General features: G+C 42.5%; 53 protein-coding genes, 14 tRNA genes, 1 riboswitch and 1 other annotated feature (1 of these 69 running past the window's edge). Of the genes, 50 read left to right on the forward strand and 17 right to left on the reverse strand.

From position 1 onward, the window contains the following. Positions 1-4: 4 nt before the first annotated feature. From ORH16_RS14480 to ORH16_RS14585, 22 genes are all read left to right on the forward strand, one after another. Positions 5-94, forward strand: a tRNA-Ser gene (locus ORH16_RS14480). A 13-nt stretch (positions 95-107) separates the two neighbouring features. After that, positions 108-181 (forward strand) — tRNA-Met (locus tag ORH16_RS14485). A gap of 43 nt (positions 182-224) precedes the next feature. Beyond that, a tRNA-Asp gene (locus tag ORH16_RS14490) sits at positions 225-301 on the forward strand. A gap of 1 nt (position 302) precedes the next feature. After that, positions 303-373 (forward strand) — tRNA-Gly (locus ORH16_RS14495). A 16-nt stretch (positions 374-389) separates the two neighbouring features. Next, positions 390-463 (forward strand) — tRNA-Ile (locus tag ORH16_RS14500). An 11-nt stretch (positions 464-474) separates the two neighbouring features. Then, positions 475-562 (forward strand) — tRNA-Ser (locus ORH16_RS14505). Positions 563-575: 13 nt separating this feature from the next. Beyond that, positions 576-647: transfer RNA gene (locus ORH16_RS14510), tRNA-Glu, on the forward strand. Positions 648-652: 5 nt separating this feature from the next. After that, positions 653-742 (forward strand) — tRNA-Ser (locus ORH16_RS14515). A 13-nt stretch (positions 743-755) separates the two neighbouring features. Then, positions 756-829, forward strand: a tRNA-Met gene (locus tag ORH16_RS14520). 37 nt (positions 830-866) lie between these two features. Then, a tRNA-Asp gene (locus tag ORH16_RS14525) sits at positions 867-940 on the forward strand. 10 nt (positions 941-950) lie between these two features. Further along, positions 951-1,023 (forward strand) — tRNA-Phe (locus ORH16_RS14530). 7 nt (positions 1,024-1,030) lie between these two features. Beyond that, positions 1,031-1,101: transfer RNA gene (locus ORH16_RS14535), tRNA-Gly, on the forward strand. A 16-nt stretch (positions 1,102-1,117) separates the two neighbouring features. Beyond that, positions 1,118-1,191, forward strand: a tRNA-Ile gene (locus ORH16_RS14540). Positions 1,192-1,203: 12 nt separating this feature from the next. Further along, a tRNA-Glu gene (locus ORH16_RS14545) sits at positions 1,204-1,275 on the forward strand. A 119-nt stretch (positions 1,276-1,394) separates the two neighbouring features. Continuing rightward, on the forward strand, positions 1,395-1,751 hold the full coding sequence (locus ORH16_RS14550; protein ID WP_265459575.1) for a VOC family protein: 357 nt from the start codon (positions 1,395-1,397) through the stop codon (positions 1,749-1,751). Positions 1,752-1,967: 216 nt separating this feature from the next. Next, a riboswitch (SMK box riboswitch) is annotated at positions 1,968-2,045 on the forward strand. Beyond that, a complete protein-coding gene (gene metK / locus ORH16_RS14555) occupies positions 2,043-3,233 on the forward strand; it encodes a methionine adenosyltransferase (protein WP_265459576.1) in 1,191 nt (396 codons plus the stop codon). It overlaps the preceding riboswitch by 3 nt. A gap of 240 nt (positions 3,234-3,473) precedes the next feature. Further along, complete coding sequence (locus tag ORH16_RS14560; RefSeq protein WP_265459577.1) at positions 3,474-4,949, forward strand: MDR family MFS transporter; 1,476 nt, start codon at positions 3,474-3,476, stop codon at positions 4,947-4,949. A gap of 53 nt (positions 4,950-5,002) precedes the next feature. Then, on the forward strand, positions 5,003-5,794 hold the full coding sequence (locus ORH16_RS14565; RefSeq protein WP_265459578.1) for an alpha/beta hydrolase: 792 nt from the start codon (positions 5,003-5,005) through the stop codon (positions 5,792-5,794). Then, entirely contained in the window at positions 5,781-6,245 is a 465-nt protein-coding gene (locus ORH16_RS14570; RefSeq protein WP_265459579.1) for an NUDIX hydrolase, read from the forward strand. The genes ORH16_RS14565 and ORH16_RS14570 overlap by 14 nt, the downstream gene beginning before the upstream one ends. A 127-nt stretch (positions 6,246-6,372) precedes the next feature. Then, positions 6,373-6,957: a helix-turn-helix domain-containing protein gene (locus ORH16_RS14575; protein WP_265459580.1), complete on the forward strand. Its 585-nt coding sequence runs from the start codon at positions 6,373-6,375 to the stop codon at positions 6,955-6,957. Between the two features lie 32 nt (positions 6,958-6,989). Next, positions 6,990-7,307, forward strand: coding sequence for a hypothetical protein (locus ORH16_RS14580; protein WP_265459581.1), 318 nt, complete (start codon positions 6,990-6,992; stop codon positions 7,305-7,307). Between the two features lie 154 nt (positions 7,308-7,461). Next, positions 7,462-7,947: a GNAT family N-acetyltransferase gene (locus tag ORH16_RS14585; protein ID WP_265459582.1), complete on the forward strand. Its 486-nt coding sequence runs from the start codon at positions 7,462-7,464 to the stop codon at positions 7,945-7,947. Positions 7,948-7,998: 51 nt separating this feature from the next. On the opposite strand, the gene araA is transcribed toward ORH16_RS14585, so the two are convergent. The 4 genes from araA to ORH16_RS14605 all read right to left on the reverse strand — a co-directional run bounded on the left by araA (position 7,999) and on the right by ORH16_RS14605 (position 12,975). After that, on the reverse strand, positions 7,999-9,423 hold the full coding sequence (gene araA / locus ORH16_RS14590) for an L-arabinose isomerase (RefSeq protein ID WP_265459583.1): 1,425 nt from the start codon (positions 9,421-9,423) through the stop codon (positions 7,999-8,001). A gap of 24 nt (positions 9,424-9,447) precedes the next feature. Further along, a complete protein-coding gene (locus ORH16_RS14595) occupies positions 9,448-10,143 on the reverse strand; it encodes an L-ribulose-5-phosphate 4-epimerase (RefSeq protein ID WP_265459584.1) in 696 nt (231 codons plus the stop codon). A 25-nt stretch (positions 10,144-10,168) separates the two neighbouring features. Next, a complete protein-coding gene (locus ORH16_RS14600) occupies positions 10,169-11,755 on the reverse strand; it encodes a xylulokinase (protein WP_416207872.1) in 1,587 nt (528 codons plus the stop codon). Between the two features lie 140 nt (positions 11,756-11,895). Then, positions 11,896-12,975, reverse strand: coding sequence for a GntR family transcriptional regulator (locus ORH16_RS14605; RefSeq protein WP_265459855.1), 1,080 nt, complete (start codon positions 12,973-12,975; stop codon positions 11,896-11,898). Between the two features lie 439 nt (positions 12,976-13,414). Here ORH16_RS14605 and ORH16_RS14610 point away from each other — a divergent pair, with 439 nt between their 5' ends. Continuing rightward, on the forward strand, positions 13,415-13,663 hold the full coding sequence (locus ORH16_RS14610; protein ID WP_265459585.1) for a hypothetical protein: 249 nt from the start codon (positions 13,415-13,417) through the stop codon (positions 13,661-13,663). A 122-nt stretch (positions 13,664-13,785) separates the two neighbouring features. Here ORH16_RS14610 and ORH16_RS14615 read toward each other — a convergent pair whose 3' ends face one another. From ORH16_RS14615 to serC, 8 genes are all read right to left on the reverse strand, one after another. Next, the gene (locus ORH16_RS14615; RefSeq protein ID WP_265459586.1) at positions 13,786-14,928 is read right to left on the reverse strand and encodes a M56 family metallopeptidase; all 1,143 of its coding nucleotides are present in this window, start codon (positions 14,926-14,928) and stop codon (positions 13,786-13,788) included. A 1-nt stretch (position 14,929) separates the two neighbouring features. Further along, on the reverse strand, positions 14,930-15,301 hold the full coding sequence (locus ORH16_RS14620; protein WP_265459587.1) for a BlaI/MecI/CopY family transcriptional regulator: 372 nt from the start codon (positions 15,299-15,301) through the stop codon (positions 14,930-14,932). 202 nt (positions 15,302-15,503) lie between these two features. Further along, positions 15,504-16,349 (reverse strand): histidinol-phosphatase HisJ, encoded by an 846-nt coding sequence (gene hisJ / locus ORH16_RS14625; RefSeq protein WP_265459588.1) that lies wholly within the window; start codon positions 16,347-16,349, stop codon positions 15,504-15,506. 5 nt (positions 16,350-16,354) lie between these two features. Further along, complete coding sequence (locus ORH16_RS14630) at positions 16,355-17,614, reverse strand: glutamate-5-semialdehyde dehydrogenase (RefSeq protein WP_265459589.1); 1,260 nt, start codon at positions 17,612-17,614, stop codon at positions 16,355-16,357. A 66-nt stretch (positions 17,615-17,680) separates the two neighbouring features. After that, positions 17,681-18,484 carry a glutamate 5-kinase gene (gene proB / locus ORH16_RS14635; protein ID WP_265459590.1) on the reverse strand — a complete coding sequence of 268 codons (804 nt, stop codon included), beginning with the start codon at positions 18,482-18,484 and terminating at the stop codon, positions 17,681-17,683. Between the two features lie 92 nt (positions 18,485-18,576). Next, positions 18,577-19,821, reverse strand: a complete 1,245-nt coding sequence (locus tag ORH16_RS14640) for a DUF1015 domain-containing protein (RefSeq protein ID WP_265459591.1) — start codon at positions 19,819-19,821, stop codon at positions 18,577-18,579. Further along, a complete protein-coding gene (locus ORH16_RS14645; RefSeq protein WP_265459592.1) occupies positions 19,821-21,008 on the reverse strand; it encodes a phosphoglycerate dehydrogenase in 1,188 nt (395 codons plus the stop codon). The genes ORH16_RS14640 and ORH16_RS14645 overlap by 1 nt, the downstream gene beginning before the upstream one ends. A 2-nt stretch (positions 21,009-21,010) precedes the next feature. Next, a complete protein-coding gene (gene serC, locus ORH16_RS14650; protein ID WP_265459593.1) occupies positions 21,011-22,096 on the reverse strand; it encodes a 3-phosphoserine/phosphohydroxythreonine transaminase in 1,086 nt (361 codons plus the stop codon). A gap of 326 nt (positions 22,097-22,422) precedes the next feature. Between serC and ORH16_RS14655 the strand changes: the two genes are divergently transcribed. From ORH16_RS14655 to ORH16_RS14700, 10 genes are all read left to right on the forward strand, one after another. Beyond that, a complete protein-coding gene (locus tag ORH16_RS14655) occupies positions 22,423-22,959 on the forward strand; it encodes a dUTP diphosphatase (protein ID WP_265459594.1) in 537 nt (178 codons plus the stop codon). Between the two features lie 472 nt (positions 22,960-23,431). After that, complete coding sequence (radA, locus tag ORH16_RS14660; protein ID WP_416207868.1) at positions 23,432-24,799, forward strand: DNA repair protein RadA; 1,368 nt, start codon at positions 23,432-23,434, stop codon at positions 24,797-24,799. Positions 24,800-24,910: 111 nt separating this feature from the next. Then, the gene (locus tag ORH16_RS14665; RefSeq protein WP_265459595.1) at positions 24,911-26,035 is read left to right on the forward strand and encodes a PIN/TRAM domain-containing protein; all 1,125 of its coding nucleotides are present in this window, start codon (positions 24,911-24,913) and stop codon (positions 26,033-26,035) included. A 285-nt stretch (positions 26,036-26,320) separates the two neighbouring features. Further along, positions 26,321-27,778 (forward strand): glutamate--tRNA ligase, encoded by a 1,458-nt coding sequence (gene gltX, locus ORH16_RS14670; RefSeq protein ID WP_265459596.1) that lies wholly within the window; start codon positions 26,321-26,323, stop codon positions 27,776-27,778. After that, positions 27,775-28,058: a binding site (T-box leader), on the forward strand. Its footprint overlaps the gene before it by 4 nt. Before the next feature lie 102 nt (positions 28,059-28,160). Continuing rightward, positions 28,161-28,688, forward strand: a complete 528-nt coding sequence (epsC, locus tag ORH16_RS14675; RefSeq protein ID WP_265459597.1) for a serine O-acetyltransferase EpsC — start codon at positions 28,161-28,163, stop codon at positions 28,686-28,688. Beyond that, on the forward strand, positions 28,685-30,097 hold the full coding sequence (gene cysS, locus ORH16_RS14680; protein ID WP_265459598.1) for a cysteine--tRNA ligase: 1,413 nt from the start codon (positions 28,685-28,687) through the stop codon (positions 30,095-30,097). The genes epsC and cysS overlap by 4 nt, the downstream gene beginning before the upstream one ends. After that, positions 30,094-30,489, forward strand: a complete 396-nt coding sequence (locus tag ORH16_RS14685) for a Mini-ribonuclease 3 (RefSeq protein ID WP_265459600.1) — start codon at positions 30,094-30,096, stop codon at positions 30,487-30,489. Before cysS ends, ORH16_RS14685 begins: the two co-directional genes overlap by 4 nt. Then, entirely contained in the window at positions 30,482-31,372 is an 891-nt protein-coding gene (gene rlmB / locus ORH16_RS14690; RefSeq protein ID WP_265459601.1) for a 23S rRNA (guanosine(2251)-2'-O)-methyltransferase RlmB, read from the forward strand. Before ORH16_RS14685 ends, rlmB begins: the two co-directional genes overlap by 8 nt. Further along, entirely contained in the window at positions 31,369-31,920 is a 552-nt protein-coding gene (locus ORH16_RS14695; protein WP_265459602.1) for an NYN domain-containing protein, read from the forward strand. Before rlmB ends, ORH16_RS14695 begins: the two co-directional genes overlap by 4 nt. A gap of 121 nt (positions 31,921-32,041) precedes the next feature. Next, complete coding sequence (locus tag ORH16_RS14700; protein ID WP_265459603.1) at positions 32,042-33,127, forward strand: DUF3810 domain-containing protein; 1,086 nt, start codon at positions 32,042-32,044, stop codon at positions 33,125-33,127. A gap of 66 nt (positions 33,128-33,193) precedes the next feature. Here the strand turns inward: ORH16_RS14700 and ORH16_RS14705 are convergent, their stop codons facing one another. Beyond that, positions 33,194-33,562: a winged helix-turn-helix transcriptional regulator gene (locus ORH16_RS14705; protein ID WP_265459604.1), complete on the reverse strand. Its 369-nt coding sequence runs from the start codon at positions 33,560-33,562 to the stop codon at positions 33,194-33,196. Between the two features lie 108 nt (positions 33,563-33,670). Here ORH16_RS14705 and ORH16_RS14710 point away from each other — a divergent pair, with 108 nt between their 5' ends. From ORH16_RS14710 to ORH16_RS14725, 4 genes are all read left to right on the forward strand, one after another. Further along, positions 33,671-34,879, forward strand: a complete 1,209-nt coding sequence (locus tag ORH16_RS14710; protein WP_265459605.1) for a serine aminopeptidase domain-containing protein — start codon at positions 33,671-33,673, stop codon at positions 34,877-34,879. Between the two features lie 53 nt (positions 34,880-34,932). Then, positions 34,933-35,763, forward strand: a complete 831-nt coding sequence (locus ORH16_RS14715) for a helix-turn-helix domain-containing protein (protein ID WP_265459606.1) — start codon at positions 34,933-34,935, stop codon at positions 35,761-35,763. 69 nt (positions 35,764-35,832) lie between these two features. Next, complete coding sequence (locus ORH16_RS14720) at positions 35,833-36,240, forward strand: hypothetical protein (protein ID WP_265459607.1); 408 nt, start codon at positions 35,833-35,835, stop codon at positions 36,238-36,240. A gap of 23 nt (positions 36,241-36,263) precedes the next feature. Then, entirely contained in the window at positions 36,264-36,929 is a 666-nt protein-coding gene (locus ORH16_RS14725) for a hypothetical protein (RefSeq protein ID WP_265459608.1), read from the forward strand. A 450-nt stretch (positions 36,930-37,379) separates the two neighbouring features. Here the strand turns inward: ORH16_RS14725 and ORH16_RS14730 are convergent, their stop codons facing one another. Beyond that, complete coding sequence (locus tag ORH16_RS14730; protein ID WP_265459609.1) at positions 37,380-38,618, reverse strand: DUF5068 domain-containing protein; 1,239 nt, start codon at positions 38,616-38,618, stop codon at positions 37,380-37,382. A gap of 1,129 nt (positions 38,619-39,747) precedes the next feature. Here ORH16_RS14730 and ORH16_RS14735 point away from each other — a divergent pair. The 9 genes from ORH16_RS14735 (at position 39,748) to ilvA (ending at position 51,155) form a co-directional block, all read left to right on the forward strand. After that, positions 39,748-41,286, forward strand: a complete 1,539-nt coding sequence (locus ORH16_RS14735; protein WP_265459610.1) for a 2-isopropylmalate synthase — start codon at positions 39,748-39,750, stop codon at positions 41,284-41,286. Next, positions 41,283-42,338, forward strand: coding sequence for a 3-isopropylmalate dehydrogenase (leuB, locus tag ORH16_RS14740; RefSeq protein ID WP_265459611.1), 1,056 nt, complete (start codon positions 41,283-41,285; stop codon positions 42,336-42,338). The genes ORH16_RS14735 and leuB overlap by 4 nt, the downstream gene beginning before the upstream one ends. Then, positions 42,338-43,708 carry a 3-isopropylmalate dehydratase large subunit gene (gene leuC / locus ORH16_RS14745; protein ID WP_265459612.1) on the forward strand — a complete coding sequence of 457 codons (1,371 nt, stop codon included), beginning with the start codon at positions 42,338-42,340 and terminating at the stop codon, positions 43,706-43,708. Before leuB ends, leuC begins: the two co-directional genes overlap by 1 nt. Before the next feature lie 10 nt (positions 43,709-43,718). Then, positions 43,719-44,306, forward strand: coding sequence for a 3-isopropylmalate dehydratase small subunit (gene leuD / locus ORH16_RS14750; protein ID WP_265459613.1), 588 nt, complete (start codon positions 43,719-43,721; stop codon positions 44,304-44,306). A gap of 647 nt (positions 44,307-44,953) precedes the next feature. Beyond that, entirely contained in the window at positions 44,954-46,645 is a 1,692-nt protein-coding gene (gene ilvD / locus ORH16_RS14755; RefSeq protein WP_265459614.1) for a dihydroxy-acid dehydratase, read from the forward strand. A gap of 6 nt (positions 46,646-46,651) precedes the next feature. Then, positions 46,652-48,352: a biosynthetic-type acetolactate synthase large subunit gene (ilvB, locus tag ORH16_RS14760; RefSeq protein ID WP_416207869.1), complete on the forward strand. Its 1,701-nt coding sequence runs from the start codon at positions 46,652-46,654 to the stop codon at positions 48,350-48,352. Then, the gene (gene ilvN / locus ORH16_RS14765) at positions 48,349-48,834 is read left to right on the forward strand and encodes an acetolactate synthase small subunit (RefSeq protein ID WP_265459616.1); all 486 of its coding nucleotides are present in this window, start codon (positions 48,349-48,351) and stop codon (positions 48,832-48,834) included. The genes ilvB and ilvN overlap by 4 nt, the downstream gene beginning before the upstream one ends. A gap of 54 nt (positions 48,835-48,888) precedes the next feature. Further along, complete coding sequence (ilvC, locus tag ORH16_RS14770; RefSeq protein WP_265459617.1) at positions 48,889-49,884, forward strand: ketol-acid reductoisomerase; 996 nt, start codon at positions 48,889-48,891, stop codon at positions 49,882-49,884. A gap of 14 nt (positions 49,885-49,898) precedes the next feature. Then, positions 49,899-51,155: a threonine ammonia-lyase IlvA gene (ilvA, locus tag ORH16_RS14775; protein WP_265459618.1), complete on the forward strand. Its 1,257-nt coding sequence runs from the start codon at positions 49,899-49,901 to the stop codon at positions 51,153-51,155. A gap of 271 nt (positions 51,156-51,426) precedes the next feature. Here the strand turns inward: ilvA and ORH16_RS14780 are convergent, their stop codons facing one another. Further along, the gene (locus ORH16_RS14780; protein ID WP_265459619.1) at positions 51,427-52,611 is read right to left on the reverse strand and encodes a trans-sulfuration enzyme family protein; all 1,185 of its coding nucleotides are present in this window, start codon (positions 52,609-52,611) and stop codon (positions 51,427-51,429) included. Between the two features lie 12 nt (positions 52,612-52,623). Further along, positions 52,624-53,931: a PTS sugar transporter subunit IIC gene (locus tag ORH16_RS14785; protein ID WP_265459620.1), complete on the reverse strand. Its 1,308-nt coding sequence runs from the start codon at positions 53,929-53,931 to the stop codon at positions 52,624-52,626. Between the two features lie 143 nt (positions 53,932-54,074). Between ORH16_RS14785 and ORH16_RS14790 the strand changes: the two genes are divergently transcribed. The 3 genes from ORH16_RS14790 to ORH16_RS14800 all read left to right on the forward strand — a co-directional run bounded on the left by ORH16_RS14790 (position 54,075) and on the right by ORH16_RS14800 (position 56,481). Then, positions 54,075-54,923, forward strand: a complete 849-nt coding sequence (locus ORH16_RS14790) for a MurR/RpiR family transcriptional regulator (protein WP_265459621.1) — start codon at positions 54,075-54,077, stop codon at positions 54,921-54,923. Positions 54,924-55,302: 379 nt separating this feature from the next. After that, positions 55,303-55,647, forward strand: coding sequence for a PadR family transcriptional regulator (locus tag ORH16_RS14795; RefSeq protein WP_265459622.1), 345 nt, complete (start codon positions 55,303-55,305; stop codon positions 55,645-55,647). Between the two features lie 3 nt (positions 55,648-55,650). Continuing rightward, the gene (locus tag ORH16_RS14800; protein WP_265459623.1) at positions 55,651-56,481 is read left to right on the forward strand and encodes a hypothetical protein; all 831 of its coding nucleotides are present in this window, start codon (positions 55,651-55,653) and stop codon (positions 56,479-56,481) included. A 131-nt stretch (positions 56,482-56,612) separates the two neighbouring features. Here ORH16_RS14800 and ORH16_RS14805 read toward each other — a convergent pair whose 3' ends face one another. Next, positions 56,613-57,458, reverse strand: coding sequence for an NmrA family NAD(P)-binding protein (locus ORH16_RS14805; protein ID WP_265459624.1), 846 nt, complete (start codon positions 57,456-57,458; stop codon positions 56,613-56,615). A 186-nt stretch (positions 57,459-57,644) separates the two neighbouring features. Here ORH16_RS14805 and ORH16_RS14810 point away from each other — a divergent pair, with 186 nt between their 5' ends. Beyond that, positions 57,645-57,671, forward strand: partial view of a MarR family winged helix-turn-helix transcriptional regulator gene (locus ORH16_RS14810; RefSeq protein ID WP_265459625.1) — the 5' portion only. The gene runs 387 nt beyond the window's last position; the window shows 27 of its 414 coding nt (coding positions 1-27); the start codon lies at positions 57,645-57,647; its stop codon lies beyond the right edge, outside the window.

Raw genomic sequence — 57,671 nt, forward strand, 5'->3', positions numbered from 1 at the left:
TGCTGGAGGATTACCCAAGTCCGGCTGAAGGGAACGGTCTTGAAAACCGTCAGGCGGGTAAAACCGTGCAAGGGTTCGAATCCCTTATCCTCCTTTTTTAATATTATCGCGGGATGGAGCAGTCTGGTAGCTCGTCGGGCTCATAACCCGAAGGTCGTAGGTTCAAATCCTGCTCCCGCAATTACTTTTGACTTTCAAAAGTACAACTTAATAAAACTAATATTGGTTTGGTAGTTCAGCTGGTTAGAATGCCTGCCTGTCACGCAGGAGGTCGCGGGTTCGAGTCCCGTCCAGACCGCCATGCGGGTGTAGTTTAGTGGTAAAACCACAGCCTTCCAAGCTGTTGTCGCGAGTTCGATTCTCGTCACCCGCTTTAGTTTTATTAATTTGGGCCTATAGCTCAGCTGGTTAGAGCGCACGCCTGATAAGCGTGAGGTCGATGGTTCGAGTCCATTTAGGCCCATTATTTTTCTTGGGGAAGTACTCAAGTGGCTGAAGAGGCGCCCCTGCTAAGGGTGTAGGTCGGGAAACCGGCGCGAGGGTTCAAATCCCTCCTTCTCCGTTTTATTTTTTTAGGCCCGTTGGTCAAGCGGTTAAGACACCGCCCTTTCACGGCGGTAACACGGGTTCGATTCCCGTACGGGTCATTGCTGGAGGATTACCCAAGTCCGGCTGAAGGGAACGGTCTTGAAAACCGTCAGGCGGGTAAAACCGTGCAAGGGTTCGAATCCCTTATCCTCCTTTTTTAATATTATCGCGGGATGGAGCAGTCTGGTAGCTCGTCGGGCTCATAACCCGAAGGTCGTAGGTTCAAATCCTGCTCCCGCAATTACTTTTTAATAAAAGTACGTATCACCCTTTAAAACGGTTTGGTAGTTCAGCTGGTTAGAATGCCTGCCTGTCACGCAGGAGGTCGCGGGTTCGAGTCCCGTCCAGACCGCTTTTTTTATGGCTCGGTAGCTCAGTTGGTAGAGCAATGGATTGAAGCTCCATGTGTCGGCAGTTCGATTCTGTCCCGCGCCATTTTTTTGCGGGTGTAGTTTAGTGGTAAAACCACAGCCTTCCAAGCTGTTGTCGCGAGTTCGATTCTCGTCACCCGCTTTACTTCATTTGTTTGGGGCCTATAGCTCAGCTGGTTAGAGCGCACGCCTGATAAGCGTGAGGTCGATGGTTCGAGTCCATTTAGGCCCATTATTAATATTCGGCCCGTTGGTCAAGCGGTTAAGACACCGCCCTTTCACGGCGGTAACACGGGTTCGATTCCCGTACGGGTCACTTCGAAGATTGCTTTAGTTGCAGTCTTTTTTTTGCGTTTTAAAGTATCCGCTTTCTTTTTTTGAGTTGTTTTTGTTATACTTGAGAAAATAACTGTAGTTAAGAAAGAAGGAACGCATATGATTGATCATTTGAGTATTGGTGTGAGTGATTTAGCAAAGAGTAAAGAGTTTTATCAAGAGGCTTTGAAACCTTTGGGCTATCAAGTAAAGATTGAAATGCCCCATGGTGTCTGCTTTAGCGCTGAAAGCGGCGGTGATTTGTGGATTGTAAAAGGCGATGTTTCCCCTATTCATTTGGCCTTTGGTGGGAGTCGTCAACAGGTGGAGGAATTTTACGCTGCGGCATTGAAGGCAGGCGGCGTTGATAATGGTGGACCTGGACTGCGACCGCAATACCATGAAAATTATTATGCGGCTTTTATTTTTGACCCGGATGGCTACAATCTTGAAGTTGTTTCCCACACTGGTAGTTAAGAACTTATAAAAGCAGAATATGAAAATTTTTTTGTTCATCTTCACTTGTTTTACATGGAATAATGTAATGGTCGTTAACACTTGTGGTGAGAAATAAAATAATTTTCAAAACTAATTTTTAGTCTCTTGTCGCTCATAGCGCAGGAGGCTTTTTGATTGGATAAGAAATTTGCATTGATTTCTGTAGGGTTTTCCGAAGCTTTCTGCTATACTAGGTATCGTTGCAAGTTCCCGAAAGGATTCGCACTGCGAAGATGCCTTGTAACCGAAAAATTTTAGGGGGAATAACTCATGACAGAAAGACATTTATTTACTTCAGAATCTGTCTCTGAAGGACATCCAGATAAAGTTGCCGATCAAATTAGTGATGCAATTTTAGATGCGATTTTAGAAAAGGATCCCGATGCACGGGTCGCCTGTGAGACATCCGTCACTACGGGTTTAGTGCTAGTTTTTGGTGAAATATCTACAAGTGCTTATGTGGACATTCAAAAAGTTGTCCGTAAAACGATTAATGAAATCGGGTATACGCGGGCCAAGTTCGGCTTTGACGGGGACACGGTTGCCGTATTAGTTGCCATTGATGAACAATCTCCAGATATTGCCCAAGGGGTTGATGAAGCCTTAGAAGTACGGGGAACAACTGGTGATCCGTTAGATTTGATTGGTGCAGGTGACCAGGGTTTGATGTTTGGTTTTGCGGTCGATGAAACACCGGAATTAATGCCGTTACCGATTGCTTTATCCCATCGTTTAGTTCGCCGGTTGGCGGAGTTGCGTAAGACTGGCGAGTTGGATTATCTGCGCCCAGATGCTAAGTCGCAGGTGACGATTGAGTACGATGAGGCTGGTCAGCCGCAAAGAGTTGATACGATTGTGATTAGCACTCAGCATGATGAACAGGTGGACAATCAAACGATTCATGATGATATTATTGAAAAAGTGATTAAAGATGTGATTCCAGTTCATTTATTGGATGAGCAGACAAAATACTTTATAAATCCGACGGGACGCTTTGTTATCGGCGGACCTCAGGGGGATGCTGGTCTAACTGGCCGCAAGATTATTGTCGATACTTATGGTGGCTATGCCCGTCATGGCGGCGGCGCTTTTTCTGGGAAAGATGCTACTAAAGTCGATCGGTCGGCAAGTTATGCCGCCCGTTATATTGCCAAGAATATTGTGGCAGCCGGTTTTGCTAAAAAGGCTGAGGTTCAGCTGGCCTATGCGATTGGTGTAGCGCAGCCGGTTTCGATTTCAATCAATACTTTTGGAACATCCACTGTGCCTGAAAGTAAACTGATTGAAGCGGTGCGGGAGAATTTTGACCTGCGTCCAGCCGGCATTATTGACATGCTGGACTTAAAGCGGCCGATTTACAAGCAAACAGCCGCATACGGTCACTTTGGTCGCACAGATATTGATTTGCCTTGGGAAAAATTGGACAAGGTAGCGGGCTTAAGAGAGAGCATTGGCGAGTAGTTGAGCCGAAAAAAATATTTTTATATTGATTTGAAAAGAGAAGGTACTGGCTCAAGCTGGGCCTTCTTTTTATTTTTTGAGAAAAGTCGGCAAATCTGCAACAGTGAAACGACTGCCAGAAAAAATTAAGTTGGCAACTGAAGACTGATTGGCTTATGATAAATTTTTTTTAAGTGGAGTTGTATGGCTTTTTTCTGATACAATCAAAGAGATAGTCTAAATAAGGGAGTAATGAAGGAAATGGCAAGAAAAACCAATGTCCCCTTAGTCACTGTGTGTGTCTTTGTGGCGACTTTTATGACGGCGATTGAAGGGACAATTGTCACGACGGCAATGCCGACAATTGTCGGCTCTTTAGATGGTTTGGAAATTATGAATTGGGTATTCTCAGTTTATTTATTAACCAATGCGATGATGACACCAATTTATGGAAAATTGGCAGACAAGGTCGGTCGTAAACCGATTTTTATGCTGGGTATTTTGATTTTTATTATAGGTTCTTCTCTGTGTGGTTTGTCCAACACAATGCTGACGCTGATTATTGCACGGGCGATTCAAGGAATCGGTGCCGGAGCGATTATGCCGGTGGCTCTGACAATTATTGCTGATATGTATACTGTGGAAAAGCGGGCACAGGTTTTAGGCTTTAACAATGCAGCCTGGGGGATTTCTAGTGTTCTTGGGCCATTAGCCGGTGGCCTGATTGTCGACACAATCGGCTGGCATTGGATTTTCTTTATTAATCTGCCGATTGGTTTAGTCCTGCTGGGGCTAATTTATTTATTTTTACAGGAGGAAAAAGTTCCTCGAACGGCCAAAAGGGTCGATGTTGTGGGAACAATAACGCTATTAGTGACGCTGTTTAGTTTGCTACTAGGATTTCAAGAGTTGGAAAACGGTGTATCTGTGAGTGTGTTGTTTTTATTTGTGATTGCCATTTTAGCTTTTGCGATATTTTTAAGAGCGGAGAAAAAAGCGGAAGATCCAATTATTACTTTAGGGTTATTTAAAAGCCCGCTTTTTGTGGCGGCTAACTTGGTTGCTGCATTGGTGAGCGGCTATTTAATTGGGATTGATGTTTATATTCCAATGTGGATGCAGGGAGTTTTAGGTATCAGTGCGGCAATCGGCGGACTCGCCTTAGCGCCGATGTCGATTCTGTGGATGGCGGGCTCATTTTTAGCGGGGCGCTGGCTGAGTAAATTTTCTGAGCAGCGAATTTTGCTTCAAGGGCTGACTCTAGTGGCGCTTGGTGGGTTTGGCTTATTCTTTTTGCCTGCCTATAGTAATTATAATTTCTTTTTAGTGATTTCAGCAGTCATCGGCTTAGGTTTTGGAATAACCATCACAACGGCGACTGTCAGTGTCCAAAGTAGCGTGCCGCCGGAATCTTTAGGGGTGGCGACCTCTTTTAATACGCTAGTGCGGACGATTGGTCAGACGGTAATGGTTTCGGTTTTTGGCTTGATAATCAATCAAGCCACGGCGCAAGGCTTAGCGCAAAAAGGCTTTGATTCGCAAAGTGATTTGATGAATCAGTTGGTTAATCCACAAACTGCTAAAGAATTGCCCCAGGAAATGCTGACACCACTGCGGGAAATTTTATTCAGTGGACTGCATCGAGTTTTTCTGACTGGATTAGTGATGGTGGCAGTTGCTATCGCAGTCGTTATGTTGTATCAGCAAAAACAAAAAATGAAAGCAAGCAACTCTTAAAGCGGCTGAAAAGCTGACGCTTGGAGCTGCATAAGACAAAAGGAGTGGTTGAGATGGCCTTTTTACAAGCCAATATTTATTCAAATGTTTTAGAAATGGAAGTCATGATCAATGTAGTATTGCCGCAAAAGACGGAGAAAAAAATCGGCAGCAGCAGTCTTGGGGCCAATGAGGATGTCCCGGTATTATATTTGCTTCACGGCATGAACGGCAATCACAGCGTTTGGGCCCGACGCACGTCAATCGAGCACTATGTGACGGATTATCAGATTGCCGTGGTGATGCCTTCGACTGATTTGGGCTGGTATACTGACACGACTTATGATATGAACTATTGGACTTTTATTGCGGAGGAATTGCCAGAGATTGTTCATGAGCTGTTTCCGCAGATTTCTACTAAACGGGAAAAAACATATGCGGCTGGACTGTCAATGGGAGGTTATGGGGCTTTAAAACTTGGCTTAAGAAAGCCTGAAAACTTCGCGGCCGTAGCTTCTCTTTCAGGAGCAGTTGTTTTAGGTCTGCAAATGGAGCAGATGCTGGAGGTTCGTCCCCGGAATTATTGGGAGGGTATCTTTGGCCCCTTAGATGAGGTGGCCAATAGTGACAATGCCCCTTTATATTTATTGAATAAATTAGTAGCCAGCGGTCAGGACATTCCCCGCATTTTTCTGGCCTGCGGAACTGAAGACCCTCTCTATGCAGCGAGTGCCGGAATGTCTGGCCAAATGACTAAACTAGGCGTTGCCCATACTTTTGAGGAGGGACCCGGCGAACACAATTGGATTTTTTGGGACCAATGGATTCAGCGGGTCTTAGAATGGTTCTTTGATGAAAATTCCTAACGATTTGACGGTCTCTTTACCAGAAGGAAAACTAAATATTCGAGTGGCGGCGTGGCTCGAACACGAGGGTCAGCTTTTGGTCAGCCGTTTTCCTAATGGTCGGTTGTCACTCCCCGGGGGTCGGCTGAAATTTAACGAAAATTCAGTGGCTGGTCTAAAACGGGAAATTTTCGAAGAATTGCAGCAGCCGGTCAGCGACCTTAGTCTGATGGCAATTGTTGAGAATTTCTTTGATATTGAGGACGATAGCTTTCATGAATTGTTATTTATTTATCGCGGGAGCGTTCCTTATCAGAAACAATACCGCAGCACTGAGCCCCAGGAGCAAACGATTCTATGGCTGCCTTTGAAACAGATTGAACTTTTGCGGCCAGCAGTGTTACAAGAGCTGGCCGAGTATCAAGGAGCTGAAATTCTGCACCTGATTAATCGGGATAATGAAGAAAATTAAAAAGCTTGATATAACGCTGCTTTTTCGTTGATAAAGACTTTTGACAACGAAAAATCGCCCATGATAAAGACCTTTGCTAGTCAAAAACTCCTCCAACAACTAAGCTGAAATCGAAGGGATGAAGAAGATGAACCTCAGTCAACAAATTAAGAAATTACGGGACCGTGATCAGCTTTCCCAAGAGGATTTAGCGGAGAAAATTTATGTTTCCCGCCAAACTATTTCCAACTGGGAAAATGAGCACAGCTATCCAGATGTTCATAATTTGTTATTGATGAGCGTCCTCTTTGACGTCACTTTAGATGAATTAGTGAAGGGAGACGTGGATCAAATGCGGCGTATGATTCAAAATGATGAAATGGATAGATATGGGAAATTGATGGGGCTTTTTCTGTTGGCTGCTATTGTCGTAGGAATTGTTAGCATTACTATCTGGGGAGTGTGGGGTTATCTTCCACTGGGCATCTTATGGGTCATCAGTATGTATTTTGCCATGAAGGTTGAAAAGATAAAGAAGAAAAATGATATTAAGACATTCAGAGAAATCGTTGCTTTTACTGATGGCAAAACGGATTTAGATGACATTCGCAAACAGCGGAATCGAAAAAAATATTTTTTGGAAAAATCTTTAATTGTTCTGGCAGCGGGGGTAATTGGTGCTTTACTGAGCCTACTGGTTTCGTTTATCACAGATTTTTTGATTAATCTTTAAACATGATAACAAACTAATTAGGAGGGCAAACAATGGAGCAAATCATTATTTTAAGTATTACTTTAGTGTTATTAGTTGTTTACTTTTACAGTCATTATTACCGTCTCCGCATGCCGGCAAAGGGGGATGAACGCTGGTTGGAAATTGAAAAAAGAGCGAGCCGAATTGCCAATGGCTATTTTCAAGGTTTGATTGTGATTGTCGCTTTGGCCCAAGGGATACTGTTGTTTTTGCCGGAGATGAATGTCACTATTTCTTTGGAGAGAGTCTTGATGATTGCTTTTTGGGTGATTATTGCCGGTCAGGTGGTAGAAGTATTGGCGCTGCGACATTTTAATCGGGTGATGTAACAGAAATAGCGACTAAAGAGGCTGCTGAGTCAAATTAATTGGGATTCAAAAAAAGTTGAAGGCTACGGCAGTATTCTGAGGTTATTTTATAAACGAGTTTTAGACGATTTTATAAGTTGGTTAAAATAAAAATGAGTAGTTGAAGGAGTTAGGTATGGCACAAATGGTCATTAGAAGGGCAACGGAGCAGGATGTGCCCTTGATTTTAAACTTTATCAAAGAATTGGCAGTCTATGAAAAAATGCTGGCGGATGTGACGGCTACAGAAGAGCTGTTGCGGGAAAATTTATTTGAAAAGCAGCGGGCCGAGGTGATTATCGGTGAAGTCGAGGAACAACCGGTGGCGTTTGCTCTATTTTTTACTAATTTTTCGACGTTTGTCGGTAAGCCGGGTTTGTACTTGGAGGATTTATTTGTGAAGCCGGAGTTTCGTGGAACCGGCTTTGGCCAACAGATTTTAGCTTACTTGGCAAACTTAGCTGTCGAACGAAATTACGGCCGCTTTGAGTGGGTTGTGTTGGATTGGAATCAGCCGTCGATTGATTTTTATCAAAAGATGGGGGCTGTGGCGATGGACGAATGGCGAATTTTTCGGGTGAGTGGGCCGGCCTTAGAGAAATTGGCGGCCTTAGAGAATTAAAAGAACAAAACAACCGCTGGCATTTATTTACCAGCGGTTTTTAGATGTCCTTTATTTAATTGTTACAAATTCTAAACCGACTAATTTTGCCCAGGTTTCAATTTGGTCTGAAGTCAGGCTTAGTGAAACGACTGTGTGATGACCGCCGCCGGTTTCAATCCAAGATTGTACGCCGTCGTGGAAGTTTGGTCGTGGTGTCCACATGATGCGGGCCACCGGTAATTTTGGTGCGGCCTCTGTTGGCTCAAAGGCATCGACTTCATTGATTAATAATTTGTAGTTCGTACCAAAGTCGGCCATCGAAACCGCCACACCTTCGCCAGTCATGCCGTCAAAGACTAAACGGGCAGGGTCTTCCCGATCCCCCATGGAAAGCGGAGCGACAACAATTTTTGGTTTGTTGGCGGCTAAAACAGGGTCAACCTCCATCATATGGGATTGCAAAATGGCTTCTTTTCCAGGTGTTAATTCGTAAGTGTAGTCCTCCATAAAGCCAGTCGCTTTGTTGTGAGCCATAATTTTTAGCAAACGGTCAATGGCAGCTGTTTTCCAATCGCCTTCACCGGCAAAGCCATAGCCTTCTGCCATTAAACGTTGGACAGCTAAGCCTGGTAATTGTTGCATGCCATATAAATCTTCAAAGTTGCTACTAAAGGCAGTGTAATCGCCGGCTTCTAAGAAACGGCGCAGGCCGATTTCTTGGCGAGCTTGGACTTTGACATGGTCTTCCCAAGTTTTTTGATCATAATCAGTGTAATCAAAATCGTACAATTCTTTGTATTGTTCAAATAAAGTATCGACTTCCGCTTCAGTTACGTCATTGACATATTGGACTAAATCGCCGATGCCAAAATAATCAACAGTCCAGCCAAATTGAATTTGCGCTTCAACTTTGTCTCCTTCCGTCACGGCAACATTGCGCATGTTGTCGCCAAAACGGGCTACTTTAATATTGAAACTTTCGTTATAAGCAACAGCGACATCCATCCATTCGGCAATTTGCTGTTGAACTTTTTCCGATTGCCAGAAGCCGACCACGATTTTATTATTTTTTTGGAGGCGGGCATTGATGAAGCCATATTCCCGGTCCCCGTGAGCTGCTTGGTTTAAGTTCATAAAGTCCATGTCAATCGTTGCCCAAGGAATACTTTCGTTGTATTGGGTAGCGAGGTGCAACAAAGGCTTCTGCAATAATTTGGTGCCGCGAATCCAGTTTTTCGCTGGTGAGAAAGTGTGCATCCACGTAATCACACCGGCGACTTCATCCCGATAGTTGACTTCCTTCATGATTTTAGTGATAACAGCAGGTGTTACTGCTAGCTCTTGTAAAACGACAGGATAAGGCAGCTTGCCGCTCTTATTTAACGAAGCAACCATTTCCTCTGCATGATTTTTAACCTCTCTTAAAGCTTCTTCGCCGTATAAATGTTGGGAACCTACGACAAACCAAAATTCTTTTTTTCCAATTGATAACATCTGATAAATCTCCTTTATATGATTTTATTTTTGTCCGTAATATGCATCTTCCCCGTGCTTACGCAAGTAATGCTTGTCTAAAATCCGTTGTGGTAGCTCTGGTGCATAACTGTTAATCTGGCGGGCGATGAAATTCATCTTGGCAACTTCTTCTAATACAACGGCGTTCATCACAGCGGCATTGGCATCTTTGCCCCAGGTAAATGGGGCATGGCCGTGCAAAAGGACACCGGGAATTTCTAGCGGTTGAATGTTGCGTTCCTTAAAGGTTTCAACAATCACGTTGCCGGTCTCAGTTTCATAGCCGGCATCAATTTCCGCCTGTGTTAAAAAACGAGCACAGGGGACGCTGCCATAAAAAGTATCAGCATGGGTTGTTCCCATAGCCGGCAAGTCGACGCCCGCTTGCGCCCAACCTGTGGCCCAAGTGGAATGGGTGTGGACGATGCCGCCGATTTCTAAAAACTTTTTATAGAGGACGGCGTGGGTCGGGGTATCAGAAGAAGGATTTAATTTTCCTTCTACAACCTTGCCGTCAAAGTCGCAGACGACCATGTCGCTAGCCTGCATCGTATCGTAATCGATGCCGCTGGGTTTGATGACAAATAAATTTTGCTCCCGGTCAACCGCTGAAACATTGCCCCAAGTGTATTTGATTAATCCGTGTTTGGGCAATTCAAGATTGGCCTGAAAAACTTCTTTTTTTAGTTGCTCTAACATGTTGTTTAAAAACCTCCTTTAAAACTTATTTCAGATAGTCAATTGCCTTTTTTTCAATCGGCAAAGCCGTTTCATAGCGTTTCACAAAAGTTGTATAGCCGGCTAAGTCAGCTTCGGTCGGTGTGATGGTGACACCAGCACTCTCAGCGAAAACCTGCTGCTGTAAAAAGCTTTCTAAATCCTGCTGGGCATTCTTCAAGTAGGCGGCTAAAATAGCAATGCCCCAAGCTCCGCCTTCGCCAGCGGTTTCCATCACCGTCACCGGCGCTTCCATTGCAGCGGCTAAAATCCGCTGCCCAACCTCAGGCGTTTTGAAAATACCGCCGTGGCCAACTAATTTATCGATTTTAATGTGTTCTGTTTTTAAGATCTCCATACCGATGCGCATCGCACCAAAAGCGCTTGATAAGTGCATGCGCATAAAGTTCGCTAAATCAAATTTGCCTTCCGGCGTGCGGACAAATAATGGCCGCCCTTCATTGACGCCGGTGATATTTTCACCGGAATGGTAACCGAAGGACATCAGACCGCCACAGTCGGGATCACCTTCGAGGGCTTTGTTAAATAAAGTCGTGTACAGTTTATCCATGCTGACTTCTAAACCGAGACTGTCGAGAAATTCTTTAAAGAGCTTGACCCAAGAATTAATCTCTGAGGAACAATTGTTGGTGTGAACCATCGCCACTAAATCACCAGCTGGCGTCGTTACCAAATCAATTTCCGGATGAACATTTTGCATTTCTTCCTCTAAGACAATCATCGCAAAGGCAGAGGTTCCCGCTGAAACATTGCCGGTGCGCTGAGCCACGCTGTTGGTCGCCACCATACCCGTGCCGGCATCGCCTTCAGGGGGACAAAGAGGAATTCCGGCTTGCAAAGTACCAGTCGGGTCTAAAAGATAAGCTCCTTCCTCTGTCAGGTGACCAGCGTCTACGCCGGCAACCAAAACTTTTGGTAAGAGGTCATTTAATTTTTTACTAAATCCAGCTTCAGCGGCTAATTTTTCAAAAATGGCCACTTTGTCTTGGGCAAAATTCTTCGTTTTGCTATCAATCGGGAACATGCCGGAAGCATCCCCAATACCTAAAACTTTTTCACCAGTCAGCTGCCAATGAATGTAGCCGGCTAAAGTTGTGAAGAAATCCAACTTCGCTAGATGCGCCTCTTGATTTAAAATGGCTTGATACAAATGAGCGATACTCCAACGTTGCGGGATGTTGTATTGGAAGGCTGCGGTTAATTTTTCCTCCGCTTCACCGGTCATCGAGTTGCGCCAAGTTCTAAAGGGCACCAGCAGATTGTCTTCTTGGTCAAAAGCCAGATAGCCATGCATCATTGCACTAAAACCAATCGAACCGATAGTTACTAGATTTTCACCATAAAGTTCAAAGACTTCCGCCGCCATTTTCCGATAGCTCTGGCGTAAGCCCTTCCAAATTTCGTCAAGCGAATACGTCCAGACACCATCCACCAATTGATTTTCCCATTCGTAACTACCAGAAGCAATCGGGGTGAAATCCGCTCCAATCAGGACCGCTTTAATCCGTGTTGAGCCAAATTCAATTCCTAAGGCCGTGTTGCCATCAATAATATTCAATTTTGCGGTGGCAATTTGTTCTTGCGTCGTAATGATAATCCCCTCCCTTAAATTCACTTTTATTATAAAATATTTGTACGTACATGTAAACAATTTCTTTTTATTTTGTACGGACAAATAAAAAGGCAGCTGAGAACAGTTGCCTTAAAAATTTTTTATCTAATTTTTCTCGTCGAATCCCGCTTAATTAATTTTGGTTCATAAAGGATGCTCGGCGGCTCCTGCTGAGTTTCAATGGCTTGAATCAGCCAGTTGGCAGCATCCACGCCCATTTTTTCCTTTGGATGCTCCAGTGTGGTTAATTTTACTTTGCCGACCTTGCTGACGGAGGCATTATCATTGCCAATCAGTGAAATTGCTTGGGGCACTTGGAAGTGCTGCTCCTCCAAAACGTCTAATAGACGACTGGCAATCTGGTCATTGTAGCAAATAATACCCGTAACGGCTTTTTGATTGAGGCGGGTTAACACCTGCTGATAAATTTCTTTACGGGTTTCAGTTGTGTAGGTGATGATATCCTCGGAAGCAAAGAGCACATCATAGGTTTCACAGGCTTGAATAAAGCCTTTTAGCCGATATTTCCCCTGCAAGTCATCAATCTTAGCAATAAAAAGCAGCTGCTGATGACCTTCTTTAATCAATAGCTCTGTCGCTAAAAAGCCCGCCTGTGTGTCGTCAACACAAAGGGAAGGCAGCGCTAATTCTTCATAGGCGGCATTGATCATGACCATCGGAATTTTTTGCTCCCGCAATTTGACATACAAGGCGATGTTAGGATTGTATTGATTACTTTTGGTGGGTTCGATAATCAACCCCTGCACACCGTAATCCAACATTTTTTCTAAACATTCCCGCTCCTGCTGATGGTCATTGTTGGTGCTGGCTAATAATAAGGAGTAGCCCTGCTGTCGTAAAGTTTTTTCTAATCCGCGGATAATTGATGGAAAAATATAATCAGATAAATAGGTGATAATGACACCAAATGTTTTATTTTCTTTTACAGGTATTGTGGCTGCCGGCGCTAAATAGGCATTATCGACATAAGTTCCCGAACCTTTTTCAGCCCGCAGATAGCCTTCGTTGACTAATAAGGCAATCGCTTGGCGCACGGTGTGCCGACTGACGGCATAATTTTTTTGCAGATGCAATTCAGACGGAATGGCTGCATCTAAAGCATATTCCCCCTGGATTATTTTCTTCTTTAAATCATCGGCGATGGCTTGATACTTGCTAATACCCATCGAACCGCCCCTCTCTTTTACAATATGTCCGAACATCTTTTATTTTAGCACAAGTTGTCTGGTTTAAAAATGAAAAGTTTAAAACGAATCATGCCAATTTTTTTATAAGAAGTTAAGTTGAAAGTCAAAATTTAAAGAGAAGCTTTTTGCATTCATTTAGTTAATAACCTAAGGGACAGATTAACATGAACGTTCAGGTAAACTTATTTTTAAGAAATGTAAGAGCTTGGGAAATGTTGACTGCTTAAATTTTCCCTAAACAGTCTAACTTAGATTGCTAAAAATATCAGTTAATATTGACACGATAAATTTATACCGTATAATGGGTTTGTAAGCAGTTGCTAAAAAACAATGGATTTTTCTGATGATGAGTTGGATTTTCTTGATAAATGAAGTAGGATGAAGGCTTGTTTAGAAAGCGGGTGAGATTTTGATGCTAGAATTTTTGGGAATTATTTTTTTAGTTGTTGCACTGATTAGTGTGATTAATTATTTCAGAAAAGAAGCGCAGGAAAAAAGTCTGATTGCGTCCCTGTTGGATAACCAGGCTAGTATGCTGAAGGTTCACACCATCATCCGCAATACTGAAGATGAGATTTTGGCGGTGCGGATTATCAGCAATCAATTAGAAGTCCCGACCCATGTAGCGTTTATCATTTATGAAAATGCTAAAACCAGTTAAATGCTGCGATGAACATTTTTTGCGGCTGCGTTTTTCCGCAGCCTTTGTTGTCTCCAAAAAAGCTTTAAAAATAAAAAAGTCTTTATCTTATTCAAGTTGTCCTTGAAGGAGATAAAGGCTTTTTAATTGTCCTCGTGAATTGGTAAATTGGTAAAAAAATCCTGATTGGTGTCAGAAATTTCCCCTAAATTTTCACCGTTGTAAAATAAATAATATTTACCGTCTTTTGTGTGGAGCAGGTATGCATCAAGATCACTGAGGTCGTCCAAGCTGAGGGTGCCATCCAAAGCGGCGCTATTATCGTTGTAGGGCTCAAAAATTATGGAGGTGGTCGCTAAAATAATCACGCCTAAAATCGCCAGCAAAGCATAATTTGTGCGCTTGATTTCATAGCCTTCTAATAAAAAGGTGACTCTTTTATACAAAACGTTGCGAGAACCCTGAGAAAAATAGACCGCCTTGTCTGCTGCTTTTTTGTCAGCGGCGGGGGCCAACGTTTTGACGACGGCAACCAGAGACTCGACATAAGCAAAATATTCGGTCTGAGGCAGCGCTTTAGTAACTTGATTGTCCACCCGTAGTTCAATAATCAAATTTAGCTGGCGCCGCAACAAATAGATAAAAGGAAACCACCAGTAGATGGCAGTTAAAACATCCAACAGATATTTAAATAAAATATCATGGTTGCGGAGATGCTGAATTTCGTGCTTTAGAATATATTTCAGCTCAGGACTGTCTAGAGGGACTTTTTTCGAGAGAATAATTTTCGGCTTGAAAATGCCTACCGCCATCGCGGAAAAAATGACCTCTGATTGAATCAGGGGAATCTGTTTCTTTTTGAGAAACTGAAAATCCTTGGCGTCAAGGAAGGGAAGCTCCTCAAGGGGGAGTGTTTGTTTAAAGCGGCCAACTGTGCGCCGCAGTTGCCGATGGCTGCGGTACATTTTCAATAGGCCCACTGCTGTACCGATGCCCCAAAGGACCAAAGTCAGCGTCAATACAGAAAAAGACTGGCCGGCGATGGAAAATTCCGTTTGGAAAAAGGTGAAAATCGCCGGCATCACATGCTCGGATTTTAAAGTAATCGTGGTCGGCAATTCGATTGGCAAAATCAAGCGTAGGAAAATAATCAGAAAGAGTCCGAAAATAAAATCGCTGCGGATGACCTTGATGCTTTTTTTCTTCCAGAGAATAAATTGCAGCATCAAGACCAGAATCACGACAAAAAGTAGTGAAATCAGAAAGGATGAAAGGGAGAAACGCACCCTAGTCACCGCCTTCTTCTAGCTGACTCTTTCTTTTATTAATCATATCCTCCAACTCGCCTAGTGAAGCTAAATCTGGTGAGCTGTCAATAAAATTAGCGACTAAATTGGAAAGAGATTCTTGGGACATTTCCCGGGCCACAAAGGCTTCTTCGCTAACCGTCGGCAAATATTTGCGGGTCAAAACAGTTCCGCTGTAGCCGACAGAATCAATTTTCAGCAGCTCGTTTTGAAATAATTTTTTGATGACAGCGGCAATCGTATTTTTACTGATGTCGCTGGCTAAATTGTGGGCATCTGAAATTGACAGGGGTTCGCCAGCATGCCAAAAGACCTCCATAATTTGTCTTTCACGTTTGGTTAATTCTTTCATAGCAAATCACTCCATTCAAGTTCATTATAGCCTGTAGGCGTCATTATCTCAATAATTAAATATAGAATCAATTTTCACAAGAAAAATTAGGAAAAAAATAAAACTTATTTGTGATAAAAAAACAGGATAGCTTGAAATTTTGGAGGCTGTCGATAAAAAAGCCAGCATGGCTCCAAATTTCTCTATCCTGTCTGCAATTCGTTTACATTAAAACTTCAGCGACCTTATCATAATAACGGCCAACCTCTTGAAAGCTGTGGGCATCTGAGCCGTACACTAAAGGAATTCGCAAGGCTAAGGCCTGCTTGATTAAGCCGGGGCCGGGGTAGCTTTTACCGTAGGCGGCTTTGTCAAAGCCCGCCGTATTCAAGTCTAGTTCGTAGCCCTGTTGCATGATGTTTAAATATAATTCTTGAATCAGCTGAAGGCTTTCCAAGGATAAATTGGTTTCCTCTGGAAAGAGTGCTTCAAATTTTTGACACAGGGTGATATGACCCAAGCGCTTTGGTTTGTAGGGACCCAAGTCTGCCTGTAAAGAAGCCAACACTTTTTGATAGTACAACTCTTGAGCTGCCTGAAAGCTCCCGAGGGAATCGACAACTCCCCGTTTATATTCTTCAAAGGAATAATCAATTCCCCAAAGGCCACCATTCCCCGGCAGAAAATGCACAGACAAAACGCCGTCATCGGTTAAAGGGCCGTATTCATTTAAAAAATCAGTCGTCCAGTCTTGGGCAGCGTCAAAATAGTCCAGCTCAAAGCCAATGTGAAGCTGAATATCACTGGCATATTTTTTTTTCAGCAGCTGCATTTTTTTAAAATAATGCTCGACGTCGTTTAACGCCATCGCCGCAGTTGTCCAGACTTCGGGATTACCGGCGGCTTGCGTCGTCATGATTTCCGGCGGTAACGGAGCGTGTTCGGTGATGCTGTAGTCGCTAAAGTCCAGCTGAATGGCCTTTTGAATCAGCTCTTCGACATCCTGCACATTGCCGTGGGGGCAATATTCGGTATGGGTGTGGCCGTCTTTTTTGAATGGTTTACTCATCGTCTTTACTCCCTGATTTGGCCTTCGCCGTAAATAATATATTTAATCGAGGTCAGTTCATGCAAGCCCATCGGTCCTCTGGCGTGAAGTTTTTGGGTGCTGATGCCGATTTCGGCACCAAAGCCAAAGACAAAGCCGTCGGTGAAACGAGTGGAGGCATTGACGTAAACTGCAGCGGCGTCAACTTCATTTAAGAATTTTTGTGAAGCATGATAGTCTTTGGTGACGATTGCTTCTGAGTGTTTCGTGTTGTAGCGATTGATATGAATGATGGCCGCTTCGAGGGAATCCACCACTTTAATCGCCAAAATATAATCTAAAAATTCCGTCTGCCAATCACTTTCTGTCGCAGGAGTTGTTTCGGATAAAAAGCCGGCGGCCGTTTGGTCGGCCCGCAATTCCACCGGAGTTTCAGCGGCGTGCTCCTTCAAGTAGGCTTCTAATTGCGGCAGGAAAATTTCTGCCACGTCTTGGTGAACCAAAATGGTTTCAATCGAATTGCAGACTGAGGGCCGTTGCACCTTGGCATTAACGACAATTTTGACAGCCATTTCTAAATCGGCATCCTTGTCCACATAAACGTGGTTGTTGCCGGTGCCAGTTTCAATCACTGGCACGGTAGCAGTGGTTTTAACCCGTTGAATTAAACCGGCGCCGCCACGGGGAATCAGCACGTCGAGATAATCATTGAGCTTCATCAAAGCTGTCGCCGTTTCCCTAGAGGTGTCATCGACAAATTGAATAGCGTGAGGATTGGCATTATTTTCTGCCAAAGTGTCCTGCAAAATTTTGACTAAAATTTGATTGGAATGAAAGGCTTCCTTGCCGCCTCTTAAAATGACGGCATTGCCAGTTTTAAAACATAAGCTGGCGGCATCAGTGGTGACATTTGGGCGCGATTCATAGATGATGCCAATCACTCCTAATGGCACCCGCTGTTTGCCGATTAACAAATTATCGGCGTTGCGCCACATCTTATCGACAGCCCCGATGGGATCGTCTAAAGTCACGACTTGGCGAATGCCGTCTGCCATCTCGGTGATTCGCTGAGAAGTTAAGCGAAGGCGGTCCTGCATGGTTTCACTGATGCCATTATCAGCGGCTTGACTCAAATCCTTTTGATTTTCTTGTAAGATTTCAGTGGTGTTGGCAATTAAAGCCTCTGCCATCTTCGTCAGTAAATGATTTTTTTCTAAAGTGGAGAGTAAGGCCAGTTCATGGGAGCTGGCTTTTGCCTGTTGACCCAAAGTAATTAAATCTGTCATCATGATAGCTCCTTTTCTTTTTACGGCGGTAGTTACAATAGCTCATTAGCGAAAGCTTCGGCCGGCTTATTGGTTGCCGGCAAATAGAGTGCCGATAGTTTTGCCAGCTAAAATTTCAAAAATAATTTGCGGCTGCTTGCCATTGGCTAAGACCATGGCGCTGTCGTTTTCTAAAACCCGCTGAGCGGCTTTTAGTTTGCTGCGCATGCCGCCGGTACCAAAGCTACTGCCTTTATCACCTGCTTGTGCCATCAAATTTTCGTCAATGGCGGTGATGTGGGAATAAAGTTTTGCTTCGGGATTGGTCAAGGGATTGGCGGAATAAAAACCGTCAATATCTGAAAGCATAATTAAAATGTCAGCCTTGGTTAATTGGGCGACAATTGCCGACAATTGGTCGTTATCGCCAAATTTAGTCAGGTGATCTAATTCATCTACAGACACCGCATCGTTTTCATTCACGATGGGGATGACCTGCATTTGCAAAAGCTGCTCTAAAGTGTTGGTCACATTTTGACGGCTTTCCGGAAAATCAATCACGTCACGGGTCATCAATACTTGACCGGTCTGCTGACTATAGGTTGAAAAACGCTGAGCGTAAATATTCATCAGCTCCGTTTGCCCGACTGCTGCTACGGCCTGTTGTTCTGGAATGGTTGGCGGCCGTGTGGCCATTTGCAGCTTATTGAGCCCGACACCAATCGCACCGGAGGAAACCAAAATAATTTCCTTGCCTTGATTATTTAAATCAGCTAAAACAAAAGCCAGCTGGTCGATGGCACTTAAATTAATCGTACCATTGGGATAAATTAAAGTGGAGGTGCCAACTTTGACGACAATCCGCTGAGCCTTATGAAGTTGTTGACGCATGGGAAACTCCTCATTCATGTAAAAATTTTTCGTTCTAAATGTAGGGAAAATCCCTTCACCAAAGCAAAGGGATTCGTTTAGTTTATTCTATTTTACTTGTTTTGACTAGCTAAGTCATGTAGAAATAATCCGCTCAGTAGTTTCGGCTCAAACCAAGTCGATTTTGGCGGCATAATTTTGCCAGCGTCCGCCACATTTAATAAATCATCCATGGTGGTAGGATAAAGTGCAAAGGCGACCGTCCATTCCTTGGAGTCCACCAGTTTTTCCAGCTCTGTCATGCCGCGAATGCCGCCGATAAAGTCAATCCGTTTATCAGTACGAATATCTTGAACGTCAAATTCCTTTTCAAAGACATAATGCTGTAGCAAGGCGACATCCAATTGTTCCACTGGGTCATTGGGAATCAGTTCCTGTTTAATGGTCAATTGATACCATTGCTGATCCACATACATACCAAAGGTTTTCGGCTGCTGCGGTTTGCCTGCAGCGACTTTTTCAACGGTAAAATATTGCGAGAGTCTTGTCAAAAAGTCCGGCGCAATCGGTACCTTTAGCACCCGATTGTAATCGAGAATTGCCAATTCCTCTTTAGGGAAAATGACGGAAAGAAAGTAATTAAATTCAGCAGCAGGTCCAGCATCGGGATAAGTTTCCTGCCGCTTAAGACCGACCTTGACGGCTGATTCGGTGCGGTGATGGCCGTCAGCGATGTATAACGCCGGTACATTGTCGGCAAAGCCCTGCACTAATGCAGCAATAACTTCGACATCGTCAATCACCCAGACCCGATGGGCAACATCATGGAAGCTGGTGAAATCATAGACCGGCGCATGTTGTTCCTGCCAATCCTGCATAAGTTGCTGAACGCCAGCCTCACTACGATATGTCAGAAAAATCGGCGACGTGTTGGCATCGCAGACATCAATGTGATTAATTCGATCCAGTTCTTTTTCCGGCCGGGTGTATTCGTGTTTCTTGATTAAGCCGTTTTGGTAATCAGCAATCGTCGTGCAGGTTACTAAACCCGTTTGGCTGCGGCCATTCATCGTCAGTTCATAGAGATATAATACTTTCTTTTCATCACGAATCAGCCAATCCTTTTGCAAAAAGGTCTGCAGATTGCTGGTAGCTTTTTGATAAACCTGCGGATCATAAGGCGAGAGTTCTTTAGGTAAATCAATTTCCGCCTTATCAATATGCAGATAAGAATAAGGATTGTCTTTAGCCAAATCATAGGCTTCGGCTGAATTCAAAACATCATAGGGCAGTGTCGCAATATTTTCAGCTAAATCTTCATGGGGCCGGATACCGGCGAAGGGATGAATCTCAACCATTAGAAACCGCCCTCCTCTGGATTTTTAATCACGCGGACTTTAACAATATTATCCGAGTCGGCAATCCGTTTGGCCACTTCTTGAATTTTGGCTTCATCGGTTTCATCGATGTCGACAAGCGTGTAGGCTAAATCATCCCGACTGCGATTAATCATGGTGTCAATGTTGATTTCCATGCCGGCAATGATTGTTGAAATCTGGCCCAACATGTTCGGCACATTCTTATTGACGATGCTCAACCGATAGGGAGAAGCAAAGGTCATTTCCACTGTGGGAAAATTGACTGAGCGTTTGATTTCGCCAGTCAACAGGAATTTTTTCAAGGTGCGGCCCGCCATTTTGGCGCAATTGACCTCGGCTTCCTCCGTTGATGCTCCCAAATGAGGAAAGACTAAGACTTTTTCATGCCGCAATAAGCGTTCATCGGCAAAATCGGTAATGTATTGTTTGATTTCTCCTGCATCTAAGGCCTTTAAAACAGCGTCAGTATCAACTAAGCCACCCCGGGCAAAATTTAACAGAACGGCGTCATTTTTCATTTTTTGCAATTCTTCGGTGCTGATTAGATTCTGGGTGTTTTCTAAAAGAGGCACATGCAGGCTGATAAAATCGCTGGTGGCAAAAATTTCATCCATGCCGTTCGCCCGCTTGACGCGGCGAGAAATATTCCAGGCCGTGTCAACTGAAACATAAGGATCATAGCCGGTCACGTTCATGCCTAACCGGTAAGCGTCGTTGGCGACCATGGCACCGATAGCGCCCAAGCCGACAACGCCTAACTTTTTGCCTTCTAATTCATGTCCTACAAAGGCTTTTTTGTTGGCTTCGGCTTGCTCCTCAACATCAGCACCAGTTAAGGTCTGAACCCAGGTTGAGCCTTGAATTAGTGGCCGGACGGAAACTAAGAGACTAGCTAAAACTAACTCCTTGACGGCATTTGCATTGGCGCCGGGAGTGTTGAAGACGACAATGCCTTTTTCGGCGCATTCTTTGACGGGCACGTTATTGGTTCCCGCACCAGCTCGAGCGACCCCAAGAACAGAAGCTGGAAAATTGTAATCATGTAATTTTTGGCTGCGCAGAATAATTCCCGCCGGCTGTTCCGTTTGATTGACGGTGAAATTTGGATCTTCAAAATATTTCAGGCCTTGCGGGTCAATTGCATTAAAGGTTTTAATATCAAACATGCTTAGTTTCCTCCATTTTCTATTTCAAATTGTTTCATAAAAGCAACTAGGGCTTCGACGCCCTCTAATGGAAAGGCGTTGTAGAGACTCGCCCGCATACCGCCAACAGAACGATGGCCTTTTAAGTTTTCAAAGCCAGCAGCTAAGGCTTCTTGATTAAATTTTTTGTCTAACGCCTCAGAGCCGGTTACAAAAGGAATATTGGTAATCGAACGACTGTCTTTGTCAACAGGGCTCGTAAATAAGTTGGATTCAGCAATCGTATGATATAATAGTCCAGCTTTTGCTTGGTCTTGCTTTAACATACCGGCAACACCACCATTTGCCTTGACCCATTCAAAGACCAATTTTGCCATATAAATTGCAAAAGTTGGCGGCGTGTTGTAAAGGGAATGATTATCCGCTTGAATTTTATAATCCAACATGGCGCTTGGCGTTGGGAAAAGCCCTAATAAATCGTCACGGATAATCACAACAGTCAAACCTGCGGGCCCGATATTTTTTTGCGCACCGGCATAAATAATGCCGAAATCCTCTGTTTTGTAATCATTCGCTAAAATATTTGAGGACATATCAGCGACAATTGGCACCTTGCCAGCATCAGGAATTGTCTGATAGGCACTGCCTTCAATCGTATTATTAGTAGTGATGTGCAAGTAAGCCGCATCTTGGTCAACCATGTCTGGCGTAATTTCTGGAATGTAGGTGAAATTTTGCTCTTCGCTAGAGGCGATGACCTCGACCTCAACGCCGGCAATTTTTTTCGCTTCAGAAATGGCTTTTTTCGACCATGAGCCAGTGTTGGCATACAACGCTTTCTTTCCTTGTGCTAAATTCAACGGCACCATCGAAAATTGCATGCTGGCACCCCCCTGCAGAAATAAAACCTGATAATTATCAGGGATGTTCATCAATTCCCGCAATAAAGCTTCGGCCTCTTGGATAATGTTTTCAAATAAGGAGGAACGATGACTCAGCTCCATCACGGACATGCCGCTGCCTCGATAATCTAACATTTCCGATTGCGCCTGCTCCAACACAGGTTTCGGTAATACGGCGGGACCAGCTGAGAAATTAAAAACAGTCATACTAAAATCGCTCCTTCTTAAAATTATTAAATTTAAATGTGAAATACATTATAACAGAAAGAGTAAAATGGCAAAAGCCTAATTTTATTAATTTTGTGAATCCTTGTACTTATTTTAAAATGAAACTTAAAACTTCTAAAAACTTAATCGATAATCAGTGAAACTCGTCGGAATTAAAGGCGTGTTATGTTAAAATAACTTTATACCTTTTTGTAAAAAATTTAGCGAAACTTTTTAATTTTTACTTTGTTTCAGAAAATTTAGAAAGCAGTTTACATCCGCTAAGGAGAATTCAACAAAAAGGACAGAAGGGAACGCATAAATTAATGAAAACTCGTGGATTTGAAGTAGTAACAAGTTTTAGCGACCAAAACATCAATATTCCTCAGCGGGCCACCAACAAAGCCGCTGGTTATGATTTTGAAGCCGCCAACGATGTGGTGATTCCCAGTATTTGGAAGGCTGGCTTAAATACGGCATTTAAAACTTTGCTGAATACTGTCCGTCAACCTGATGAAGCTTTGGCTGACGAAAAAGCCTTCAAGCCGACTTTAGTGGCAACGGGCATTAAAGCCTACATGGGAGACAGTGAATTTTTACAGCTAGCCAATCGCTCCAGCAATCCTTTAAAGCGCCTGTTAGTTTTAAGCAACGGCATCGGTGTGATTGACAGTGATTATTATGAAAATCCTGATAATGAAGGGCATATTATGTTCCAGCTGACTAACTTTGGCCTACGAGATGTTCAAATTAAAAAAGGTGAACGCATCGGACAAGGCATCTTCTTACCATTTTTAAAAGCCGACCAAGACGAAACCGGCGGCCAACGCACCGGCGGGTTTGGCTCATCTGGCAAAGATTAGGTATCAGTTATCAGTTCCACTTTTCGCAGAATTAAACATAGAAGAAACATTTTTAATTTTTAATGAAATGTAGCGCTGTGACTGTCTAGTGGAATGATACTCGTACGAAGATAAAACTAAATTTCTCTTGAGAAATTTAATACCTCGAAATGAGCTAGGTGTCAGTTCCACTTTTCGCAGAATTAAACATAGAAGAAACATTTTTAATTTTTAATGAAATGTAGCGCTGTGACTGTCTAGTGGAATGATACTCGTACGAAGATAAAACTAAATTTCTCTTGAGAAATTTAATACCTCGAAATGAGCTAGGTGTCAGTTCCACTTTTCGCAGAATCTAACGATAGAAGAACCATTTTTAATTTTTAACGAAGTGTAGCGCGGTAACTGTCTAGTGGAATGATACTCGTATGAGAATCAAACTAAATTTCTCTTGAGAAATTTAATACCTTGAAATGAGCTAGGAGGAATCCTTTTGGCAAAAGCAAAAACGCAATTTGTCTGCCAAAATTGTGGGTATGTTTCACCAAAGTATTTAGGGCGCTGTCCTAACTGCGGTGAATGGAATACTTTAGTGGAAGAAATTGAACAAGATACAACAAATCGCCGGGTGCGAACTAGTTTAACCGGCGAAAAAGCCAAGCCGCAAAAATTAACAGAAGTGACCACCAAAAAAGAACCACGCATTAAAACTAATTTAGAAGAACTAAATCGAGTTTTGGGTGGTGGTGTGGTGCCGGGTTCCCTCGTGTTAATCGGTGGTGATCCCGGTATCGGGAAATCAACGCTATTGCTGCAAGTTTCTCAACAGTTGGCAGAAATTGGTGGCAAGGTGCTGTATGTTTCCGGTGAGGAAAGTGCCCAGCAGATTAAAATGCGGGCTGACCGCCTTGGTAACGGTAAAGGTGATTTTTACTTATACCCGGAAACGGATATGCATGAAATTAGTCGAGCCATTGAAAATCTGACTCCTGATTATGTGATTATCGATTCGATTCAAACGATGACCCAACCGGACATCAGCAGTGTGGCCGGCAGTGTCAGCCAAGTTCGGGAAACGACAGCGGAGCTATTGAAGTTGGCCAAAACAAATGGCATTGCGATTTTTATTGTCGGGCACGTCACCAAAGAGGGCTCGATTGCGGGACCCCGCATGTTGGAGCATATGGTGGACACTGTGTTATATTTTGAAGGGGATAAGCACCATACCTTTAGAATTTTACGGGCAGTCAAAAATCGTTTTGGCTCGACGAATGAAATCGGCATTTTCGAAATGCATGAAAATGGTTTAGAGGAAGTAGCGAACCCTTCGCAGGTTTTTCTAGAGGAACGTCTGGCGGGCTCCACCGGTTCAGCGATTGTAGTGACGATGGAGGGCAGTCGACCGATTTTAGTTGAAATCCAAGCTTTGGTCACGCCAACAATGTTTGGCAATGCTAAGCGAACAACTACGGGATTGGACTTTAATCGAGTTTCTCTGATTATGGCGGTGCTGGAAAAACGCACTGGACTGCTACTGCAAAATCAGGACGCTTATTTAAAAGCGGCCGGCGGTGTAAAATTAAATGAACCGGCGATTGACTTAGCCTTAGCCGTCAGCATTGCTTCGAGTTATAAAGAAAAAGGGACGCAGCCGACAGAATGTTTTATCGGAGAAATTGGTTTGACCGGTGAAATCCGCCGAGTCAGCAATATTCAACAGCGGATTAAAGAGGTTCAAAAGCTTGGCTTTACCAAAGTCTATGTCCCCAAGAATAATTTAAGCGGTTGGCAACCGCCTAAAGGCATCGAAGTTATCGGCGTCGCAACTCTAGCTGAAACATTGAAAAAAGTTTTTAATTAAGATTTTCAGCCCTCTGCTGAAGGGCGGTAGCCAGATTAGTCCGCTGGCTTTCAGCAGTCAGAGCTTGATTATAAAAAATAAGTTGAAAGACAGACACGAGGAGAGTAGCTTATGCAAAAGAGAATGATTTCGCTGATTATGGCAATCATTGGCGCTAGCTTGGGATTTTCCTATTTGCCATTTTTTTGGCAGATGCTAGGCCAACAAGATAATAATTGGCTGAACAATCATTTTACGAACAGCCTGATTGGTGCCATTATTCTATTTATTTTATCTTTGGCTTTCGCAAAATACATTGTTCGCCTGATTCGCCGTATTGAAAAAGAGATTAGCGAGGTAAGTTTAACCTATCTATTATTTGGAGCTGTTGGGGCGATTATCGGCCTGACATTGGGGGTCATTATTTCGACACCTCTGTACCGGATTGAAATTCCGGTAATTAACAGTATTCTGCCGATTATCCTGATGCTGATTTTTGGTTATTTAGGTTTTCGGGTGGGAACGACTCGGATTGAAGAATGGCGCAAGATTTTTACCCCCCGCAGTAAAAAAGCGGAGGAGAGTGCTGAAGGACAAATGTTGGATCGCAAGGCTGAGGATTTTTTTCACAAATATAAAATTCTCGACACAAGCGTGATTATCGACGGTCGAATTTACGATATTGCGAAGACTGGCTTTTTAGAAGGAACGATTTTAATTCCTAATTTTGTCTTGTATGAATTGCAGTACATTGCCGATTCCGGCGATAGCTTAAAGCGGGTGCGCGGTCGCCGCGGCTTGGATATTTTAAATGCGCTACAAAAAGAAGATGGCATCGATGTGGAAATGTACGACGGTGATTTTGAAGATATTTCTGAAGTAGATAGCAAGCTGATTAAATTGGCAAAACTGTTAGACGGCGTTGTCGTTACCAATGATTACAACTTAAACAAGGTATCTGAATTTCAAAATGTGCCCGTGTTGAATATCAACGCTTTGGCCAATGCCGTGAAGCCAGTGGTGATTCCGGGAGAGGCGATGAATGTTCTCGTTGTGAAGGCGGGAACAGAACGGCAACAAGGGGTCGCTTATCTGGATGACGGCACGATGGTCGTGGTTGAAGACGGCCAGCATTATATGAACGAACAAATTGATGTCATCGTCACCAGCGCTTTGCAAACAGCAGCTGGCCGGATGATTTTTGCCAAACCGGCCCATTCTGATCGAGGCATCAATGAAAAAAATGACGAGAGTTAACACAGTTGATTGACCTTTACTAATGATTAGGAAGAGGGTAAAATGCAGATGGAGCGCAGAGGCTAAGACATTCATTTAAAATGTTTGTCGTCACCTTTGCACGTTTGCTTGCAGATAGACAGTGAAACCGGCTGTCAAATATCTGGAATGCCAGCAGAAAGCAATTTGGATTTTGTGATTGACTTGCCAGTTTTTCAACCAGCTGTTTACAAAAGCTGACGTTGGCAATACAAAAAAAATCGTGACCGACTGCTGGTCTTACAGATTAACTAAGGAGGAAAATTCATGTCAAAAGTACGTGTACGCTATGCACCAAGTCCAACTGGCCACCTACACATTGGGAACGCCCGGACAGCACTCTTCAATTATTTATTCGCCCGTCATAACGATGGCGATTTTATTATTCGGATTGAAGACACCGATCAAAAACGTAATATTGAAGATGGCGAAAAAAGCCAACTAGAAAACCTAGACTGGTTAGGCATGGATTGGGATGAATCGCCAGAAAATCCCGGCAAGTACGGTCCTTACCGTCAATCAGAGCGGAAGGATATCTATCAACCATTAATTGACCATCTGTTATTAAGTAATTTGGCTTATAAATGCTATTGTACAGAAGAAGAGTTGGAAGCAGAGCGGGATGCACAAAAAGCTCGCGGCGAAATGCCCCATTATTCTGGCAAATGTGCCAATTTAACCCCAGAGGAACAAGCGGAAAAAGAAGCGCAAGGCTTACAACCGGTGATTCGTTTTAGAGTGCCGAGAAATACGTCTTACACATTTGAAGATATGGTTAAAGGCGAAATCGTCTTTGAATCTGATAATATCGGTGGCGATTTTGTGATTCAAAAACGCGATGGCATGCCGACCTATAATTTTGCGGTAGCCGTTGATGATCACGAAATGGAAATCACCCACGTTTTACGGGGGGATGATCATATCGCCAATACGCCAAAACAATTAATGATTTATGCGGCATTTGGTTGGAAAGCACCAATCTTTGGCCATATGACATTAATTATTAATTCTGAAACGGGTAAAAAATTAAGCAAGCGGGATGAAAGTATTCTGCAATTTATCGAGCAATATCGGGAGCTGGGCTACTTGCCAGAAGCGATGTTTAACTTTATCGCCTTATTAGGCTGGTCACCAGTCGGCGAAGACGAAATCTTCAGCCAAGCAGAATTAGTGACCATGTTTAACCCAGACCGCTTGAGCAAATCACCAGCGGCCTTTGACGGCAAAAAATTAGAGTGGGTCAACAATCATTACATGAAGGAATTAGACCTAGATACTTTAACCGATATGGCCATTCCGTATCTGATTGCTGATGGCCGGGTAACGGAACCTGTTTCAGCGGAAAAATTAGAATGGCTGAAAAAAATTGTCAGCTTGTATCAACCGCAAATGAGTTATGCGGCAGAAATCGTGGAAGCCTCTAACTTATTCTTTATTGAACATCCGGTCTTGGATGAAGCTAGTAAAGAAGTTTTAGCTGGCGAAACAGTGCCAACTGTTTTACAAGCCTTCAAAAATCAAGTAGAATCAATGGAAGTCTTAGATGTGCCGACAATTAAAGCGGCAATCAAAGCCGTTCAAAAAGAAACCGGCGTCAAGGGGAAAAATCTCTTTATGCCGATTCGCGTGGCTGTTTCCGGTCAAATGCATGGCCCTGAATTAGCCGATACAATTGAATTATTAGGCAAAGAAAAAGTTCTTGCCCATTTAAACCAAGTCCTTTAAACATTTTGAAGGGAAGAAGTAGCAAAAAATTAATTTTCAGAGAGTCTGTGGCGCTGCAAACAGATAGTTAATTTTTGTGAAGTGCATCCCGGAATGGTTTTGACGAAAAGTAGTCAAAAACGGCAGTGACCGTTACCCACTTGAGGCGAGGCTGTGACTCAGTTTTAAGGGAAGCCCGTGAGACAATTTTTAAAGAAATTGTTTTCTAGCGGAGCTTTCAGCTTAACGACTGGCACAACTCGTAAACAAAAGTGGAACCACGTTCAAACACGTCTTTTAGAATTTATTCTAAAGGCGTGTTTTTTGGCGGTTAAATGGCTTGAGCAAGCTTGTTGGTTAAGAAGAGAAGATAGGTAGTTTTCTGTTAAAAGGAGGAAGAGTTATGGGTTGGTGGCAAGCAGCGATTGCCGCAGTCAAGCGCAATGACCCTGCAGCACGTTCGACAGCTGAAGTTGTCTTGACGTACCCCGGTGTCCATGCATTATTTTTTCATCGTTTGTCCCATTTTTTATATCGTCATCAGCGATTTTTATTAGCCAAAATCAACGCTCAGTTTTGGCGTTTTATCACCGGCATTGAAATTCATCCGGGAGCTGAGATTGCCAGCGGTGTTTTTATCGATCACGGGTCAGGCTTGGTGATTGGTGAAACCGCAGTGGTGGAAAGCGATGTTGTCTTGTTTCACGGGGTGACCTTGGGAGGCACCGGCAAAGACCAAGGTAAGCGCCATCCGACCATCAAACAAGGAGCGCTGATTTCAGCCCATGCCCAAGTTTTAGGACCGGTGACGATTGGTGTTGCTGCAAAAATCGGCGCCAGTGCCGTAGTGATTACCGATGTTCCCGATTATGGAACGGCTGTCGGCATTCCAGCCAAAGTTGTCAGGATTAAAGGAGAGAAAGTTGAATGATTAAAATTTATAATACCTTGAGCCGCCAAAAGGAAATTTTTACGCCCTTAAGAGAAGGCCAGGTGGCGATGTACGTCTGCGGACCGACCGTTTATAATTATATCCATATCGGCAACGCTCGCAGTACGGTAGCCTTTGACACGATTCGCCGCTATTTTGAATACCGCGGCTTTGCGGTCAATTATGTCTCAAACTTTACCGACGTGGATGATAAAATTATTCGAGCGGCTCAAGAATTGCAGCTGTCTGCTCCAGAAGTAGCCCAGCGTTTTATTGCCGCTTTTAAAGAAGATACTGCCGCTTTAAATGTCAAACCGGCAACACTGAATCCACAGGTGATGGACCATATTCCTGATATTATTGAATTTATCGAAGTCTTGATCAACAAAGGCTTTGCCTACGAATCTGGCGGCGACGTCTATTATCGCACACGGAAATTTAAAGATTACGGACAATTAAGTGACCAGAGTATTGATGAATTAGAAGTTGGTGCGAGTCAACGGACCGGCGCTGAACTAGATTTAAAGGAAGACCCGCTTGATTTTGCTTTATGGAAAAGTGCCAAGGCTGGCGAGATTGCTTGGGATTCACCTTGGGGACAAGGGCGCCCCGGCTGGCATATCGAGTGCTCGGTGATGGCGACTAAACATTTGGGCGACACGATTGATATTCATGGTGGTGGGCAAGATTTAGAATTTCCCCATCATGAAAATGAAATCGCCCAAAGCGAAGCCAAGACCGGCCATAAATTTGCCAACTATTGGATGCACAACGGCTACGTGACCATCGGCGATGACGATGAGAAAATGAGTAAATCGCTAGGGAATTTTGTGACTGCCCATGAGATGATTCAGCGGATTGACCCACAAATTTTGCGTTTCTTTATGGCAACGACGCAATATCGCCGGCCGATTCGTTATAGTGAAGCTACGTTACAAGAAGCCACCGCTAATTTGCAAAAATTGCGGAATACTTATGAAAATGTGCAGTTTCGTTTGCAGCAGGATTTTGCAACTGAGACAGAAACTTCGGCTAGCTTAGCGGAAATTGCCGCCTTTGAAGAGGCCTTTATTCAAGAGATGGATGATGACTTCAATGCCGCCAACGGTATCACGGTGGTGTATGATTTAGCAAAGTGGCTGAATACCCATCTTGAAGCTAGCACAGCTAGTCAAGCCAGTTTAACAAAAGGCTTGCAGGCTTTTGTTGGGATGCTAGCGGTCTTTGGTATTTTCTTTAAAGAAGCTGAATTGTTAGATACCGATATTGAAGTGTTGATTGAGGAGCGTAATCAGGCCCGCAAAGATAAAAACTTTGCCCGCAGTGATGAAATTCGTGACCAGCTAAAGGAGCAAGGAATTATTTTGGAAGACACCCCACAGGGAGTTCGCTGGAGAAGAGAAGCATGAGAGATTATCAACAATTAAACGGCTTAGCATTAGCCTATGTCGGTGATGCGATTTATGAAATTTATATTCGTGATTATTTAGTCGAGCAGGGACAAACTCGACCAAATAAGCTACATCATATGGCGACAAACTATGTCTCCGCCAAGGCGCAAGCCTCTTTGATGGAGGAATTACTGGCAGCAGACTTGCTGACTGAAGAAGAAATTCTTTTTTACAAGCGCGGCCGCAATGCCAAAAGCCATACGACCGCAAAAAATGCCGATGTGATGACCTATCGGATTTCCACCGGCTTTGAAGCCTTGATGGGCTATCTGCATTTAACTAAACAACAAGAGCGCCTTGAAGAATTAATTGCTTGGTGCATTGAGAAAGTGAGAGAGACCAATGGCTAGACGACCAGAAAAACGCCAAAATGACCAGCGTTCAAAAAAAATCGGCGGTGCTAATCAGCGTAAACGCAATGACCAACCAGCCAAGCGCAATCGCCGTAATGACGAAACCCCTAACAAAAATCAAGCCGAGCAGCCGGTTGAATTATCCGCAGATTTTACCTTTGGCTACCACGCCAGCGTGGAGGCTCTAACCCAGGGCAAAGGCAATAAATTATTTTTGCAGGAGGATGCCAAAGGGGAAAAGATTCAGCGTTTAAAAGAATTAGCTCAAGAACATAGCGTCCCAGTCAAATGGGTACCCAAAGCTAAACTAGATGACTGGAGCAGCTCAGGTGTCCACCAAGGCATTGTTTTAGCCACGACACCTTATGAATATTTGGAGTTAGAAGAATTACTGGAGCAGGCTTTGGCTAAAACAGAAACACCATTTTTCTTAATTTTAGATAGCATCGAAGATCCCCATAATTTTGGCTCGATTTTACGGACGGCCGATGCCAGTGGTGTGAGCGGTGTGATTATTCCTAAACATCGGGCTGTCGGCATCACGCCGGTGGTTGCTAAGGCTTCAACCGGTGCCGTGGAATATGTGCCGATTGCCAGAGTAACCAATTTGAGTCAGGCGATTCAGCGCTTGAAGGAGAAAAATTTCTGGATTTTTGGCACGGATATGACGGGTACTAATTTTCAAAAATGGAATGCCCAAGGAGCGATTGCTTTGATTATCGGCAATGAAGGCAAGGGCATGAGTCAAGGCTTGAAAAAAGAAGTCGATGAGATGCTGACGATTCCGATGACTGGCCACGTTCAAAGTTTAAATGCCAGTGTGGCTGCCGGCTTGCTGATGTATCAAGCCTTTAGTCAACGGGGCGGTGGTCAGTCGTGAAAAAGCAACTATTACTTGTTGACGGCTACAATATGATTGGTGCATGGCCGGAATTGGTGCAGCTTAAAAAACAAGATTTGCTGGAGGATGCCAGAGAGGCGCTACTCAATCGCCTTTCCAATTATGCCAAGTACGAAGGCCTTGAAATTATTGTCGTGTTTGATGCTCAACTGGTTCCTGGGATTCAACAGGATTATCGAAAATATCAGCTGACGGTGGTCTTCACTAAAGAAAACGAAACCGCCGACAGCTATATTGAACGGGTGGCGGGGGAATTAAATACCATCGCCACACAGGTTACCGTTGCCACCAGTGATATGGCGGAGCAGTGGGTTGTCTTTTCTCAAGGGGCATTGCGAACATCGGCCCATGAGCTCTATAAAACAATCCAAAAAACCGAAAATTATATTAAAAAAGATACCGCCGATTTACATTTTACAGATTTTCGCCGCAACTCACCGTGGAATGAAAACCAGCTGACGGAATTAAACCAAAAGCTCCATGACTTGATGGAAAAAAAGCCATCAAAAGGCAAAAAGAAAAAGTAAACAATAAAATTCTAGAAACCGCTCAACTTGCTTGAGTCGCTTCTAGAATTTTTTTGATTGAAAGACACTCCCCGCTGGATGTAAAATGAAAGCATGAGAAAGCCATATTAAAGGGGAACCTATGAAGAAATTTTTATTAAAACGCTGGCTGTGGCTGATTCCGGGCATTTTGGCCTTTCTGCTGACGCAATATGCCAAAGCTAATCCCGTCTGGACAGAGCAGGTTTATAGTTTAACTATTTATCCTAAGCTGACCACTGTCGTTGGCTTTCTGCCATCACTAATCTCATTTTCTTTAACAGAGTGGGTGGTTGTGTTATTTATCATTTTTGTTGTCGCATTACTGATTTTTTATATCCGCAAAATAATCAAGGGTCAAAGTCACCGGGGCTGGCTTGCTTACAAAGCCTTAGCAACTGGTTTCGGAATTTTCAGTGTCGTCTATTTTGTTTTTACGGCTTTGTGCGGATTAAATTACTATCGCCAAACCTTTACTTACTACACGGGTTATACGTTGGGCGAAACCGATGAAACCCAGTTGCAGCAGCTCTGTCTTGATTTAGCCGAGGAATTAGACACGGTTCGGGCCCTATTACCGGAGGATATTTACACTTCGCAGGATTTTGAAGCCTATGCAGAACTTTCGGTGACGGCAATAGCGAAATTGGCAGAAACTTATCCCGTGCTAGAGCGCTCGCTATATTCTAAGCCCAAGCCAGTTTTATTATCAGACGTGATGTCGCAGGCGGGAATTTCCGGTGTCTTTTTTCCATTTACGATGGAGTCCAATATTAACAAACAGGTGCCTTTTTACATGATTCCTTCAACAATGGCCCATGAGCTGGCACATCAAAGTGGTTTTATGCGGGAAGATGAAGCTAATTTTATTGCGTACCTTGCTAGTCAAAAAGTTGATGATCCGCTGATGAATTACAGCGGACTATCATTAGCCTTCAACCATGCTATCTCGGCTTTGAATCGGGTCGATGCTGAACAAGCTACGTTTATCAGAGAAAATCTCTCAGAAAAAGTGCAGGAGGACCGAGCCTATTATGCGGCCTATTTGAGTGACTATCGCGGCTTATTTTATCATTTCTCTACCAAGGTCAATGACACTTATTTAAAGGCCAACAACCAAAGTGATGGCGTTGCCAGCTATGGCCGGATGGTGGAGCTGATGTTGGCGGAGCGGCGGGAAGTTGACTGAGAAATCCAATTTTTTAACATACTTTAGTCTAAAAATTGCTTGCCAGTTTCAGAAGTGATTTTTAAATTAAAGTTTTTTTGCTTTCATCGTTTCAAAATTTGCCCGGTTTGATAGAATTGCTTGTTCATTTTCCCGCAACCAACTTTTAACCTGCTCTAAAATCGGTAACACGCTGAGGCCTAAAGGAGTCAAGCTATAGCTAACAGGAAAACCGGTTGAGCTTTCCCCTTCCTTTTGAATCAGCCCAGAAGCCAATAATTGCCGCAGGTTTTCCGTTAATACTTTGCGGGAAACGCCAACCATTGCCCGATCGAGTTCCGCAAAGTTGTAATCTTTTTCAGCTAACAAGAGGATTATAAAGGGCACCCATTTGCCTAATAGCGGCAGCGCCACCTCCCGCAAGCGTTGTTCATTATGGAGATTTTTATTTTGCACCTTGAGGTAACCTCTTTTCTAAATGATTGTAGCTTACTATAATGAATTTCATTATAGCATGAGCCAAAATAATCAGTTGGCAACATCAGGAAAGAAAAGGCGAGTAGAATGAAAAAACATTTTTTTAAGAATTTTGCATTTGAGTTTGAGATAACCCGTTTAATGTGGTATGCCCCTTTTGGCGGAGCAGATTATGGGGAGGTGGCTACGGTGGCTGAAAAAATCCAAGATGGCAATTATGAATCTTGGTATGTCCAGTGGCAAAAGATTGCTGAAAAATTGCAACAACGTGGCCAAAAATTAGAAGAGAATCGACTGCAGGAACTTGCAGCTGCTGCATACTTTAGAGGGAGCCGCTATTATCAGGCGGCCGAATTTTTCCTGCCGCCAAGTGACTCTCGCAAAAGAGAGGCTTATCAAAATTCAGTAGATTTGTTTTATCAGGGGCTGGATTTGAAAAAAATCACCTTTGTGAGAAATGTAATTGAGTATGACAATTTGAAATTGCGCACTGTTTATTTTCCCACACAGCAGGCTGCAAAAGGCACCATTTTTATCTGTGGTGGTTTTGATGCGTTGTTGGAGGAATTGTATTTTACTAACGTACAGGCCGCCACACAGTCTGGCTATGATGTGGTTCTTTATGAAGGTCCAGGACAGTCGGCAGTCATCAGAAATTATCAGCAACCCTTTGAGGCTGATTGGCACTTAGCCGTTAAAGCGGTCGTATCTTATTATGAAAAAGAACGTGGGCCCTTGAAAAATAAAATTGGTATTGGCCTCTCCTTGGGCGGTTTGTTGTTGGCGAGGACTGCTAGCTTCGAAAGCCAGTTGTTTGATAAGGTTATCTTGTATAATTATTTTCCTTCCATGCAGGAATCTTTTAAATTTGCCTTGCCAAAATTTTTGCATCCCTATTTGAAGAAGGGCTTTCCCGCTAGATTGGAAAATATTAGCAGCTGGTATATTCGGCATCACAAATTTTTAAACTGGCAAGTAGAGCACGCAAAATGGGTATTTGGTGCCACGAGTCTTAATAATCTTTTGAAAAAAACAGCTGCTTTTAGCGAAGAGCTAGCCTATAGCAACTTAACCGCTGATTGTTTAATCTTTTTGGCGGAAAAAGAAAATTATTATGATTATCGACTGGGCCTAAACTTCTTCGAAAAAATTCCTGCGTCCCGCAAAAAACTAGTCTGTTTCAATAAAGAAAAATTTTCCTCTGAGCTCCATTGCCAAAATGGTGCAGCCTACGAATCTCAAGAGGTATTATTTTCATGGCTGGCAGAGCTGGAGACAGAAATTGACATTGCTTAATTGGATTGGGATAATTTATGGAACAAATCGGAAATGAAAGCAGGACACTGCCAATGGGAAAACAACAGTTTGGGCACACTTTGAAGGCTCTACGTAAGCAAAGAGGCTTGTCGCAAAAGCAGGTCTGTCAGGATATTTGCTCACAACCGATGTTATCGGCGATTGAAGCCGGCAAATACCTTCCAAATAGTCGACTGCTGATTCAATTATGTCAACGTTTGGAAATTCAGGCGGAAGTTTTAGTTTTGGATAGCCATTATGCTATCAGTGAGAATCTTTCCTTTAGTCAAAAGGTCGAGGAATTATGCAATTCCCATCAGTATAAAGAGTTGCAAGAATTTCTCCTGCAACCTGAAATCTTGGAACAGCTGACCACGCAAGCGCAATTTCAAGCGTACTATTACTATTTAGGTTGCTGTGAATTTCATAATAGCCAGAGTATGCTACAGTCTGAGGAAAACTTCAAATTGTCTTTAGCAGAGGTTAAACAGGCTGCTAAACCTTCTAGCTTAACCCGTTTGGCTTTTGCTAGCTTAGCAATAATCAGTGCTAAGCGTCAGCAGCACAAGAGTACAATAGCTTATCTTGAACAAAGTCTGCTAGATATAAAGACTGCGCCATATGAAGCCAATTTGAATATTATTTTTTACTTGGATGCTTTAGCACTATTTGAATTGAAAGATTATCCAGCAGCTGCCGCCATGATTGAAGAGGGTGTTGCGTTTATCACCAGTCATGACTCTCATTTTATGCTGGCAAATTTATTCTATCTATTAGCTTTGACTGCCGAAAAGTCAGCTGAAAGCAGCCAGCTTGAATCTGCTAGCAATAAGAGTGCTCTGTTGGAGGATTTGTTTCAAGAAGCAGTGTTTAAGGAAATATAAGGACGCTTATTTTTCCGTTTGCTTAGAATTCGTTATCCTTTGTTTATCAAATAAAGGAGGCGGTTTAACATGACTAAACCACTATTTACAAATGTAACAAGCACGACAGCAACGACTGAAAGAGTTCGAGATTTCTTGTTAGACTTGGAAAATATCACACAATGGGCTCCAGAGATTAGCTCCCTGCAAAATAGCGAAATGGGAATGACCCTAACGAGGATAGGACATGCGTTGAACGCTGTTGAGGAGATATCGGTGACCGAAGCTGACGGTAAAATTATTTACCATAGCATCGGCGGCAAGCTGGCCTATGATCTAGAATTCGTTTTAGAAAAACAGCAGCAGCAAACGAAAATTTCCCAAATGCTTCATTTTACGGAACCAAATTATTTAAGCATTCCCCTTTCACTAGTTAAGCCAATAATAAAACAAGCATTTCAAGAAAATTTGCATCGTTTGGCAGCAGTTGTACAATAATAAAAATAGCAAAAGGAGACAATATGTTAGATGTCTTATTGATTGGTCCCCTCGGCTGGGAGGCCTCGGTCTGGCAATTTGTGACCGAGCAGTTTCCTACTAAAAGGTTCGCCTATCTCACTTATACAGACGAAAATTTAGAACAGCTAGCAAGTAAGACTGATTTTCTTAATCAGCTCAGTGACTTGCAGGAGCAGCTGACACCGGAAACTCTGATTATCTCAGCATCTTTTGGGACCGTTGTTCTTCTCAGCTTTTTAGAGGAGAATTTCATAAGCAATCCGCTGATTTTGATTGATGGTTTTCAACAACTACCGGAAAAAGCGGCAATTCCTGCACTATTTGCCGAACGTCCCGAAGAATTTTCCGATAAACAAGCCTACTTGAATACTGTCTTAGACGAAACTGATCAAGAAAATTCGCAATTGGTAAAAATTGCACTGGATAATTTAACGGAAAAGCTACGAGTGACCACCTCTAATCACAATTACGTAAAGGCTTTGTCAGCCTTTAGCGGCGTTAATCCTGCAGAAATTTTGCAGCGGCTGGCTCTTGATACTAGCTATGTTTTCTCTAGTGTGCCCATTGCAGGAGTGAAAATGACAGCCATTACTCCGGAGAGTCATTTGTTAATGCTGACTAATCCGCAACAGCTGTTGGCTGTGATTGGTAAAAAATTAGCACAATAAAAACTTAGTAAAGCCTCACAACTTTTGCTGTGAGGCTTTTTTTCTGCAATTTAACATTCCCAAACAATTCCTGAACAAGTTTTAAAACATTCACTCGGTAAACTAAAGCCATAGAAAACATTGAAAAGAGTTTATGAAGATGTGGTAGCTTTGGCACTTGTTTCGGTATGATAGTGGTGTTACTTTACTATGTATAATATACGTTGCTCGCTATTAGTTTAAGTAACTGATTGAGTAGAGTAGCGACAAAGTTTATTCGTACTGATTGGCAAGAGGCTGGTACAATAAAAAACCACGCAGGCAGATGAAGCTAGCTTTTAGGTGCGCTTCATCTGCAGCGAGGATTTTTTGATAATCTAATGAAAATTTTTCATCTTACTTAGTTTTGATGTTTTAGTGATGAGAATGCTTAGTCTTCAAGCGAGTCAGCCAAGAGATGAAAATCTAGTATCAATTATTGAATTCAAAGTCTACATCGCCAATCATGGTCAAACGCTCAAAGTCAGTATTGTATAGGCTGACATCTAGAACATAGCTTTGGTCCTTGTATAATTTATCGTAAGAATCTTTATCAAGTAAAAAGGCGATATATTTGGTGCCAGTCTCACCTGTTGATAATTCAGGGACATCTGGAGCCACTTCTAAAGAATTTTGATTCATAAATTTTACAGAGCCGACAGTTAAAGTTGCTGAAGTACCATCGAAATTTAAGACTGTCGAGCTGTTGTTTGTTGCAGTTACTTTTGCTGTCAGTATGACCACGCCTGTTTCAAAATTACTGAACCGGCTGCTTTGATCTTCATTAGGTGAAAAGTCTGAGACTTGATAACCATCAAAGGAAACGCTGATGTCTTCAAATTCGGCAGTTTCTCCAATCTCCTCAGATGTAATTAACGTTTTCTCGCCCCAATTTTCTACAGTTAATTTATCACTGTAAAACTCTCCATCAGAGACACTACTTTCCCCGCTACCAGAGAAAGGGATTCGGACATCTTTAGAAGCCACAATGGTATCCTCTGATTTAAAGCTACTTTCGACACTATAGACTGCAGATAGAGATAACGTCCCTTCCTGATATTCGTCTATTTTCTCCATTGCCTCTGGTGCAACAGACATGGCGATAAAACCTGAGACACTTTCGCCAGCTGGGACAGCATAACTTGCACTAACCATTTGAGAAACTAAATCATTTTCAATAAGGCTATTGTTTCTTGCAATTGAGGAATCATAGCCTGTAACACTCATTGAAAAATTTGCATCCGGATAAACGGTAGCATCACTATTATTTTCAAAAGTGACGGCAAGCAAGACTACACCACCAACTTCGAATTGATCACCAAATGGAATCCGAAAATCTCTTGAAAAATTCTCAATCTGTAAATACTGATAGCCTTCGACAATAACACTGACATCCTCTGCTTCATTTACGATAGCTTCATTACTTTCGTACAGCACTTCCATGGATTCCGCTTCCGTTTTTTCCTGTAACATTTGATCAATTTCACTCCATGATCCGACAGATGCAGGCTCACTAGATGTTTCAGTAGAAATAGTGGTGCTAGTTTCGCTTGTGCTTGTTGCTGAAGCACTACTATCTGTGGACCCACTATTTTCTGCAGTGCCACAACCTGCTAAAAACAACAGACAAGAAAGCCCCCCTATTAACCCGATAAACCCTTTTTTCTTCATTATTTTTCCTCCTTTGGAATAAAATAAGTATACCGAACTATTTAATTTACTGGAATTATTATTTTTAATCAATAGTTATATCCTCAAATAAACAAGTAATTAATTTGCATAAATAATTTAATTATTATTGATGGTGACTATTAAAAAGGCTTGGGAACAAACATAAAAATTTCAATCCAATAGATATAATTTGGTTCATAGAGTTTCAAATTTGCTCCATTAACCTTTTCTCCATCAAATAGTCCAAAATTAATAAGTCTTGACTATTAGTTAAACAAAAAATGGGAATATTTTTAGAAACTGAAAAATAGTAATGAGGATAACCTACTAAGGCGATTACTAATCAGCCATCTAGGAGAAAATTTCATTGTCAGTTTAAAATAATGAGGAAGGGTGTTTGCTCAATAGTGCAAGAATTTTTTTGTGATGATTTTGTAGGAACTGACAGTACATAGTTTTGCATTTTAACATTTCCCAAACAATTCCTGAACAATTTGCTGACATTTTCCAGTTCGATTCATCTTGGAGCTAAAAGTAATAGAAGGCTTGGAGAAATTCGAATGGCAAATAAGAAGGTAGCTACAATCGTAACGATTGGCGTTGGTTTATTAGTGGCAGGTTTAATTATTAGAAAAAAACATAAATAATTTTTAGGAGGAATTTTAAAATGAGTATAGTAATTATAGGTATTACTGTGGGGATCATCATGGCATGATTATGGACGACACTATTGGTAGATTTTATTTCAAAGGAACGCAGCTCTGTGTTGTGGGTCATTAATTACAGGCGATTTTTTGTTTTTCTGAGGGATAATTTAATTTCGTGGAATTGAAGCGCAGAATGTTTAAGTAAAATTCTTTTTATTCAGAATATTGAAAAAACGCTTGACATTTTTTTCTTTTACCAGTATTGTTGACTGCATAGTAAATTAACTAAAAATTCTGAAAATTCAAAGGTGATTTTAATGACCAATCAAATTAAAGGCTATTCACGTTCATACGTTTACTTATTAATCTAGCGGGGCTCTTTTTCTTGTAAAAGATGAAAGGAGTCCTGTTCGCATTGCATAAAGTTAAAAACTTTATGGAATGCTTTTTTTATACATTTATTTCATTAGGAGGAAATTTATATGGCCAGAGAAATACAATTTTTTGATACGACATTGAGGGATGGCGAACAAACACCGGGGGTAAATTTTAATCCCCAAGAAAAACTACAAATTGCGCTCCAATTAGAAAAATGGGGCATTGACACCATCGAAGCCGGCTTTCCTAATGCTTCACCGGGGGATTTCGAATCGGTGACAAGCATTGCCAATGCTTGTCAAAGAATGACTGTTGCCGGCTTGGCCCGTTGTAAAAAAGAAGACATTGACGCGGCTTATAAAGCGTTAAAGGGGGCTAAGTATCCGCAGATTCACGTTTTTCTTGCCACTAGCCCAGTGCATATGGAATATAAATTGAAAATGACTCCGGATGAGGTATTAGATTCGATTACCGGACATGTGACCTATGCTAAAAAATATTTTGCCAAGGTACAATTTTCCCCAGAGGATGCGACTCGGACGCCGATTGATTTTCTAGTGAAGGCTGTTCAGCGGGCAGTAGATGCTGGAGCAACGATCATCAATATTCCCGATACAGTTGGCTATTCTAATCCCACAGAATATGGGCAAATTTTTAAAACAATGCGGGAAAAAATCCAAACCACTGAAGAGATCATTTATTCCTCCCACTGCCATGACGATTTGGGGATGGCGACAGCCAATGCGCTGGCGGCCATTGAAAATGGCGCCAATCGGGTGGAGGGAACGGTTAACGGCATCGGTGAAAGAGCTGGCAATACCGCCCTTGAAGAGGTTGCGCTCGCCCTTTATGTCAGAAAAGATTTTTACCAAGCCGGTTCGCAAATTGTTTTGGCGGAAACGAAAAAAACGAGTGACTTGGTGTCCAGATTGTCAGGAATCGCCATTCCTAAAAATAAGGCGATTGTCGGCGGCAATGCTTACGCCCACGAGTCAGGTATCCATCAAGACGGCGTGCTAAAAAATCCTGAAACCTATGAAATTATCACACCGCAATTGGTGGGCATTCAAACCAATTCGCTGCCACTGGGCAAGCTATCTGGGCGCCACGCCTTCTTCGCTAAGATTAAAGAGCTGGGCTACGATTTGAGTGAGGACAAAAAGAATGCAACCTTTGAAAAATTCAAAGCTCTGGCAGATAAAAAGAAACAGATTACCGATGTTGACCTGCATGCGTTAGTGACGACCCAACAGCAGGTTGAAGAAGCCCAAAGTGTTTTGGAAAATCTGCAGCTGCAATATGTTGCCAACGGCAAGCAAGGAGCCATTGTTGAAATTAAATGTCCGAAAAATACGACTAGTTACGTCGGCACCTCGGTTGGCCAAGGAAGCATTGAGGCAATTTATTCGGCAATTGACGAAGTTTATGCACGGCCCGTTCGTTTGGCGGAATACCAAATTCGAGCGCTAACTGAAGGAGAAGATTCTCAAGCAGAGGTGCGGGTGATGATTGAAGACACCGAAACTCACCACATGTATACCGGCGTCGCCATCAATTTTGATGTCTTGAAGGCTTCAGCGCTGGCTTATCTGCAGGCAAATGAAACGATGAAAAATATTTTTAAAGAGGAGCAAAAAGCATGAAGACAATTGTAGCACTGGCAGGCGATGGCATTGGCCCAGAAATTATGGCAAGCGGTCTAGAAATTTTAAAGACGATTTCAGCAATCGATCAATTGGAGTTTACGATTGAGGACAAAGTCTTTGGCGGAGCGGCCATTGATGAAACGGGACAGGCTTTACCGGCAGACACGCTAGCGGCCTGTGAAAAGGCCGACGCCATTTTATTGGGAGCCATCGGCGGACCGAAGTGGCAGACAGGTTCTGAAACTCCTGAAAAAGGCTTGCTGGCCTTGCGAAAATCTTTAAACCTCTTTGCCAATATTCGACCTATTACAATTTTAGATGAGCTGGTAAAATTTTCGCCGATTAAAGAAGAGATAGTCAAAGGCACAGACTTTGTCGTTGTCCGGGAGCTGACCGGTGGCATTTACTTTGGTGAACCAAGAAGATTGAGTCCTGAAGAAGCGTTGGACACCAATGTTTACACGAGAAAAGAAATTGAACGGATTATTCGCCAAGCCTTTGAGCTGGCGAAAACTAGACGCAAAAAAGTCACTTCTGTTGATAAGGCCAATGTTTTGGCCACTAGTAAACTCTGGCGCTCGATTGCCGAAGAAATTGCGACAGAATATCCAGAGGTCACGTTTGAAAATCAGCTGGTGGATTCTGTTGCGATGAAAATTATCCAAATGCCGACTGCCTTTGACGTGATTGTCACGGAAAATCTTTTTGGCGACATTTTAAGTGATGAGTCCTCTGTTTTGGCCGGCTCCATCGGCGTTTTACCAAGTGCCAGCCATAGTGATAATGGGCCTTCATTGTATGAGCCGATTCACGGATCAGCTCCGGATATCGCTGGGGAAAATTTAGCGAATCCTTTGTCAATGATTTATTCGATTACCATGATGTTAAAACAAAGCTTTGGTTATTTTGATAGTGCTGAAAAAATTGAACAGGCCTGCGATCAGGTGATAGCTGCAGGAATTTACACTCCCGATTTAGGCGGGAAATACGGAACTAAAGAATTTACACAAGAAGTCATCAACACACTACAATCGACGGAGGAAAAATAATGGCGCAAACTCTATTTGACAAGCTGTGGGAAAAACATGTCATCACAGGAAAAGAAGGCGAACCGCAACTTTTATATATTGATCTGCATCTCATTCATGAGGTGACTTCACCGCAGGCCTTTGAAGGACTACGGGAAAATCAGCGGGATGTACACCAAAAAAAGAAAACCTTTGCGACGATGGATCACAACACACCGACTAAGGATATTTACAACATCACCGATTTAATTTCGAAAAAGCAAATCGACACGCTGCGGGAAAATTGCCAAGAGTTTGGCATCGAGCTGTGCGATAACGGTTCGGAAATGCAGGGGATTGTGCATATGGTCGGACCAGAAACCGGCTTGACGCAGCCGGGAAAAACAATTGTCTGTGGCGATTCCCACACAGCAACTCATGGAGCTTTCGGGGCTTTAGCCTTTGGGATTGGGACCAGCGAGGTGGAACACGTTTTTGCAACGCAAACTTTGTGGCAAAGCAAACCCAAAAGAATGGGTGTAAAAATTACCGGTCAATTGCCTGAGGGCGTTTATGCCAAAGATATTATTTTGGCTTTGATTGCTAAATACGGCGTTGATTTTGGTGTCGGTTATGCTGTGGAATATCTTGGCGATACCATCGAGGCTCTTTCGATGGAGGAACGCATGACCATCTGCAACATGTCGATTGAAGGTGGTGCTAAGATGGGCCTGATTGCACCTGATGAAAAAACCTTCGCCTATGTTGCTGGTAAACAACATGCGCCAACCGACATGGCGGCTGCCATTAAAGATTGGCAGCAGTTGAAAACAGAGGAGGGTGCTCAGTTTGATGAGCTGTTGGAATTAGATGTCAACAATCTAGCCCCTTTTATCACTTGGGGAACTAATCCCGGCATGGGCATTCCGATTACTGACAAGCTGCCGGAAATTAAAGACATCAATGATGAGCGGGCTTATCAGTACATGGACTTGGTCCCGGGACAAAATCCGACTGACATTAATATCGAATATGTTTTTATCGGCTCTTGTACCAATGGCCGGCTTTCTGATTTGCAAGAAGCGGCTAAGATAATTGAAAATAAAACGATTAAAGATGGTGTGACTGGCATTGTTGTACCCGGTTCAAGACCGGTCAAAAGAGCGGCTGAGGCACTAGGCTTGGATAAAATTTTTCAAGCAGCGGGCTTTGAATGGCGGGAGCCGGGATGCTCGATGTGTCTTGGGATGAATCCAGACCGTGTGCCAGAAGGCATTCATTGCGCTTCTACTTCAAACCGCAATTTTGAAGGCCGGCAAGGGAAAAATTCCCGCACGCATATCTGCTCTCCAGCCATGGCAGCAGCGGCAGCCATCAACGGAAAATTTGTCGACATTAGAAAAACCATTTAAGGAGAAAAATATGGAAACTTTCACAGTGCATACAGGGCAAAGCGTCCCGCTTATGAATAATAATATCGATACTGATCAAATCATTCCTAAAGTCTTTTTGAAGCGGATTGAAAAAAAGGGCTACGGTCAATTTCTTTTCAACGATTGGCGTTACAGTGCTGGGCAGCAGGACAACCCTAATTTCATTTTAAATGAGCCGGCCTATCAGGGAGCCTCAATTTTAATTTCAGGGGAAAATTTTGGTTCAGGCTCCTCGAGGGAACATGCAGCTTGGGCAATTCTTGACTATGGTTTTCGGGCGGTTATCGCCGGTAGCTTTAGCGATATTTTTTATATGAACGCCATCAAAAATGGTTTGTTGCCGATTGTTTTACCTCAAGATGAACGAGATTTTTTGGCGGCTTTGCCTAAGGATAATCAAGTGACGATTGATTTGGCTGCTCAAAAAATCAGCGCTGGCGACCAGAAATTCACCTTCGAGATTGATGCCACTTGGAAGGACAAATTACTTAATGGTTTGGACGACATTTCAATTACTATGAATTATCAAGACGCAATAGCAGATTATGAGGCAGCAATCCCTAGCTATTGGCAATAGGGATTAAAAATAAACAAGCTGCTTAAACTCATAAAATGTTTCCGCTGATATAGAAAAAGCACAAGATGCTGAGCTAATGGTCGATAAGTCTACAGAGATTTAAATCTTTAAAGCAGATTGGCCTATCAGGAATGATACGTACGGACCTTTTGTGATAAAAAGAGTAGGAATCTTAGAAAAATAAAAAATTTTTCTAACTCCTTCTCTTTGCTTTTCATTTTTAAGAAAGAATAAGTTGGTCACGTCTGTGATATTTAGCTGTTTTTTAGTCAAAATCTAGCCTTCTCCCTTAATATCCAAAGAATTTCCCGCTAAAAACGAAATAGTATTAAGAATTTTCAGACAAATTCAAAATTTTATATTGACAAATGAGAACATTAAGAATAATATTTAACAAAAGCACAATCTTTTCACATGGAAATTTAATCGAAGTTAATTGAGGAGTAACCCCTATGAAAAACTCAAGACAGAATTTAGTCATTTTAATTTTATGATCTAGGACTTTGAAGGCAGAGAAAATTTCTGACACTTTGAGTCCTGTTTGTCTTTGGTAAATGGGGCTCTGACGAAGGCATCCCTAAATTCACGGGATGCCTTTTTAATTTAAAAAATTAGCAGCAGTAATGAAAACTAAGGAGATGTTGTTTATGCGCAGTGACAAAATTAAAGTTGGAGTAGATGCGGCCCCCGCCCGCAGCCTGTTATACGCCACCGGGCAGGTAAAAAATGCTGAGGACATGCAAAAGCCTTTTATCGCTATCTGTAATTCTTATATCGATATTGTTCCCGGCCACGTCCATTTAAGGGAATTGGCTGACATTGCCAAGGCGGCGATTATTGAAGCCGGCGGAATTCCCTTCGAGTTCAATACGATTGGCGTTGATGACGGCATTGCGATGGGACATATCGGTATGCGCTATTCACTACCCAGCCGTGAGTTGATTGCGGACGCTGCGGAAACAGTGATAAATGCCCACTGGTTTGACGGAGTCTTTTATATTCCTAACTGTGACAAAATTACTCCCGGAATGCTGCTGGCGGCCGTGAGAACCAATGTGCCGGGAATTTTTTGTTCCGGCGGTCCCATGAAGGCTGGTATTGATCCTAAAGGTCACTCAACAACACTTTCCTCGATGTTTGAAGCAGTTGGAACCTTTAAAGATGGCAAAATGAGTGAAGAAGATTTTCGTTTTATGGAACAAAATGCTTGTCCGGTCTGTGGCTCTTGCGCCGGAATGTTTACTGCTAATTCCATGAATTGCCTGATGGAAGTTTTAGGTATGGCACTACCGGGCAACGGGACAATCTTAGCCGTTTCTGAAGAACGCAGAGAATTAGTTCGCCAGTCGGCCTTCAAGTTGATGGATTTAGTGAAAAATCAAGTGAAGCCAAGGGATATTATCACCAAAGAAGCGATTGATGATGCCTTTGCATTAGACATGGCAATGGGGGGCTCAACGAATACCGTACTCCACACATTAGCCATTGCGAATGAAGCCGAAATTCCCTACAACTTAGAAGACATCAATGAAATCGCCAAGAAAGTGCCTTATCTTTCCAAAATTGCACCATCTTCAGCTTACTCGATGCACGATGTCCATGAAGCTGGCGGAGTTTCCGCAATCATTAAAGAGTTAGTTGATTTGGAAACGGCGATTCATCCCGACCGGATCACGGTCACCGGCAATACCTTGCGAGAAAATGTTGCGACGGCGGCCATCAAGAATACTGATGTGATTCATCCAAAGGAAAATCCATACAGTCCGGTCGGCGGCTTATCGATTTTATACGGCAACATCGCTCCAGAAGGCAGTGTCATTAAAGTCGGCGGAGTAGATCCGTCGATTAAAACCTTTGTCGGCAAAGCGATTTGTTTTGCCAGCCATGATGAAGCAGTTGAGGCGATTGATAATCATACGGTACAGGCAGGACATGTCGTGGTGATTCGTTATGAAGGACCTAAAGGTGGTCCGGGAATGCCAGAGATGCTAGCGCCAACCTCAAGTATTGTTGGTCGTGGTTTAGGTAAGGACGTTGCGCTGATTACTGATGGCCGTTTCTCCGGAGCTACTCGTGGAATCGCCGTTGGGCACATTTCACCTGAAGCGGCTGCCGGCGGACCGATTGCTCTCATTGAAGATGGTGACGAGATTACGATTGATTTGACTAATCGTCGGATTGAATTAAATGTTCCGCAAGAAACCCTTGCTACGAGACAAGATCAGCTGCCCCGCTTTAAAGCCAAAGTTAAAAAAGGTTGGTTGGCCCGCTACACGGCTTTAGTCACCTCTGCTCATACAGGAGGTGTGATGAAATTACCAGAAGATTTACTGGATTAAGGATGGATGCTTATGAAAGAAGAAAAAAGACAATCAGGTGCTGAGATTTTATTGCAAGCCTTGAAGGATGAGGGTGTGGATACGATTTTTGGCTATCCCGGCGGTGCAGTTTTACCTTTGTATGACGCCCTTTACTCCGCTGATTTCAAACATATTCTCACTCGTCACGAGCAAGGTGCTGTCCATGCTGCCGAAGGGTATGCGAAAGCTACCGGGAAACCAGGGGTTGTGATTGTAACCAGCGGCCCCGGAGCTACCAATGCCGTCACCGGCATTGCCGATGCTATGGCGGATTCAGTTCCCTTAGTCGTCATCACAGGACAGGTCGGGACAGCGGGGATTGGTAAAGATGCATTTCAAGAGGCAGACATTTTAGGCTTGACGATGCCCATCACCAAAAATAATTATCAAGTGCGGGAAGTCGAAGACCTGCCCCGCATGATGGCAGAAGCCTTTCACATTGCCACCACCGGTCGTAAAGGTCCAGTCGTGATTGATTTACCAAAAGATATTTCGGTTTCGCAGATGACACCAGTTAAGCTCCCGCCGGTGAATTTGGCTAGTTATCAGCCAACTTTTCAGCCCAACCAGCTGCAAGTCAAAAAATTAGTTGAAGCCCTCGCCGAAGCGAAAAAACCGGTTGTCTTAGCTGGTGCGGGAGTCATCCAAGCCAATGCCAGCCAAGAGTTGATTGAATTTGCCGAAAAATTTCAAGTGCCGGTGCTAACGACTTTACTTGGCTTAGGCAGTATCCCTTATGAACATGAGCTATTTTTAGGCATGGGGGGGATGCACGGCTCCTTTGCCGCTAACATGGCTCTAACCGATTGTGATTTGCTGATCAACATTGGTTCTCGCTTTGATGATCGTTTGGCCAGTGCGCCAGGGGAATTTGCCCCCAATGCGATTGTCGCACATATTGATGTCGACCCGGCTGAAATCGGGAAAATCATTGAAACGGCAATTCCGATTGTGGGGGATGCGAAGGAAGCTTTGAAGCTGCTGAATGCCACTGGCTCCAGAGAACCAAATTGTGAAGAGTGGCGGAAGCTAAATCAGTCCCGCAAGAAAATGCATCCGTTTAATTTTGATCGGCAAGCCACCGATGAAATCAAACCACAACGGGTAGTAGAACTAGTCGGTGAGCTGACAGGTGGTCAAGCAATTGTTGCAACAGATGTTGGCCAGCATCAAATGTGGGTCGCCCAGTATTATCCCTTTGAAAATGAAAACCAGATTATCACCAGCGGCGGCTTGGGCACGATGGGTTACGGCATTCCCGCCGCAATTGGCGCCAAGCTAGGCCAGCCGCAAAAAGAAGTTGTCGTTTTTGTCGGCGATGGTGGGTTTCAAATGACCAACCAGGAATTGGCGATTTTAAATGATTACGGCATCGATTTAAAAGTAATTTTGATGAACAACCATTCTCTCGGCATGGTGCGGCAATGGCAGGAAAGCTTTTTTGATAATCGCCGCTCAGAGTCGGTGTTTAGCAGTCAACCGGATTTTGTCAAAATGGCCGAGGCCTATCACATTGCTGGCACCCGGATTGACAATCCAACGACCTTTGAAGCGGACTTTAAAGCTGCCTTTGAAAAGTCCGGACCGGCACTAATCGAAGTCGTCGTGTCAAACACAGAGCATGTCTTGCCGATGGTACCGGCCGGCAAACCAAACTATCAGATGTTGGGGGTGTGGAGTAAATGAGAAGAGTCATTACTGCAACCGTAAATAATAATTCGGGAGTCTTAAACCGTTTTAGTGGCGTGTTAAGCCGCCGCCAAGTAAATATTGATAGTATTTCCGTCGGAGCAACCGAGTTGGAAAATGTTTCCCGGATTACAATCGTCATTCATGTGGCAGATTTGGCGGAAAGCGAACAAGTCACCAAGCAGCTGAATAAACAGATTGACGTGATAAAGGTCTCGGATATTACCGATGAGCCCCATCTTGAACGAGAATTAATTTTAGTCAAGGTCAATGCCCCCGCCAGCAGCCGTTCAGAAATTTTAGCTTTAATCGATCCGTTTCGCGGCAACATTATCGACGTTGGCAACAAAACAATCGTCATCCAAGTGACGGGCACCAGCGAAAAAATCAACGCCTTTGTTGATGTGGTCGCCCCTTACGGCATTAAACAAGTCGCCCGAACCGGCATCACCGGCTTTACCAGAGGAAAAAATAATTAGTTACTTAAAGCGCAGGCTTTTTGAATAAACCAACCAATTGGAGGAATTAGTATTATGGCAAAAGTATATTATGATGATTCAGTTGCAACAAATCAGCTTGAAGGCAAAACAATCGCAATTATCGGCTACGGCTCACAGGGACATGCCCATGCGCAAAACTTACGGGACAACGGCAACCAAGTCGTAATCGGAATTCGTGAAGGCAAATCTGCCGAAGCAGCCAGAAATGATGGCTTTGAAGTATTATCAGCTGCCGATGCAACTAGAAAAGCGGATGTTGTAATGATTTTAGCGCCAGATGAAATTCAAGGCACACTGTACGAAAATGAAATTGCTCCGAATTTAGAAGCGGGTAATTCTTTAGTCTTTGCCCACGGCTTCAACATCCATTTTGATGTCATTACTCCTCCTAAAGATGTCGATGTCTTTTTAGTAGCACCAAAAGGCCCCGGTCATCTGGTACGCCGGACCTTTACAGAAGGCTTTGCGGTACCAGCCTTATTTGCGGTTTTCCAAGATGCTACCGGTGACGCTCGTGAAAAAGCTCTCTCTTACGCAAAGGGAATTGGCGCAACTCGTGTCGGTGTGTTAGAAACGACCTTTAAAGAAGAAACTGAAACCGATTTGTTCGGTGAACAAGCTGTATTATGTGGTGGCTTGACGAGCATGATTGAAGCAGGCTTTGAAACACTGACTGAAGCCGGCTACCAACCAGAATTAGCTTACTTTGAAGTTTGTCATGAAATGAAGCTTATCGTGGACTTGATTTATGAGGGAGGCTTTGAAAAAATGCGGAACTCTATTTCAAATACTGCGGAGTACGGCGATTATGTTTCCGGTCCTCGGGTTATCACAGCTGAAACTAAGAAAAACATGAAGGCCGTTTTAACGGATATTCAAAACGGTAATTTTGCTAAAGGCTTTATCGATGACAATAAAAATGGCTTCAAAGAATTTTACAAGATGCGTGAAGACAATGCTGGTCATCCAATTGAAAAAGTTGGTGCCGACCTTCGTAAAATGATGCCCTTCGTATCAAAAAATGACTAATAAGAGGTGAAAGTATGTCGTTGGTTACAGCAGAAGATGTGTTACAGGCTTATGAGAAGATTGCTGAAGCGGTGGATCAGACTCCGTTACAATATGACCGCTATCTTTCAGAAAAATATGATTGCCAAGTTTATTTAAAGCGAGAGGACCTGCAGAAGGTCCGCTCCTTTAAATTGCGGGGAGCTTATTATGCGATTAAGTCCCAGCCCTATGACGCCATTAAAAAAGGCGTCGTCTGTGCCAGCGCAGGTAACCATGCCCAAGGGGTTGCTTATACGTGTAATGAAATGCAAATTCCTGCGACTATTTTCATGCCGACAACAACACCAAATCAAAAAATTTCTCAGGTCGAATTTTTTGGCGGAAATTTTGTTGAAGTCCGTCTAATCGGCGATACCTTCGATGCCTCCGCAGCGGCCGCTAAAGAATTCAGCCAAGTCAATCAGCTTGTCTTTATTGACCCATTCAACGATGAAAAAATCATTGCTGGTCAAGGCACATTGGCAGTCGAAGTTTTCAATGAGGCGAAGGCGGCGGATGCCCAAATTGATTTTGTTTTAACCGCAGTTGGTGGCGGTGGGCTAATTAGTGGTGTTGCCGCCTATACCAAAGGCGTTTCCCCTGAAACTAAAGTTGTGGGGGTTGAGCCTTTAGGGGCACCTTCCATGACAGCTGCTTTTGCTGCTGGAAAACCGGTGATGCTGGAAACAATTGATAAGTTTGTTGATGGGGCCGCGGTCAAAGAAGTTGGTCAGCTGACCTATGAGCACGCTACCGCCTACGTTGATGAATTAATCACAGTTGACGAAGGCGAAGTTTGTTCCACCATTTTGGATTTATACACCAAACAAGCCATTGTAGTGGAACCAGCCGGCGCTCTAAGCGTAACAGCTTTGAATCATTTAGCTGCAGAAATTAAAGGCAAAACCGTTGTGTGTGTCATCAGCGGTGGCAACAATGATATTAATCGGATGTCAGAAATTGACGAACGAGCCTTAATCTATGCCGGCTTGAAGCATTATTTCTTAGTCAATTTCCCGCAACGCCCCGGTGCTTTAAAAGAATTTGTAACAGACATCTTAGGTCCGAATGACGACATTACACGATTTGAATACACCAAAAAAATTAATCGTGGCATGGGTCCAGTAATGATTGGCATCCAGCTGCGAAACAAAGAAGATTTGCCGGCCTTGTTAGAAAATCTGGCAGACTTCGATCCTAAGTATATTGATTTGAAAGAAAATCAAATGTTGTATTCTTTGCTGGTTTAAGGATTGGCAGGGATGAGTTGACATAAAGAATTAAGGTATCATCAGAAAGAAAATTTATTTGGTTGATTGAATGACGACTTAATCAAACAGATTTCTTTCTGATGATTTTTTCTGTGATTCTAACTAGAATAGTTCATTTACCCTCTCATCCAAAAGAACCACTGATTTTTGAAGGTAGTATTTGAGAAGTAAAATTGATAAAAAACTTGTAAGTGAAAAGCCGGACTATTTATTTCAATCGATAAATAGTCCGGCTTTTCAGGTATAGATTTTATGATAATGGTCCATATGCAATATCAAGAGCTTGTTTAATGTCTTCCAAAATAGATTGTGGGTCCTCAAGCCCTAAATACATACGGATATGGGAAATTGGCAGGCCACGATCTTTTAGCTGCTGTTCATTGTTTCCCTTGTAGGCAGGTAGAACTAAACTTTCAAAGCCGCCCCAGCTTACGCCAATTGACATGATGTTCAAGTGATTGACAAATATTTTTAGTTTTTCAAAATCTAAATCGACAAGATCAATCGCAAATAAAGAACCGTAACCGGATAAATATTTTTTTGCCAGCTGCTTTTGTTGATCAGAGCCACAATGGGGATGATAGATTTTAGCTATCCGTGGATCTTTTACTAGTTCATCTAGTAGAGTGGTAATAGCGTTGGATAGATGACTCATTCGGACGGGCAAAGTTCTCAATCCGCGAATGGCTAGCCATGAATTGAAAGGGCTACTAACGGCGCCTAATGATTGATGACCATGTTCAAAAATATCATCTACCAGCTGATTGCTGCCAATTACGGCTCCACCGACAATATCGGAATGACCCCCGATATATTTTGATAAGGAGAGAATGACCAGATCAATGTCATAAGCTAGCGGCTTTTGTAATAAAGGTCCCGCCCAGGTGCCATCGATGACAGTATAAATATTATTTTCTTTTGCTAAAGCAGTGATTTCAGCTAAGTCTAATAGTTCAAATTTTTGTGAAGAAGGACTTTCAAAATAAATCATTTTGGTTGCTGGGGTAATGAATGATTTTAATTCAGCCGTTTCGGAAACATCAACCCGATCGACAGTCACTCCAAATTTTTCCATGTAGCGAACAAGGGCTACAGCTTCACCATAAATTGTGTTTGCCATCAGGACATGATTGCCTTGCTTTAACAGGGTGAAAAAAGTTGCGGCAATGGCCCCCATGCCAGAAGCGAAGACTTTACACTTTTCGCCACCTTCTAAGCGAGCTAATTTTTGTTCAAGATTTTCCGTTGTGGGATTTGTTCCGCGGGTATAGACATAATGATTTTTTTCATCATCACTGGCAGCCATAAAATCTTCGTAGTTTTCATAATAAAAAGAAGAGGTCTGGACGATGTCAGGTGACATCGGAATATAAGCACGCTCGTTAGTTTTTTCAACTTCACAGCAAATATTCTCAAAATATTCTTGTTCTTTCACAGGTAGGACCTCCTAGATAGTGTCGGGAATTTCATGTAATTCTTCTTTGTTGTATTGGTTGTCTAAGGCTTTTACAAATGGGTAATAAATAATGATACAAGCTAATACTGCAACGATTTGCGTAACAGCTCCTTGCCAACCGCCGACTAAGAATCCTGAGAAAAGGAAAGGCGTGGCCCATGGTGCTTGAATGTTGGTAAACATTGGCATAAAGCCGACAGTCATGGAAAGATAAGCAATCACAACAGAAATAATTGGTGCAATGGTAACTGGAATTAAAATTAATGGATTAAAGATAACCGGTAAGCCAAAAATCAAAGGTTCATTAATATTAAACAATGCAGGTACAAAAGAAATTTTTGACATGGCCTTCATGCGAGAGGAACGGCCAACTAAAATCATGGCTACTGCCAAGCCGATAGTACAACCGGCACCACCAATTGTGGCAAATTGATCGAGCATTTGAACTGTTCCGAAGTTACCGGTCTGCGTTGTCAGATTGCCAGCCTCAGCTAGTAGTTGATTATTATCCGCATTTGCATACAATATTGGATAGAGCATCGAATTGATTACCGTTGGATGAATCCCAAACCACCACAATAATCCATTCAAGCCAGCTACGATGATGATGGCAAAGGGTGAGCCGATGATACCTTGTAAGGGTGCTTGGATGATAGAATAAATCAATTCAGGGAAAGAGTCAGCAACTAAAACACCGATACCGTTGATGATCAAAGAAATTAAGGCAATAAAGAAACCAGGAATTAAGGCACTAAAGGCTTTGCTGACCATTGTTGGAACACTATCCGGCATTTTAATGACAATATTTTTTTTCAAACAAAAACGAGTGATTTCAACTGAGATAATTGACATGATAATTGCTGTAATAACACCTTGTGTGCCCAACCAATTAAAAGAAAGGACACGGCCGACAACTTCTCCGGCATCAGTTGTTACGGTTTTAGGCAAGACAATGACATAGGCAACAATACCAAAAATCATGGAAGTTAATTTATCCATGTCATAGCTTTCAGCAAGCTTGTAGGACATAGTACCAGCAAACATCAAGCCCATCATGTTAAAGGTGGCACGATAAGCTGGTGAGATGAAATCCACCCAGTCTGGACCAAAAATCGAGGCTACAAAATCTGAATAGCCTGCTAATGGGAAATCGGTAATTAGCATAAATATCGAACCAATAATTGTTAACGGCATAATAGCAAAAAAACCATTCCGTAAGGCTTGGAAGTAACGTAGCTCAGTTACTTTTGAAACTTTTGGAACGAGGGAACGTTCCACCCAATTTGTTACTTTATCCATTTGATATTCCTCCAATATGTTTTTCTTAAGCATAAGGTTTATGAAAATAAAGTAAACGCTTTACTAAGCTTTAGTAACTTTGTTCCGGTGTTTTTGCAAGTTCGCTATACTAGCATTGAAACAATGTTTCACAGGAGGAGAAAATGAATCTAATCAATCAACTTAAACAAGCAGAAAAATTTACCTTTAATGAAAATATTATTGTCGAATACTTACTAAGTCACGAGGAAGAATTTTTAGAATTATCCATCTATGATTTGGCGAAGCAGACAAATTCTTCGACATCGACAATTGTCCGCTTATCAAAGAAATGTGGCTATTCTGGATTTAAAGAGTTCAAAATAGCTTTTGCTAGAGCCTTGACTGCCAAGTATCAGCAGGTGGCAGATGTGGATGCTAATACACCTTTTGAGCCTCGTGACACAGACTTGCTAATTTCAAAAAAAATAGCTCAGTTAATGTCTGAAACAGTGACAGTCACTCAAGAATTATTAAATACTAGAAAGCTCAATCACAGCGTTGATATATTGTTAGCTGCTAAAAATATATATGGAATTGGTGTAAGTGATAACTATATTCGAATACGTGATTTAAAAACAAAGCTGGTGCGTATTGGGATTTATTTACGAACAATCGATTTGCAGGCGGAGCAATATCATCTAGCAGCCAATGCTACTAAAGAGGACGTCGCGCTACTCATTTCTTATAGCGGACGAACTGCCGAGATTGTTAATGATGCCAAAACATTTGCTCAAAATGGCACACCGATTGTTGCCATCACTGGAGATATTGAGAGCCCATTAGCAATGTACGCAACAGAAACTCTCTTACTGCCGAATAAAGAGGAGAGTACCTTCAAAGTGTCTAACTTTTCTTCGCAAATTGCGGTTGAGTACATTTTGAATGTGTTGTATTCTTGTATTTTTAATCGTAATTTTGAAGGCAATTATTCTGGGCAACGGGCAACACCTGTTTCCCGCTTTGATTTTTGAAAGGTTCCAAAATCTTGTAAAACTATTAGAATCGATACAACTGATAACAAGGAAAACTCACCAGTTCAGTTTTATCTCACTTGAGAATCTGACTGTCGAAGATTCTCATACGCCTTATCCACTTTTCAATATAGAACAAATTAAAGCCGAAAAAAAATTTTTTGGCTTTTTTATTTCCCTCAATTTCTTAATTAGGCCAAGCATCAGTCTAATTTATTTTTCTGTAAGCCCACAAAACACCTAATAAAAATAGGTTTGGTTAGTATAAATAGAATTCAAAAAAAAAGACTAGTATGTATTGCAATCTAGTGGAAGATGCGCTAAACTATTTTTAAGCTAATATGTATTGCAATATAGTTGGTGAAAAGTAGGTGATTAAATGTCAGTTAGCAATAGGTCGTCGCAGATGTTGAAGGGAATTCTTTCCGGTTGTATTTTGGTTTTGCTTAGTCAAGATACTTTGTATGGGTACACGCTAAGTCTTGAATTAGAAAAAATCGGCTTTAATCAAATTCCTAAAGGGACAATCTATCCTCTGTTGCTTAATTTAGAAAAAAAAGGACTGATTGAAGGGTATCGCGTACCTTCACCAGATGGGCCAAGTCGAAAATATTATAATTTGACTGAGCAAGGGGAGCTTGAAAAAGAGCAATTTATTGAAGAGTGGGGCCACCTCAAAAAAAACGTTGATAGGCTGCTAAATGTAGATGAAAAGAAGGGATGATGCATGATGAATACAGAGGAATTGATTCAAAAAAACAGCGAGCTTCAAAAGCAATTAAATCTAGCTAATCAAAGCTATTATGGAGATTTAGTAATTTATCTTAGAGCAAAAGGGACATTCAAAAATGAATTGGTAATCGAAGAAAAAGCCTTTGAGATTTTACAAGATATCTTAGAATCTCAAGCAGCAGGCATTGACGCTGAGGACTATTTTTGGAAGCAACCTAAAGAAATTGCGGATGAACTAATTCAGGCTGTCCCAAACAGTATCAAAGATTTTCTAAAATTAATCTTATTTGCATTAGGAGCTTACACTGTCTTCAGTTTGTTTCCAGCCTTAGTATTACCTGATAAGGCCTTTGATATTGGTGCATTTGGAATTGTAGCTGTCTATTCTATTGCCATCGCTTTGCTGATATTTTGGTTAGTTGGTACGAATGTGTATCAAAAGAAAAAGAAACTTTTTAATATACTTAATGTGATTCTCCTTGGAATTCTCTTAGCTGGCGGCGTGATGCTCTTAACAATGGTTAAAACTCCTTATCAATTTAGAATTACCGGGATTTGGGGCATACTGATTATCTTGATTTTATTAGTGGTCACGGCTGTTTTATTTTTCAGACAAACACGCGAAAACAGAAAAATCTGGGCGGTCTTTATACCGGCAATTACCAGTTGTGCCATCATTGGAATTTTTTCCAGAATTACCATGTTTTCACATTTTTTTGAGACAAAAACTGGTAGATATACTATAGCTGCTGTGCTGATTCTCTCTATTATTATTCAGTATCTACTGATTTACCTTTATACTAGAAAACCTAAAAAAATTGCTTGATAAAAAAACTGACCCTCCAAAAAATTCAGAGGGTTAGTCCAACAAAAATCACCGCAAATTCTGTCTGCTAGCTTCAAAATGAGGGGTAGCAAAACTTAATTTTGCGATGATTTTTTTCGCAGATAATTTGCTTATTTTTGTTGTTCCCGCAAATAGTCTTCAAAAGAAGTCGGTTTGCGGCCGAGTAATAATTTTAGAATATTACTATTACCATCTAGTCCCCATGTGGTATAAGAATCTGCCAGTTGCTCAAAGCCTTTGCGGAAATATAAATCAGTGGCATTGATTTGGTCAAGAAAATCTTCGACGGGAACGTAGATAGCTTTGGCCTTTTTATTGTAGACTTGATTGAACATAGAAACTAATTCATTAGGAGAGTAGGGCTGCGTTCCGACTAATTCGTAAGTCGCTTTGTTATGTTTTTCAATATTACGGAGAACATCTGCTAGAACTTCAGCAACATCGGTAGTATCGACATAGGCAACCTTGCTGTTGCTCCTATAAAAGATGCGATATTCATTGGTTTGTTCGACAATAGCAGGATTAAAATTATGCATGTAATGCATCGGCTGTAAAATCGTATACGGGAATTGCGTCTCCATCCCACGATAAATCAGGTGCTCCTCAACATCCCGTTTGGCAATATGTTGGAGTAAAGTAGATAAAATTGGATGAGTGACTGAGATGAAAACAAATTGGTTCACTTGATGGTCGATGGCGCTATCAATCAGCTGTTTACCAATCAGAGTTTCTTCTGCAGAAAACAATGGGGGAATATAGACAACCTGATCGACAGCACCCATTAGTTGATTGATAAATGTTAAGTTTGTCAAATCACCAACGAAAGATTTTTTGATACCGGGAATTTCTGCAACCTGTGGATTAATATCGGTCACGGCAACATCAAAGCCAGCAGCTATTAAATAATTGGCAATTGACCGCCCTGTATTGCCAGCAGCGGATGTGATTAAAATCATAATAATTTCCTCCTAATGTGATAGTGAAACAATTGTAGCATATTTCACAATTTACATGCAAACGCATTTAATTTCTGGCGATATAACTCAATTCACTGTTTAGCAGCGATAAAAATGTTCAAGAAAACTTGCTTCTCGAGGATTTTTTAGTTAAATTAAAAACACACTACACTTGCGAGGTTCCAGATGACGAATAAAAATGATTTGGTTCAA

Origin of the sequence: Enterococcus sp. HY326 (genome assembly GCF_026157065.1) — a bacterium.
In the GTDB taxonomy this organism is placed as follows: domain Bacteria; phylum Bacillota; class Bacilli; order Lactobacillales; family Enterococcaceae; genus HY326.

Coding starts and splice junctions, on each gene's coding strand:
- ORH16_RS14550 (WP_265459575.1), top strand. CDS start 1,395: ATGATTGATCATTTGAGTATTGGTGTGAGTGATTTAGCAAAGAGTAAA.
- metK (WP_265459576.1), top strand. CDS start 2,043: ATGACAGAAAGACATTTATTTACTTCAGAATCTGTCTCTGAAGGACAT.
- ORH16_RS14560 (WP_265459577.1), top strand. CDS start 3,474: ATGGCAAGAAAAACCAATGTCCCCTTAGTCACTGTGTGTGTCTTTGTG.
- ORH16_RS14565 (WP_265459578.1), top strand. CDS start 5,003: ATGGCCTTTTTACAAGCCAATATTTATTCAAATGTTTTAGAAATGGAA.
- ORH16_RS14570 (WP_265459579.1), top strand. CDS start 5,781: ATGAAAATTCCTAACGATTTGACGGTCTCTTTACCAGAAGGAAAACTA.
- ORH16_RS14575 (WP_265459580.1), top strand. CDS start 6,373: ATGAACCTCAGTCAACAAATTAAGAAATTACGGGACCGTGATCAGCTT.
- ORH16_RS14580 (WP_265459581.1), top strand. CDS start 6,990: ATGGAGCAAATCATTATTTTAAGTATTACTTTAGTGTTATTAGTTGTT.
- ORH16_RS14585 (WP_265459582.1), top strand. CDS start 7,462: ATGGCACAAATGGTCATTAGAAGGGCAACGGAGCAGGATGTGCCCTTG.
- araA (WP_265459583.1), bottom strand. CDS start 9,423: ATGTTATCAATTGGAAAAAAAGAATTTTGGTTTGTCGTAGGTTCCCAA.
- ORH16_RS14595 (WP_265459584.1), bottom strand. CDS start 10,143: ATGTTAGAGCAACTAAAAAAAGAAGTTTTTCAGGCCAATCTTGAATTG.
- ORH16_RS14610 (WP_265459585.1), top strand. CDS start 13,415: ATGCTAGAATTTTTGGGAATTATTTTTTTAGTTGTTGCACTGATTAGT.
- ORH16_RS14620 (WP_265459587.1), bottom strand. CDS start 15,301: ATGAAAGAATTAACCAAACGTGAAAGACAAATTATGGAGGTCTTTTGG.
- hisJ (WP_265459588.1), bottom strand. CDS start 16,349: ATGAGTAAACCATTCAAAAAAGACGGCCACACCCATACCGAATATTGC.
- ORH16_RS14630 (WP_265459589.1), bottom strand. CDS start 17,614: ATGACAGATTTAATTACTTTGGGTCAACAGGCAAAAGCCAGCTCCCAT.
- proB (WP_265459590.1), bottom strand. CDS start 18,484: ATGCGTCAACAACTTCATAAGGCTCAGCGGATTGTCGTCAAAGTTGGC.
- ORH16_RS14640 (WP_265459591.1), bottom strand. CDS start 19,821: ATGGTTGAGATTCATCCCTTCGCCGGTATCCGGCCCCATGAAGATTTA.
- ORH16_RS14645 (WP_265459592.1), bottom strand. CDS start 21,008: ATGTTTGATATTAAAACCTTTAATGCAATTGACCCGCAAGGCCTGAAA.
- serC (WP_265459593.1), bottom strand. CDS start 22,096: ATGACTGTTTTTAATTTCTCAGCTGGTCCCGCCGTATTACCGAAACCT.
- ORH16_RS14655 (WP_265459594.1), top strand. CDS start 22,423: ATGAAAACTCGTGGATTTGAAGTAGTAACAAGTTTTAGCGACCAAAAC.
- ORH16_RS14665 (WP_265459595.1), top strand. CDS start 24,911: ATGCAAAAGAGAATGATTTCGCTGATTATGGCAATCATTGGCGCTAGC.
- gltX (WP_265459596.1), top strand. CDS start 26,321: ATGTCAAAAGTACGTGTACGCTATGCACCAAGTCCAACTGGCCACCTA.
- epsC (WP_265459597.1), top strand. CDS start 28,161: ATGGGTTGGTGGCAAGCAGCGATTGCCGCAGTCAAGCGCAATGACCCT.
- cysS (WP_265459598.1), top strand. CDS start 28,685: ATGATTAAAATTTATAATACCTTGAGCCGCCAAAAGGAAATTTTTACG.
- ORH16_RS14685 (WP_265459600.1), top strand. CDS start 30,094: ATGAGAGATTATCAACAATTAAACGGCTTAGCATTAGCCTATGTCGGT.
- rlmB (WP_265459601.1), top strand. CDS start 30,482: ATGGCTAGACGACCAGAAAAACGCCAAAATGACCAGCGTTCAAAAAAA.
- ORH16_RS14700 (WP_265459603.1), top strand. CDS start 32,042: ATGAAGAAATTTTTATTAAAACGCTGGCTGTGGCTGATTCCGGGCATT.
- ORH16_RS14710 (WP_265459605.1), top strand. CDS start 33,671: ATGAAAAAACATTTTTTTAAGAATTTTGCATTTGAGTTTGAGATAACC.
- ORH16_RS14715 (WP_265459606.1), top strand. CDS start 34,933: ATGGGAAAACAACAGTTTGGGCACACTTTGAAGGCTCTACGTAAGCAA.
- ORH16_RS14720 (WP_265459607.1), top strand. CDS start 35,833: ATGACTAAACCACTATTTACAAATGTAACAAGCACGACAGCAACGACT.
- ORH16_RS14725 (WP_265459608.1), top strand. CDS start 36,264: ATGTTAGATGTCTTATTGATTGGTCCCCTCGGCTGGGAGGCCTCGGTC.
- ORH16_RS14730 (WP_265459609.1), bottom strand. CDS start 38,618: ATGAAGAAAAAAGGGTTTATCGGGTTAATAGGGGGGCTTTCTTGTCTG.
- ORH16_RS14735 (WP_265459610.1), top strand. CDS start 39,748: ATGGCCAGAGAAATACAATTTTTTGATACGACATTGAGGGATGGCGAA.
- leuB (WP_265459611.1), top strand. CDS start 41,283: ATGAAGACAATTGTAGCACTGGCAGGCGATGGCATTGGCCCAGAAATT.
- leuC (WP_265459612.1), top strand. CDS start 42,338: ATGGCGCAAACTCTATTTGACAAGCTGTGGGAAAAACATGTCATCACA.
- leuD (WP_265459613.1), top strand. CDS start 43,719: ATGGAAACTTTCACAGTGCATACAGGGCAAAGCGTCCCGCTTATGAAT.
- ilvD (WP_265459614.1), top strand. CDS start 44,954: ATGCGCAGTGACAAAATTAAAGTTGGAGTAGATGCGGCCCCCGCCCGC.
- ilvB (WP_416207869.1), top strand. CDS start 46,652: ATGCTTATGAAAGAAGAAAAAAGACAATCAGGTGCTGAGATTTTATTG.
- ilvN (WP_265459616.1), top strand. CDS start 48,349: ATGAGAAGAGTCATTACTGCAACCGTAAATAATAATTCGGGAGTCTTA.
- ilvC (WP_265459617.1), top strand. CDS start 48,889: ATGGCAAAAGTATATTATGATGATTCAGTTGCAACAAATCAGCTTGAA.
- ilvA (WP_265459618.1), top strand. CDS start 49,899: ATGTCGTTGGTTACAGCAGAAGATGTGTTACAGGCTTATGAGAAGATT.
- ORH16_RS14785 (WP_265459620.1), bottom strand. CDS start 53,931: ATGGATAAAGTAACAAATTGGGTGGAACGTTCCCTCGTTCCAAAAGTT.
- ORH16_RS14790 (WP_265459621.1), top strand. CDS start 54,075: ATGAATCTAATCAATCAACTTAAACAAGCAGAAAAATTTACCTTTAAT.
- ORH16_RS14795 (WP_265459622.1), top strand. CDS start 55,303: ATGTCAGTTAGCAATAGGTCGTCGCAGATGTTGAAGGGAATTCTTTCC.
- ORH16_RS14800 (WP_265459623.1), top strand. CDS start 55,651: ATGATGAATACAGAGGAATTGATTCAAAAAAACAGCGAGCTTCAAAAG.
- ORH16_RS14805 (WP_265459624.1), bottom strand. CDS start 57,458: ATGATTTTAATCACATCCGCTGCTGGCAATACAGGGCGGTCAATTGCC.